General features: G+C 52.6%; 54 protein-coding genes (1 of these 54 running past the window's edge). 34 read left to right on the plus strand and 20 right to left on the minus strand.

The features are described from left to right. The 13 genes from FOE74_RS21500 to FOE74_RS17830 form a co-directional block, all read left to right on the plus strand. The coding region (locus FOE74_RS21500) for a hypothetical protein (RefSeq protein ID WP_225840873.1) at nt 1-187 on the plus strand (187 nt) is incomplete at its 5' end. Nucleotides 188-352: 165 nt separating this feature from the next. Continuing rightward, complete coding sequence (locus FOE74_RS17775; RefSeq protein WP_149099986.1) at nt 353-871, plus strand: hypothetical protein; 519 nt, start codon at nt 353-355, stop codon at nt 869-871. Between the two features lie 209 nt (nt 872-1,080). After that, nucleotides 1,081-2,118, plus strand: a complete 1,038-nt coding sequence (locus FOE74_RS17780) for a DUF3667 domain-containing protein (protein ID WP_149099987.1) — start codon at nt 1,081-1,083, stop codon at nt 2,116-2,118. An 87-nt stretch (nt 2,119-2,205) separates the two neighbouring features. Further along, nucleotides 2,206-2,913: a head GIN domain-containing protein gene (locus tag FOE74_RS17785; RefSeq protein ID WP_149099988.1), complete on the plus strand. Its 708-nt coding sequence runs from the start codon at nt 2,206-2,208 to the stop codon at nt 2,911-2,913. A gap of 502 nt (nt 2,914-3,415) precedes the next feature. Beyond that, on the plus strand, nt 3,416-6,160 hold the full coding sequence (locus FOE74_RS17790) for a S8/S53 family peptidase (RefSeq protein ID WP_149099989.1): 2,745 nt from the start codon (nt 3,416-3,418) through the stop codon (nt 6,158-6,160). 302 nt (nt 6,161-6,462) lie between these two features. Continuing rightward, complete coding sequence (locus tag FOE74_RS17795) at nt 6,463-8,106, plus strand: TldD/PmbA family protein (RefSeq protein ID WP_149099990.1); 1,644 nt, start codon at nt 6,463-6,465, stop codon at nt 8,104-8,106. Nucleotides 8,107-8,167: 61 nt separating this feature from the next. After that, complete coding sequence (locus FOE74_RS17800; protein ID WP_149099991.1) at nt 8,168-8,575, plus strand: four helix bundle protein; 408 nt, start codon at nt 8,168-8,170, stop codon at nt 8,573-8,575. 40 nt (nt 8,576-8,615) lie between these two features. Continuing rightward, nucleotides 8,616-9,932 (plus strand): TldD/PmbA family protein, encoded by a 1,317-nt coding sequence (locus FOE74_RS17805; RefSeq protein WP_149099992.1) that lies wholly within the window; start codon nt 8,616-8,618, stop codon nt 9,930-9,932. An 86-nt stretch (nt 9,933-10,018) separates the two neighbouring features. Beyond that, nucleotides 10,019-12,355: a T9SS type A sorting domain-containing protein gene (locus FOE74_RS17810; RefSeq protein WP_149099993.1), complete on the plus strand. Its 2,337-nt coding sequence runs from the start codon at nt 10,019-10,021 to the stop codon at nt 12,353-12,355. A 2-nt stretch (nt 12,356-12,357) separates the two neighbouring features. Next, the gene (locus tag FOE74_RS17815) at nt 12,358-12,978 is read left to right on the plus strand and encodes a DUF4159 domain-containing protein (RefSeq protein WP_149099994.1); all 621 of its coding nucleotides are present in this window, start codon (nt 12,358-12,360) and stop codon (nt 12,976-12,978) included. Nucleotides 12,979-13,323: 345 nt separating this feature from the next. After that, a complete protein-coding gene (locus tag FOE74_RS17820) occupies nt 13,324-14,319 on the plus strand; it encodes an AAA family ATPase (RefSeq protein WP_149099995.1) in 996 nt (331 codons plus the stop codon). A gap of 21 nt (nt 14,320-14,340) precedes the next feature. Then, nucleotides 14,341-14,715: an endonuclease domain-containing protein gene (locus FOE74_RS17825; protein WP_149099996.1), complete on the plus strand. Its 375-nt coding sequence runs from the start codon at nt 14,341-14,343 to the stop codon at nt 14,713-14,715. Between the two features lie 202 nt (nt 14,716-14,917). Beyond that, nucleotides 14,918-15,802, plus strand: coding sequence for a DUF58 domain-containing protein (locus tag FOE74_RS17830; RefSeq protein ID WP_149099997.1), 885 nt, complete (start codon nt 14,918-14,920; stop codon nt 15,800-15,802). A 781-nt stretch (nt 15,803-16,583) separates the two neighbouring features. On the opposite strand, the gene FOE74_RS17835 is transcribed toward FOE74_RS17830, so the two are convergent. Next, the gene (locus tag FOE74_RS17835) at nt 16,584-18,656 is read right to left on the minus strand and encodes an insulinase family protein (RefSeq protein ID WP_149099998.1); all 2,073 of its coding nucleotides are present in this window, start codon (nt 18,654-18,656) and stop codon (nt 16,584-16,586) included. A gap of 33 nt (nt 18,657-18,689) precedes the next feature. Next, nucleotides 18,690-20,015 carry a M16 family metallopeptidase gene (locus FOE74_RS17840; RefSeq protein ID WP_149099999.1) on the minus strand — a complete coding sequence of 442 codons (1,326 nt, stop codon included), beginning with the start codon at nt 20,013-20,015 and terminating at the stop codon, nt 18,690-18,692. Nucleotides 20,016-20,391: 376 nt separating this feature from the next. Between FOE74_RS17840 and FOE74_RS17845 the strand changes: the two genes are divergently transcribed. From FOE74_RS17845 to FOE74_RS17895, 11 genes are all read left to right on the plus strand, one after another. Then, on the plus strand, nt 20,392-20,832 hold the full coding sequence (locus tag FOE74_RS17845; RefSeq protein ID WP_149100000.1) for a hypothetical protein: 441 nt from the start codon (nt 20,392-20,394) through the stop codon (nt 20,830-20,832). Nucleotides 20,833-21,261: 429 nt separating this feature from the next. Beyond that, nucleotides 21,262-23,670, plus strand: coding sequence for a penicillin acylase family protein (locus FOE74_RS17850; RefSeq protein WP_149100228.1), 2,409 nt, complete (start codon nt 21,262-21,264; stop codon nt 23,668-23,670). 2 nt (nt 23,671-23,672) lie between these two features. After that, nucleotides 23,673-24,005, plus strand: a complete 333-nt coding sequence (locus FOE74_RS17855; protein WP_149100001.1) for a hypothetical protein — start codon at nt 23,673-23,675, stop codon at nt 24,003-24,005. Between the two features lie 123 nt (nt 24,006-24,128). Next, nucleotides 24,129-26,516, plus strand: coding sequence for a T9SS type A sorting domain-containing protein (locus FOE74_RS17860; RefSeq protein ID WP_149100002.1), 2,388 nt, complete (start codon nt 24,129-24,131; stop codon nt 26,514-26,516). A gap of 100 nt (nt 26,517-26,616) precedes the next feature. Continuing rightward, nucleotides 26,617-27,090: a hypothetical protein gene (locus tag FOE74_RS17865; protein WP_149100003.1), complete on the plus strand. Its 474-nt coding sequence runs from the start codon at nt 26,617-26,619 to the stop codon at nt 27,088-27,090. 415 nt (nt 27,091-27,505) lie between these two features. Next, entirely contained in the window at nt 27,506-28,015 is a 510-nt protein-coding gene (locus FOE74_RS17870; RefSeq protein WP_149100004.1) for an RNA polymerase sigma factor, read from the plus strand. Beyond that, nucleotides 28,005-28,937 (plus strand): HEAT repeat domain-containing protein, encoded by a 933-nt coding sequence (locus FOE74_RS17875; protein ID WP_149100005.1) that lies wholly within the window; start codon nt 28,005-28,007, stop codon nt 28,935-28,937. The genes FOE74_RS17870 and FOE74_RS17875 overlap by 11 nt, the downstream gene beginning before the upstream one ends. Nucleotides 28,938-28,959: 22 nt before the next feature. Further along, a complete protein-coding gene (locus tag FOE74_RS17880) occupies nt 28,960-29,835 on the plus strand; it encodes a DUF4097 family beta strand repeat-containing protein (protein ID WP_225840874.1) in 876 nt (291 codons plus the stop codon). A gap of 27 nt (nt 29,836-29,862) precedes the next feature. Then, a complete protein-coding gene (locus FOE74_RS17885; RefSeq protein WP_149100006.1) occupies nt 29,863-30,573 on the plus strand; it encodes a DUF4097 family beta strand repeat-containing protein in 711 nt (236 codons plus the stop codon). Between the two features lie 231 nt (nt 30,574-30,804). Beyond that, nucleotides 30,805-31,956, plus strand: coding sequence for an N-acetylglucosamine-6-phosphate deacetylase (nagA, locus tag FOE74_RS17890; RefSeq protein WP_149100007.1), 1,152 nt, complete (start codon nt 30,805-30,807; stop codon nt 31,954-31,956). Nucleotides 31,957-32,242: 286 nt separating this feature from the next. Then, on the plus strand, nt 32,243-33,175 hold the full coding sequence (locus FOE74_RS17895; RefSeq protein WP_149100008.1) for a 1-phosphofructokinase family hexose kinase: 933 nt from the start codon (nt 32,243-32,245) through the stop codon (nt 33,173-33,175). Nucleotides 33,176-33,277: 102 nt separating this feature from the next. Here FOE74_RS17895 and FOE74_RS17900 read toward each other — a convergent pair whose 3' ends face one another. From FOE74_RS17900 to FOE74_RS17910, 3 genes are all read right to left on the minus strand, one after another. Further along, the gene (locus FOE74_RS17900) at nt 33,278-33,685 is read right to left on the minus strand and encodes a septal ring lytic transglycosylase RlpA family protein (protein WP_149100009.1); all 408 of its coding nucleotides are present in this window, start codon (nt 33,683-33,685) and stop codon (nt 33,278-33,280) included. Then, complete coding sequence (locus FOE74_RS17905; RefSeq protein WP_149100010.1) at nt 33,678-34,370, minus strand: alpha/beta fold hydrolase; 693 nt, start codon at nt 34,368-34,370, stop codon at nt 33,678-33,680. Before FOE74_RS17905 ends, FOE74_RS17900 begins: the two co-directional genes overlap by 8 nt. Before the next feature lie 259 nt (nt 34,371-34,629). After that, entirely contained in the window at nt 34,630-35,064 is a 435-nt protein-coding gene (locus tag FOE74_RS17910) for a GNAT family N-acetyltransferase (RefSeq protein ID WP_149100011.1), read from the minus strand. A 762-nt stretch (nt 35,065-35,826) separates the two neighbouring features. Between FOE74_RS17910 and FOE74_RS17915 the strand changes: the two genes are divergently transcribed. Then, nucleotides 35,827-36,141: an SH3 domain-containing protein gene (locus FOE74_RS17915; protein WP_149100012.1), complete on the plus strand. Its 315-nt coding sequence runs from the start codon at nt 35,827-35,829 to the stop codon at nt 36,139-36,141. A gap of 115 nt (nt 36,142-36,256) precedes the next feature. On the opposite strand, the gene FOE74_RS17920 is transcribed toward FOE74_RS17915, so the two are convergent. Further along, nucleotides 36,257-37,012: a hypothetical protein gene (locus tag FOE74_RS17920; protein ID WP_149100013.1), complete on the minus strand. Its 756-nt coding sequence runs from the start codon at nt 37,010-37,012 to the stop codon at nt 36,257-36,259. A gap of 161 nt (nt 37,013-37,173) precedes the next feature. Here FOE74_RS17920 and FOE74_RS17925 point away from each other — a divergent pair, with 161 nt between their 5' ends. Further along, the gene (locus FOE74_RS17925) at nt 37,174-37,422 is read left to right on the plus strand and encodes a hypothetical protein (RefSeq protein WP_149100014.1); all 249 of its coding nucleotides are present in this window, start codon (nt 37,174-37,176) and stop codon (nt 37,420-37,422) included. A gap of 114 nt (nt 37,423-37,536) precedes the next feature. Here the strand turns inward: FOE74_RS17925 and FOE74_RS17930 are convergent, their stop codons facing one another. Together FOE74_RS17930 and FOE74_RS17935 are read right to left on the minus strand one after the other, a co-directional pair. Next, the gene (locus FOE74_RS17930) at nt 37,537-38,097 is read right to left on the minus strand and encodes an Hsp20/alpha crystallin family protein (RefSeq protein WP_149100015.1); all 561 of its coding nucleotides are present in this window, start codon (nt 38,095-38,097) and stop codon (nt 37,537-37,539) included. 148 nt (nt 38,098-38,245) lie between these two features. Further along, nucleotides 38,246-38,626 carry an Hsp20/alpha crystallin family protein gene (locus tag FOE74_RS17935; protein ID WP_149100016.1) on the minus strand — a complete coding sequence of 127 codons (381 nt, stop codon included), beginning with the start codon at nt 38,624-38,626 and terminating at the stop codon, nt 38,246-38,248. A gap of 541 nt (nt 38,627-39,167) precedes the next feature. On the opposite strand from FOE74_RS17935, the gene FOE74_RS17940 reads away from it, so the two are divergent. The 6 genes from FOE74_RS17940 (at nt 39,168) to FOE74_RS17965 (ending at nt 43,555) form a co-directional block, all read left to right on the plus strand. Beyond that, nucleotides 39,168-39,593 (plus strand): hypothetical protein, encoded by a 426-nt coding sequence (locus FOE74_RS17940; RefSeq protein WP_149100017.1) that lies wholly within the window; start codon nt 39,168-39,170, stop codon nt 39,591-39,593. Nucleotides 39,594-39,796: 203 nt separating this feature from the next. Further along, entirely contained in the window at nt 39,797-40,249 is a 453-nt protein-coding gene (locus FOE74_RS17945) for a hypothetical protein (RefSeq protein ID WP_149100018.1), read from the plus strand. Between the two features lie 193 nt (nt 40,250-40,442). After that, nucleotides 40,443-40,859, plus strand: a complete 417-nt coding sequence (locus tag FOE74_RS17950) for a SpoIIAA family protein (RefSeq protein WP_149100019.1) — start codon at nt 40,443-40,445, stop codon at nt 40,857-40,859. 235 nt (nt 40,860-41,094) lie between these two features. Next, nucleotides 41,095-41,604 (plus strand): DUF421 domain-containing protein, encoded by a 510-nt coding sequence (locus FOE74_RS17955; protein WP_225840875.1) that lies wholly within the window; start codon nt 41,095-41,097, stop codon nt 41,602-41,604. A 301-nt stretch (nt 41,605-41,905) separates the two neighbouring features. Further along, nucleotides 41,906-43,171 carry a PAS domain-containing protein gene (locus FOE74_RS17960; RefSeq protein ID WP_149100020.1) on the plus strand — a complete coding sequence of 422 codons (1,266 nt, stop codon included), beginning with the start codon at nt 41,906-41,908 and terminating at the stop codon, nt 43,169-43,171. Between the two features lie 36 nt (nt 43,172-43,207). Further along, entirely contained in the window at nt 43,208-43,555 is a 348-nt protein-coding gene (locus FOE74_RS17965; RefSeq protein WP_149100021.1) for a histidine kinase, read from the plus strand. Between the two features lie 187 nt (nt 43,556-43,742). Here FOE74_RS17965 and FOE74_RS17970 read toward each other — a convergent pair whose 3' ends face one another. From FOE74_RS17970 to FOE74_RS17985, 5 genes are all read right to left on the minus strand, one after another. After that, nucleotides 43,743-44,249: a DUF2199 domain-containing protein gene (locus FOE74_RS17970; protein WP_149100022.1), complete on the minus strand. Its 507-nt coding sequence runs from the start codon at nt 44,247-44,249 to the stop codon at nt 43,743-43,745. Between the two features lie 116 nt (nt 44,250-44,365). Further along, nucleotides 44,366-44,527: a hypothetical protein gene (locus FOE74_RS21325; RefSeq protein ID WP_225840876.1), complete on the minus strand. Its 162-nt coding sequence runs from the start codon at nt 44,525-44,527 to the stop codon at nt 44,366-44,368. A gap of 472 nt (nt 44,528-44,999) precedes the next feature. Beyond that, nucleotides 45,000-45,491 (minus strand): toxin-antitoxin system YwqK family antitoxin, encoded by a 492-nt coding sequence (locus FOE74_RS17975; RefSeq protein ID WP_188686954.1) that lies wholly within the window; start codon nt 45,489-45,491, stop codon nt 45,000-45,002. Nucleotides 45,492-45,624: 133 nt separating this feature from the next. Beyond that, nucleotides 45,625-48,006: a ribonucleoside-diphosphate reductase subunit alpha gene (locus tag FOE74_RS17980; protein ID WP_149100024.1), complete on the minus strand. Its 2,382-nt coding sequence runs from the start codon at nt 48,004-48,006 to the stop codon at nt 45,625-45,627. A 409-nt stretch (nt 48,007-48,415) separates the two neighbouring features. Further along, entirely contained in the window at nt 48,416-49,375 is a 960-nt protein-coding gene (locus tag FOE74_RS17985; RefSeq protein ID WP_149100025.1) for a ribonucleoside-diphosphate reductase small subunit, read from the minus strand. Between the two features lie 966 nt (nt 49,376-50,341). On the opposite strand from FOE74_RS17985, the gene rplU reads away from it, so the two are divergent. Next, nucleotides 50,342-50,650, plus strand: a complete 309-nt coding sequence (gene rplU, locus FOE74_RS17990; protein WP_149100026.1) for a 50S ribosomal protein L21 — start codon at nt 50,342-50,344, stop codon at nt 50,648-50,650. 71 nt (nt 50,651-50,721) lie between these two features. Beyond that, nucleotides 50,722-51,027, plus strand: coding sequence for a 50S ribosomal protein L27 (gene rpmA / locus FOE74_RS17995; RefSeq protein ID WP_149100027.1), 306 nt, complete (start codon nt 50,722-50,724; stop codon nt 51,025-51,027). 762 nt (nt 51,028-51,789) lie between these two features. Here the strand turns inward: rpmA and FOE74_RS18000 are convergent. From FOE74_RS18000 to hemW, 7 genes are all read right to left on the minus strand, one after another. Continuing rightward, on the minus strand, nt 51,790-52,602 hold the full coding sequence (locus FOE74_RS18000) for a cyclase family protein (protein ID WP_149100028.1): 813 nt from the start codon (nt 52,600-52,602) through the stop codon (nt 51,790-51,792). A gap of 159 nt (nt 52,603-52,761) precedes the next feature. Next, nucleotides 52,762-53,334, minus strand: a complete 573-nt coding sequence (locus FOE74_RS18005) for a pentapeptide repeat-containing protein (RefSeq protein ID WP_149100029.1) — start codon at nt 53,332-53,334, stop codon at nt 52,762-52,764. A gap of 181 nt (nt 53,335-53,515) precedes the next feature. Next, nucleotides 53,516-54,616 carry an SGNH/GDSL hydrolase family protein gene (locus FOE74_RS18010; RefSeq protein ID WP_149100030.1) on the minus strand — a complete coding sequence of 367 codons (1,101 nt, stop codon included), beginning with the start codon at nt 54,614-54,616 and terminating at the stop codon, nt 53,516-53,518. A gap of 132 nt (nt 54,617-54,748) precedes the next feature. After that, nucleotides 54,749-55,108: a hypothetical protein gene (locus tag FOE74_RS18015; RefSeq protein ID WP_149100031.1), complete on the minus strand. Its 360-nt coding sequence runs from the start codon at nt 55,106-55,108 to the stop codon at nt 54,749-54,751. Between the two features lie 129 nt (nt 55,109-55,237). Then, on the minus strand, nt 55,238-56,362 hold the full coding sequence (locus tag FOE74_RS18020; RefSeq protein ID WP_225840877.1) for an MBL fold metallo-hydrolase: 1,125 nt from the start codon (nt 56,360-56,362) through the stop codon (nt 55,238-55,240). A gap of 186 nt (nt 56,363-56,548) precedes the next feature. Next, nucleotides 56,549-57,223 (minus strand): hypothetical protein, encoded by a 675-nt coding sequence (locus tag FOE74_RS18025; protein WP_149100032.1) that lies wholly within the window; start codon nt 57,221-57,223, stop codon nt 56,549-56,551. Nucleotides 57,224-57,646: 423 nt separating this feature from the next. Next, on the minus strand, nt 57,647-57,671 hold the 3' end of the coding sequence (gene hemW, locus FOE74_RS18030; RefSeq protein ID WP_149100033.1) for a radical SAM family heme chaperone HemW. Its footprint extends 1,115 nt past the window's final position; only the last 25 of its 1,140 coding nucleotides appear in the window; the start codon falls outside the window, past its right edge; the stop codon is at nt 57,647-57,649.

Genomic DNA, 57,671 nt, shown 5'->3' on the forward strand with positions numbered 1-57,671 from the left:
GAAAGGTCTCGCTGCAAAAGCTCCTGTAACTAATTCTACTGTCTTCCCAAATTCTCAGCCTAAAAACTATGCACAAGTTGTTATGTCGGAAACATTGGCCCGGCCAATACAGGCACTACTGGATAAACGTGAACCTACGCTTATCTGCACTATGGCCGGAGGTAAACCTACGGTTTGCCTACCGTGATTGACAGATAACCGTAACTGGACTTCCGAATATACTATATAGAAATCATACTATAAAGCGATGCTTCCTTTCTCCTTTCAAACCCCTTTTCAGAAAGTAGCCCTAAAGCCAGGCAGGGCCTGCAGGGGAAATCCGTACCTTTGCGGAGTTTTGAGAAGTCAGCGTATGAGCGAGAACCTTTTTCCAGAGATGCAGCATTTGCCGGGGCTGCCCTTAACCAAGACCACCCGCCTGGGGCAGGTGCAGTTCTTCCATTTCGGGAAGGCGCACATCATGAACGCAAGTGGCCTGGTCCTGGATGTGGGGGCCTGGACCCTGGAGGTAGCCTGCCATTGGCATCTGGAAGAGGCCGGAGCGGTTATTATCCGGTTTGAAGACGTGGAGATCCCTAAAGATGCGCAAGCGCTGGCAGACCCGGCCTTTGACCCGCAGGTACCCGGCAGCAACCTGCGGGACCGCAAACTGCAAGAACTGGTGCGGGGGCAGCAAGAGCCGATACGGGTTTGGCAAATAACCGCTTCGCCGGAGGGTGATCTGACCATTACCCTGGAAGGGAACCGGCTTCTCCATATCCAACCCAGCCAGGGCATATTAGAGGATACTGCCATTTTCTGGCGCCTTTTCAGCAATCCCCAGCCTTCTGAGGCGGTTGGTTTCGGGCCCGATGGGGTGGAGCGGACCTAAAACCCAGCGGCGCGTTTTGCGGTTCGTTTTTTAAAAAAAGCCTAGAAAAGACCTTCTGCAGAAATGGGTTCTTGACAGGCTGCAACCCTCGTTCTACAGGAGGTAAGGCTGGCGGCTTTTTTATGGGTTCACCCTGCTGGTGGCATTGCACTTGGGTATGATTCAACTATATTGCTTCCTGAATATATAGTAAAGAGTCAACCAGGTTTATGGGCAAGCACCTCCGGAAGTATCCCGTCTGCACCAATTGTGATTACACGTTTACCAAAGAGCAGCCAGATAATTTTTGTCCCCGGTGCGGGCAGGAGAACCATGACCTCAACGTCCCTTTCAAGCACGTGGCGCTGGAGGTGCTGGAAGGCACCATCCACTACGACACCAAGTTCTGGACCACCATCAAGTACCTGCTCTTCTACCCCGGTAAGCTCACCAATGAGTTCCACCGGGGGCGGCGCATAGGTTATGTGCCGCCCATCAGGCTGTATGTATTCATCAATTTCGTGTTCTTCTTTCTGCTGTCCATGCGCGTGGGGCATGTGGAGAATGAGCAGCAGAACAGGAGCATTGCCGAGCAGGTGAAGTCTAAGAATGCTGCTGAGTTTTTAAATCAGGTAGAAGTTGCCAATGACAGTGTCACGGCAGTTGTTGGGCAAAAGCAGCTGGCAGATTCTTTGGTCAAGGTTGGCAGAAGCGAAATGGTAAAGCAAAGCAAGACGTTAGAGAGTACTTTAGAGAAAATGGGCAGTGTCTCAGACTTCGCGCCGCAGGCTACCATTGACTCTTTGATCAGAGACGCTGACTTGTCCCCTAACTGGTATACCCAGTCTGCCATGCGCAAAGGTGTTCATTTAATTAAGCTTCCGCAGGAACAATTGATTACCAAGCTGCTTAAGTACTGGTCTGTGCTCATGTTCGTGCTCATGCCCATCTTCGCGCTCTTGCTCAAGCTGGTCTTCTTCAAGGCCCGGCGCTTTTACATAGAACACCTCATGTTCAGCATCCACCTGCACTGCTTTGTGTTTCTGCTGTTCATCATCTACATGCTCAGTCTGTACCTGTTCACCTCTTTTGATCTGTTCGCCTGGGTCAACCTGTTAGGTGCCCTTTACCTGTATCTAGGGCTTAAACGGGTGTTCCGGCGCAGTAGGCTGCGCACGCTGTTCAACATGGCCGCCGTGCTTTTCCTGTACTTTTTTGCCGGAATCATCACCTTGGGCCTAGGCTTGCTGGTAAGCGCGGTACTGTAAAGGCAGCGGGCAGGAGGGCGTGAAGCAACCTTTACCCCAAATCGGCATCTATGGAAGAAACAACCAGTTCATCAAATTCTTTATCTTATGGAAAAGACATTCTCGTTCCTCTTGTTGCTTCTTGCTTTGGTAGGTGTGGCCGCCCAGGCGCAAGCCCAGTCTGTAGAGGGCAACGGAAAAATGACTACTCAAACCCGTTCTGTGGGTTCTTTTGACAAAGTGCGGGTTAGCGGCGGCTTTGAAGTGGAACTCACCCAAGGTGCCAAGGAAGGCCTTAAGCTGGAGGCCGAAGAAAACATCATGCCGCTGATTGAATCAACGGTGGAAAACGGCACGCTCGTTATCAAGACCAAACCCAACAGCATCCGGAATGCCAAACGCCTGAAAGCTTATATTACCGTGCGTGACCTGAAAGCCCTGGAGTTGGCGGGTGGCATCAAACTCACCTCTACCAATACCATCAACGGGTCTGCCTTAAAGCTGGACTTCGCCGGCGGCATAGACGTCACCCTGGCCCTGCAGGTGAAAAGCCTGGACGCTGACATGGCCGGCGGAACAAAAGTTACGCTCAGCGGCCGTGCCGAAACCGTGAAACTAGACTTGGCCGGCGCCACCGAACTGAAAGCCCTTGACCTGAAAACCGATTACCTGTCATTGGATGCCGCGGGCGCCAGCCGGGCAGAGGTAAACGTGGCGAAAGAGCTCAGCGTAGACGCCGCCGGAATTGCGCGCGTAGACTACAAAGGCTCGCCTAAAGTGAAGCACAGTGGCATGGGCAGAGTAAGGCCTATTTAGGTTCCTCTGAATACTCTTATCCAAAGGAATGCCCCGGCTGCGCAAGTGGCCGGGGCATTCCTTTTTTCTGCCTAATAGCACCAGAAGCCTGGCACTTGGAGTTATTCTAATATAGATTTAGTTCAATATTAGGAAAGCGGTAAAAGAGCCAAGGATCTACCTAGATAAAGGGCGGCCGCTTTGGTATTTTTCAACCTTTTTACAAAAAACAGGAGCTAAATCAGCCTTTCACTTACGTGGATGAGTGGGTTCTTAACTATCAACAAGGAAGTAGCTTATATGGCAAATTGAAAATGGAAATCGATTCATTCTTGCCAAAGTATTACTAATAGCGCCTTGGCGGCTTCTCAGAAGAACGGACGGTAGTGTAAGGGCTTTTCTCTGCTTTTGCTATTATTCAAATATAGCAAAACCTATTTGACATAATGTGCCGTAGGTACAACTTCAAATCCCATTACACACAACCAACTAACACATGTAAAACTTTTACCCTCTTTCCTTTATGAGAAGAATTCTAGTAGTAGTGGCTTTCTGCCTCGCAACAGCAAGCCAAGCCTTTGCCCAGGCCTTTGTAGACCCTAAACTCAAGGCCGCCCTCGCTAACAGCCTCCTGCCCGTACAAGTAGTTGTTACCTTCAAAGGTGACGCAGCGCCCACGCTGTTGGATGTCGCCTCCCTCACCCGGGTAGGTATTGCCCAGGGACTTACCTTGCGCGCCCTCCCCATTGCTGGAGTAATCGCAACTGCCCCCCAGGTAGACGCGCTGGCCAAAGACGCCAGAGTGGTGTCTCTGTACCTGAATGAATCCTTGCGCCATGAGAATGATGGTGCTACGGCCCTTACCGGGGTAGACAAACTGCGCAACGAGCCTGGCTTTACCACTAAGAATGGAGGTTTCCCCGTTTCTGGCAGAGGTATAGGCGTTTTAGTGAATGACAGTGGCGTAGATGGTACTCACCCAGATCTGCAGTTCGGTAAAAACCTGAAGCAAAACGTAACGGCTGCCACCAACCTGAGATCAGTGAATGGCATTCTGCCTTACACCCCTGTTGAAAACGTTCCTAACACAGATGCTACCGGCGGTCATGGTACCCACGTGGCAGGTATTGTAGGTGGTACTGGCCAGGCCTCTAGCGGTAAGTACACCGGGGTGGCACCAGGCGCTGATCTGGTAGGGTATGGCTCCGGCGCAGCCCTTTTGCTGTTAGACGTGCTGTCTGGCTTTGACTACGCCATCATCAACCAGGCCCAATATAACATCAGAGTGATCACCAACTCCTTCGGGACCACCAGTGACACCGGTACAGACGTAGACCCGGCTGATCCTATCACCATGGCCACCAAACGCTGCGTAGACCGCAACATCGTAGTGGTGTTCTCTGCGGGTAACTCTGGTCCTGGCTCAGGAACCATTACCGGCAAATACAAAAAAGCCCCCTGGATCATTGCCGTAGCCGCCGGAGATAAGTCTGGCCGCCTGGCAAGCTTCTCTTCCAGAGGAATCCAGGGCAGAGGCGGTTCTTTCACCTTAGATGGCGTGAACTACTCGTGGCAAGACCGTCCTACGGTTACTTCTCCTGGGGTAGACATCATCTCCGCCAAAGTGACTGAGCCCTTAACGGCTTTGTCTCTTCAGCAAGATGCCGCTGCCATGGAGCCGGCGCATGTTCCTTTCTATACGCATAAAAGCGGTACGTCTATGGCGGCCCCGCACGTGGCGGGTATTGTCGCCTTGATTCTGGATGCCAACCCTTCCTTGTCCGTTGCTCAGGTGAAAGAGATCTTGCAGCAAACAGCCACCAACATCCCTAACCGCGCTTCCTGGGAAGTAGGGGCCGGATACGTGAACGCGTATGCAGCGGTAGACAGAGCGTTCAGAGCCGCTGCTCCCTATGGTTCTACGCTTAACCTCACCAGAAACTTCAACAGCAATGTGAATGCGAACAGTGAGTCTGAAAACTTTACCATCAACTACAACCCGGCTACTACTGCCACCAACCGGTACAACTTTACTGTGGCGGCTGGTACCACGGCCTTAGAGGCCAAGATCAAAGCGACCGGGATAGAAGGTGAAACCGGTAACCCGGTTAGATTGACCCTTATCTCGCCTAGTGGTGTGAGAACCAGTGCCGGTATTCCGGTAACGTTCTCTTTGAGCTATGACCGGGGCGTGGCAGTGGCTTCTCCTGAAGCCGGCACCTGGACCGCGGAAATCTCTGGTTTGAACGGAGTCGCTTTTCCTGAAAGCATCAAGGGCGTAGTAAACAAGATGACGGCGGCCGGCACTACCGGTCTGGCAGATATTGCCGGTCATCCGGCTGAGGCGTCTATCAAAATGGCCATCAGTGCCCGGCTAGCCGATGGTTTACCAGGTGGCACCTACAGCCCGGATGAACTCCTGAAACGTATTGACCTGGCCGACTACCTCATGATGGGCGAAGGCATCCGGCAGTTCTTGCCCGTAGATGGTTCCTTCACCCTCACAGACGTGAAAGACAGAAAGCTGCTGGCCGAGTCTATCGTGGCCAAGGGTGGTGCCCTGCGGGACAGAGCGCATGCTTTCAACGGCATCATGCTGCCGGTAGCTCCTGGCAAATTCTCCCCGTCTGGCAAAGTAAACCGGGCCGAGTTGTCTTACTCGTTGGTACAAGCCTTGGGCCTGCAGAAATTCGCCCTGGAGCGCAATGGGAAAGCTCCTACGGTCACCGTAGATGGCGTGACGTATCCCATTGAAGATGCGGCCTCTATTCCTGCTGGTCTGGAAGGGTACGTGAGCGTGGCGCTGGAACTGAACCTGATCAACGCCTACTACTCGGTAACCCAAGGGCCTTATGACCTGAAGCCTACCCTGCACGCCAGCTTCAAGCCGCTGCAAGACCTGACTAGAGGCGACTTTGCCGTCATCATCACCAGAACCCACGCCCAGTGGAACGCCGCAACGCAGCCAATTGCCGCAACAAGTACTTCAACGGCTGTGGCCGCGTCTGCAAACGACCGCGTGTACTCGTACCCGAACCCCTTCACGGGCAGAACCACCATCAGCTACGCCGTAGCGCAGGAAGGACCGGTTCAGATCCATGTGTATGACATGATGGGCAACAAAGTACAGACCCTGGTAGCAGAGCGCAAAGCTCCCGGAAACCATTCAGTGGTGTTAGACGCCGCTCACCTGCCTAACGGAACCTACCTGTATAAAGTAGAAACCGGAAACAAGGTGTACACTAACCGGGTAGTGCTGGCTAAATAGAAAGTAAGCACCTGATTTTAGTTTGCGCTCAACAAAAAGGCCGTCTCTTCAGACGGCCTTTTTTATTTACCGGAAAAATATCTTCTAGGTCAGAAAGGAAAGAGGGTCAGGGGCATGAAGGGAGTCTGTTTAGGCTCTGAATTCTCAAAACAAGCCCTGAAACAGGAAACACCTCCTGGCCAATTCTTAGGTTGAAAGACTATTTCTACGGGAAATTCTTGCATTCCTGCTGAACAAAAAGTAAACTTAATGGGGCAAATTCCTTGCTCCTGAACCCTTCGCTTACCAAACAAAACAAACCCTTGAAAAGACGTGACTTTATTGGATTGACCGCTATGGGTGTGGGGGGGCTGCTGCTCTCCAACGTGCCTACCTTTGGTCATGAGATTGATCCGGCCCGTGCCCTGGAAACCGTGGACGTGGCCCTCAAAAAACGCCTGGCAGACGTGGCCCTCAACGCGGCCAAAAGCAAAGGCGCCACCTATACTGACGTACGCATAGGCCGTTACCTGGCTCAGAACCTGTTCACCCGTGAAAAGCAGGTGCAGGGCATCAGCACCACCGAGAGTTACGGCGTGGGCGTGCGTGTGATCGCCAACGGCACCTGGGGCTTTGCTGCCACCTCAGACGTGAGTGACAAAGGCATTGCCAAAGCCGCTGAGCAGGCCGTGGCCATTGCCAAAGCCAACTCCAAGCTGCAGAAAGAGCCGGTGCAACTGGCCCCGCAGCAAGGGTACGGGGAGGTTTCCTGGAAAACACCCATTAAACAGAACGCCTTCGCGGTGCCGGTCTCTGAGAAAGCCGACCTGCTTTTGGCGGCCAACGCCGCTGCTCTGGCGGGTGGCGCCAATTTCGTGAACTCGGCGCTGTTCCAGATCAACGAGCAGAAATACTTCGCCTCTACAGACGGTTCGTACATTGACCAGGACATTCACCGTATCTGGCCCAATTTCACGGTGACGGCGGTAGACAAGGCCTCTGGCAAGTTCAAAACCCGCGATGCCCTGAGTGCGCCTATGGGCATGGGCTTTGAGTACCTCACGGTGAAAGCGCCTACCAAAAAAGGCCCGGAAGGCACCGGCCTCATTGGCTATGACAAGTACTATGACATCGTTGCCGATGCCGGTCTGGCTGCCAAGCAGGCCAAAGAGAAACTGACGGCCAAGTCAGTCATGGCCGGTAAATATGATCTGGTGCTGGACCCCAACCACCTGGGCCTCACCATCCACGAAAGCGTGGGTCACCCATTGGAACTGGACCGCGTGCTGGGCTACGAGGCCAACTACGCCGGTACCTCCTTTGCCACCCTGGACAAGTGGAAAACCAAGAACTTCCCGTACGGCAGCAAATTGGTGAACATCTTCGCCGACAAAGTACAGGAAGGATCGCTGGGCGCCGTGGGCTATGACGATGAAGGCGTGAAAACTAAGAAGTGGGACTTAATCAAAGACGGAACGCTGGTGAACTACCAGGCCACCCGTGATCAGGTCCACATCATTGGCGAGAAAGAATCGCACGGCTGCTCTTACGCCGATAACTGGAGCTCGGTGCAGTTCCAGCGCATGCCTAACGTCTCTTTAGCCGCCGGTAAACAGAAACTGAGCGTGGACGAGATGATCAAAGATGTGAAACGCGGCATCTACATTGCCGGGCGCGGGTCTTACTCCATTGACCAGCAGCGCTACAACTTCCAGTTTGGCGGGCAGCTCTTCTACGAGATCAAAGACGGCAAGATTGTGGGGCCTTTAGAGGACGTGGCTTACCAGAGCAATACCCAGGAATTCTGGAACTCCTGCGCCGCCATCTGCGACGAGAGTGACTACCGCATGTTCGGGTCGTTCTTTGACGGCAAGGGCCAGCCCAGCCAGGTCAGCGCCGTCTCGCACGGCTCCGCCCACACCCGCTTTAATGGGGTGAACGTGATCAACACGGGGCGGAAAATCTAAGATTTTCCAGTCCTGAGTTCTGAGTCTAGAGTCCTGAGTCTGAAATAGAAAGTGTAATCCTATGGCGGAGAGTATCATTGCAGTTAAGTCTTACAGTTTCGCTTTGCGGATGATTAAATTATATAAGCATCTGCAGAAAGAGCAGCGGGAGTTTTATGTCTTGACCAAGCAGGTCTTGCGCAGTGGAACTTCCATTGGAGCAAATGTAGAGGAGGCGTTGGGTAGTCCATCCGGTGCTGATTTCAGAAATAAACTTACTGTAGCTCTAAAGGAGGCAAGAGAAACCAGCTACTGGTTAAGACTTTTGAAAGACTCTGAAATTATTTCTTTGACTTCTTTCAACAGCATTCATGCAGAATGTCAGGAACTCATCAAAATCCTGAAAAGCATCATTCTGACCTCTAAAAAGAACGACAAGAAAGGTCTAACCCCTTCCACTCAGGACTCAGAACTCAAGACTCAGGACTAAAACAAATAGTTTCCATCAACATCAGACGTTATTCAATCAAATGGCAATACTAAGTAAAGACCAAGCCCAGGCGCTCCTGAAAAAAGCCCTGAGTTATTCAAAAGCCGATGAGTGTGAGGTGAACTTGAGCGGGTACAAAGGCGGCAACATCCGCTACGCCCGCAGCACGGTCAGCACCAGCGGCGAGGAAGAGAATATGTCCCTGGCCGTGGAGGCCCGCTTCGGTAAACGTTCAGGCGTGGCTACCATCAACGAGTTTGACGATGCTTCCTTGGAGAAAGTAGTGCGCCGCGCCGAAGAGGTGGCCCGCATCGCACCCGAGAGCCCGGAGTACGTGCCTATGCTGGGGCCGCAGAATTACCTGCCCAGCAACGCCTGGTTCAAGACTACGGCAGACATCAACCCGGAATACCGGGCCGAGGCCGCCCGTAAGAGCATGGCCCTGGCTGATAGCAAGAAGCTCACTTCGGCGGGTTTCTGGGAAGATCGCAGCGGCTTCAACGCCAAGATGAACTCCAAAGGCCTGTTCGCCTACAACCAAAACTCCGGGGTGGATTTCTCCGTGACCATGCGTACCGAAGACGGCACCGGCTCCGGCTACGTCACCCGCGATGTGAGCGATGTGAGCAAACTGGACACCGCCGCCGCCTCCGAGATTGCGGCCCAGAAAGCCTTGGGCTCCAAAGGCGCCAAAGCCATTGAGCCCGGCAAGTATACCGTGATTCTGGAGCCTACTGCGGCCGTAGATTTGCTGCAGAACATGTTCCGGAGCATGGACGCCCGCTCCGCGGAGGAAGGTCGCTCCTTCCTGAGCAAAACCGGGGGAGCCACCAAGTTGGGGGAGAAGATGTTCGATTCCCGCGTGACCATCACCTCAGACCCCACCAACCCCGAAATCCCCACCTCTACCTGGTCCGGCGACGGACGCCCGCACGAGAAAGTCACCTGGATTGACAAAGGAGTCATCAAGAACATGCCGTATTCCCGCTTCTGGGCCGAAAAAAAAGGCGTGAAAGGTTTGCCCTCGCCGGGTGGGTTCATCATGGCCGGCGGCAACCAGAGCCTGGAAGACCTCATCAAAGGCACCCAGAAAGGCATCCTGGTCACCCGCCTCTGGTACATCAGAGCAGTAGACCCGCAGACCCTGCTCTACACCGGCCTCACCCGCGACGGAACCTTCTACATTGAGAACGGCAAAATCAAGCACCCGGTCAAGAACTTCCGCTTCAACGAGAGCCCGGTGATCATGCTCAACAACCTGGAGGCCCTGGGTAAACCGCAGCGCATTGGCGGCAACCTGGTACCCCCTATGAAAATCAGGGACTTCACCTTCACCAGTCTGTCAGACGCGGTGTAAGGAAGGACAGAGCAACCATTTTAAATGCCGCAGGCCCACCGCGCCTGCGGCATTTCTTTATTTCTCAGGACGAGATATAGGTATCCATGACAAGAATTCCAGTATTGTGTTTCATAGTAGGTGTACTGCTTTCTTACGCCGGGCATGGGCAAGCAATTGACCCGGCCTTTCACCCCAAGATAGAGCGCGGAGCTGAAATCTATAGCATTACCAAACTCAGTGAGGGAAAGGTGCTGGTGGCCGGTAATTTTGAGCGGGCAGAGGGGCAGGAAGCTCCTGGCCTGGTGAAACTGGGCGCAGACGGAAAAGTAGATGCTTCTTTTAAATTAGTAGGTGCCCAATGGAGTATCAATGATCTTGTTACGGTAGAACAAAAAGACAAGCGTCTCTTAGTAGGAGGACCAATCTTTCCTACCCCCCAACAACCTAATATCGGCATTTGCCGCCTCCTGCAAGACGGCAGCTTAGATAATACCTTTACCAGTCCGGTGGCCAGCGGCAGTGTTAGCACCATTCTTGAGCAGGCAGATGGGAAGATAATTATTGGGGGCTCCTTTACGCTGAAAGGCAACACCACCCTCAAAAATATGGCGCGTCTGCTCAGCAATGGTACTCTTGACAACACCTTTCAAGTTGCGGTGGGCGCGAACCAAGCCGTAAAAGTCATCAGGGAGCAACCAGATGGAAAGCTTTTGGTAGGAGGAGATTTTACCCAATTTGAGAACGCCGTCACCTATCGGAAACTGATAAGGTTGTCTTCTGCGGGTGCAGTAGATGCCACCTTTGGCTGGGCGAACCTCGTGCATGAGGCAAACGGTGTGGTGGATCTTTTACTTCTGCCAGATGGGAGAATCCTTTTTGCCACCAAGCAAAAAAGGTCCAGTGCAGATACCGGCTACATAGGCCTGGGTTGCCTCAACGGCTCCGGGGCGCAAGCCACTAGCTTTGAGAATCCGTTTTCTCCTACTACTGGTTCAGTAAGCGGGAATATGCTTTCCCTGGCTCTGCAAGACGGCAAAGTGCTTGTTGGGGGTACACTGATCAATAAAGCCACCTCAGCGGCTGTGCCGGTAGTAAGAATTACGGCTGATGGCCTTCTGGACAACTCTTTTCTACAGGTGACTTCTTCTGGTGCCGTTATCTGCCGGAGCCTGGCGGTGCAAGCCGATAACAGCATTCTAATGGGAGGTGCTTTTGATAACTTTTCCGGCGTACATTCCAACGGTATTAACTTATTGGGCAGAGACGGCGGCCTCCAGGTTACCTTCGTTCCTGATCTGAGAACCCGCGGTTGGGTAAGGCGTGTCCTGGTGCAGAAAGATGCAAAGATTATTATTGCCGGGGACTTTGACTTTGTCAACAACACCAGAATAACCAATGCGGCCCGCCTTCTCCCCAACGGGTCAGTAGATGCCTCCTTTGATTTCGGGCATCTTTTTCAGGGTACCTCACCCAACCTGGCTATTCAGGAGGATAAGATTATTCTCCCTGCTCCCGCAGGAGGAACCCTGATGCGCATTGGCTATGATGGCCGGGAAGATGCCTCTTTTATAAAGCTCCCGATAACCGCTGTCAATGCCCTGGCCGTGACACCTGACGGCAAAATCATGGTGGCTGGCCTTGTCAATGGAAAACGATTTGTTCGTTTACAGGCCAACGGCACCCTGGACCAGACGTTTGAGATTGACCCTACCATTAGATTTCCCGCTCAAACCATGTCAGTACAAGCTGATGGCAAGGTAGTGGTAGGAAGAAGAGACCCTACTACTACTACTACTACTACTACTATTTACCCCACCGACCTTCTATTTAGGCTTACTACCCACGGGGCGCTGGATAATTCTTTCCATATTGGAACAGGTCCGGCCAATGATGTTAACAACGCGCTACACATTTCTACTGTAGTTGCGGAGCCAAACGGGACGCTTTTGGTGACAGGGCAATTTGAATCCTTTAGCGGAAACACTACTTCCGCCACCGGCGGGATTGTGCGGCTGCATGAGAACGGCAGTTTCTTGGCTCCATTTACAGTTCCTGGTACTGACCTTAACTTTGTGTATGACGTGGCCAGGGAGGCCGCCGGCTCGTATCTTTTAGCAACATACTATTTTGGGGGCACCTCAAGAGCGCTGGTGAGGGTGAGTGCTACGCCCTTGGCTACAGGTAAAGAGACAGCCCCTGCTTTGACATCCATTTACCCCAATCCATTCGCCGGCACATTAAATGTTTCGTTAAAAGAAAGGCGCTCTAACAACTATGAGATTCGCGTGCTATCTCTCCATGGCCGGGAACTTTACAAGGGTATTTACCAGAACCCGGAATTTTCCCTGCCGTTGAGTCTCTTAACCAACGGAGTCTATTTGCTGGAAACAAGTGCCAACGGGAAGCGAGAAACCCGAAGAATTATTAAGATCAGCCAGTAGCCTTGCCAACTCCCTTCACCTTTGTACGCCTGCAATACCGCTCCGGCAACTGGGACACCGACCAGCGCATGCCCTCCAACCTGCTGCACTCGCTGGTAGAATATACCACCGTGCCCGTGGTGGAACAGGAGAAAGTCATTTCACTGGAAAGTACCGAGCTGTTCCGGTATCCGTTCTGCTACCTGAGCGGCCACAAGCTGGTGCAGTTCAACGCCAAGGAGAAAGCCAATTTCATAAAATACGTGCAGAACGGCGGCTTCGTGTTTGTGGACGACTGCAACCATGACATTGACGGGCTGTTTGCTAGGTCTTTTGAGGAACAGATGCGGGTCTGCTTCGGCCCGAAGGCCTTGCGTAAAATCCCCAACAACCACGCGTTGTATAAGGCTTTCTTCAAATTTGAGGAAGGCCCACCCACCACGTCTTTTGAGCTCAACGGCTGGGGCGATGACCTGGTGCACGACTACCTCAAAGCCTACGAGGTGAACGGCCGCATTGGCGTATTGTATAGCAACAAAGACTATGGCTGCGAGTGGGACTACGACTTCCGAAACAAGCGCTGGCTTGCCGAGGACAATACCAAATTCGGGGTGAATATCCTGATGTACGCGTTGACCAGTTAAGGCTTCTGCAGATTACAAAATAGGAAGGGTGAAAACTGAGCTTGTTTTTAGCCTGCTATCTGGAAACCAGGCCACAAGCGCAAGAGCATAGTTCTTTTTAAAGGGTAGAATGCGGGGATGGCGGGGCCTATTTGGTATTGCAGATTCTGTACGGACAGGTCGCTACCTGTCCTGATACGCATATTAGTTTCCAATACGCAGACCAGCGCCGGGCCTTTGCTTAGCGTTAGAGGCAAGCTGAGAAACCACTTTTTGGCCTGCTTTTCTAAAAACAGGAGTAAAACCCCGAGGTTAATCCAGTAACAATCGCTTACTTACTTTCCTTAACCATAGCTTCCGCCGCCTGTGACCGCACAAGAAGTAACCCAGCTTTTAGAAAAACTACCCCTTCTCCGGCAGGAAATCCATAAAGTCATTGTAGGCCAGCAGGAAGTGCTGGACGAGGTGCTCATCACGCTTTTGGCCGGCGGGCATGGCCTGCTGGAAGGCGTGCCGGGCCTGGCCAAAACGCTCTTGGTGCGTACCCTGGCCAGCGCCGTGGAGTTGCCCTTCCGCCGCATCCAGTTCACCCCAGACCTCATGCCCACCGATATCCTGGGCACCGAAGTCCTGGAGGAGGACCACACTACCGGCAAACGCTTCTTCCAGTTCAATGAAGGTCCCATCTTCGCCAGCATTGTGCTAGCCGATGAAATCAACCGCACGCCGCCCAAAACGCAGGCGGCCTTGCTGGAGGCCATGCAGGAATTTGAGGTAACCTACGCCGGCAAAACCTACCCGCTGCCGCGCCCCTTCTTCCTGCTTGCCACCCAGAACCCCATTGAGCAGAGCGGCACCTACCCCCTGCCCGAGGCGCAACTAGACCGTTTCCTGCTCTACATCAAAATCAAGTATCCCACGGAACTGGAGGAAATCTCCGTCCTGAAAAGCACCACCGGAGGAAACCGGGCCCAAGTGCAACCGGTCTTGTCTGGCCCGGAGATTCTGGCCCTGCAACGCTTGGTGCGCGAGGTGTCTATCTCAGATGAGCTGGTGGCCTACGTGGCACGCCTGGTACGCGCTACTCGTCCAGAGGAAACCCAGGTGCCCTTTGTACAGGAGTTTGTGCGCTGGGGAGCCGGTCCGCGGGCTGGGCAGGCCCTGATTCTGACTGCCAAAGCCCGCGCCCTGCTGCAAGGCCGCTTCGCCGTAACCTTGCCCGATTTGCACACTATGGCGTATCCCGTGCTTCGGCACCGTATTCTGGTCAACTTCTCGGCAGAGGCGGATAACATCATCACCGACAAGGTAGTGGAGGAACTAGTGAAAGGCGTTGAACTGCCGAGGGAGGTGTTGCGGTAAGCGAAAGATTATGTTCGTTTTATGGCAGGCAATCATCGCTACAACAAGAACCTAAAGCCATTTGCCAAATCTTTGCGGGCGGACTCTACCAAAGCAGAAATCAGGCTTTGGAGCGAATTGCTGAGCAAAGGGAGAATGGGCATTTCTTTCCTCCGCCAGCGGCCGATAGGTAACTACATCGCAGATTTCATGTGTAAGGAGCTGATGTTGATTATTGAAGTGGACGGCTATTCACATAACTTTAAAACGGATGAAGACCCGCAGCGAGATAGAGATTTATCAGCATTAGGATTCACCGTCTTAAGGTTCACGGATGATGAAGTGATGAACGATTTACCCAATGTGCAGCGAACCTTAGAAACCTGGATTGAAGACAAGAAAGGTAGCGGGAGATGATTGGCACGCATTCCGTCCCCCTTAGAAGGGGGTAGGGGGATGATGACTCGTGCAGATTATCGCATGCCGAGAATCATCTTTGCCTGTCTCCTTGCCGTTGCTTATGGTTCTTCTGCGGCCTCGGTCATCCCCCTACCCCCTTCAAAGGGGGACGAAGAAGTTCATAAAGAAGGTCAACCATTAAAAACAATAACTCTAATCCATGCCCCACCGCCTCCTCAACCCGCAAACGTTCGCTGCTATCAAAGACCTGCGCCTTATTGCAAAGGCGGTGGTGGATGGGTTTCTGTTGGGGCAGAACCAGAGCATCAGGCGGGGGCCGGGCATTGAGTTCGCGCAGTACCGGAGTTACCAACCCGGCGATGACCTTAGGCAATTGGACTGGAAAATGTTCGCGCGGTCAGACAGGTATTATATCCGGGAATCTGAGGTAGACAGCAGCGTGGCCGTGCGATTTGTGGTGGACGCCAGCGGCTCCATGGCGCACCAGGACGGCACCCTCGCCAAGCTGGACTACGCCCGCTATCTGGTGGCGGCGCTCGCTTACCTGGCCACGCAGCAGGGCGATGCCGTCGGGTTGTTTGTGCTGCAGGAAGACCAGTTGGTGCCCTTGGCCCCGGGGCAGTCCACCCAGCACCTGCAGCGGCTCTTCCACCAGCTGGACCAGGTGAAACCGGGCGGACAGTTCCCCGCCGCTGACTGTTTAGCCCCTGTTTTCGCCAAAAAGCGGCAAAAGGAGCTGACCGTGCTGGTCACCGACATGTACGAACAGACCTCGGAGATTACTGACACCCTGCGCAAAATAGGCGCCCGCGAGAAAGACACGCTGTTGTTCCATCTCATGGGGCAGAACGAACTGGAATTCAACTACCAGGGTCCGGTCTCATTCCAGGACCTGGAAACGGGCCAAACCATTCAGGTGAGTTCTGAAACCCAACGCACCGAGTACCTCCAGAACCTCCACCAATGGCTCCAAGCCCTGGAAACCGATGCCCGGAAAAAACAGATCCACTACGAGCGTTTCCACCTGCACGAACCTTTAGACAAAGCATTGCGGGCTTTCCTGCTGAGCCGGGCAAAGCAGTAAGGGAGTCCTGAATTTTTAGTTCTGAGTCTTGAGTCCAGAGTTCTGAGTCTTGAGTTTGGGGAAGATTGCGTTTAGGCGGTTGTTTTCAGGAAAGAGGCTCAAAACACAGGTTGCGAGGGGGACCGTTGTTGGCAGAGACACTCGTAGGTCCTCCAGACACTACGAGGTCATTGGAGAAAGGCATGGCGGAGGGCAACAAGGAGCTTTTATTTTTTGCTGGCGCGAGACTTGAGTCTCGTGACATGGGATGATGCGAGTCTCCAGACTCGCCGGGAACCACGAATAGATTGCTTCTGCTGGAGAATTAACCCAGAAGTTTCATTTTCCCCATTTCCAAAGTCTCTGAAATTTTTCCTCCTTCAGAAAACTATTCCCGGCATTTAAAGAGCAGAAGTGGTGATCTGCTGCCCCGCTTTCGCTGCTTGGCAGCGAGGGTAGTCAGAGACTACCCGTTATCCCTGGGTCACGAGTCTGGAGACTCGCGCCAGGAAATGCTCCTTCATTTTACTATACACCTCAGATTTCCCCTCCTAACCCAACTGCGCCCGCTCAAAAGACCTCGTAGTGTCTTGCAGACCTACGAGTGTCTACGCCAATAACGGTTCCTCCTAAATCACAAAGAACCATTTTGAACGTGTTTTCCATAAAACCAGGCAGTAACCAAAGTGCTCCACTGGAGCCAGGGCATTATAAGCAACACCCCTAAAAGATCGGCCCTGTTTTCGGCTCCTTTTCATCAAAAGGAGCCGAAAACAGGGCCGATACCACTGAGTAGGAAGCCTTATTTTATTTTGAAGACCTCGTCTTTCAGGTTCTTGTTGATTTCTACGCTGGTCACGGTAGAGGAGATGACCTGGTTGCCGATGTGCAGGTCAATCTGGTGCGGGAACTTGATGCCGTTCACCTCGCGGTAATCTTTCAGGTCAATGGTCTGGTTGGCAGTGCCTACCGAGGTCTGCTCCGTGGCTACCTCACGTACTTTCAGGCCGGTTTCCTTATCAAAGTAATGATAAGACTTCTTGCCGCTGGGAAGGGTCAGCTCTAGTTTGTAGGCATCACGTCCTTCTACTTTCTCTACCTGGTTCAGGGCCAGTTTCACGCCCAATTGGTCATAGTTCAGGAAGCTCGTCCAGATGTCCAGTTTTTGGTCTTGAAGCTCGGCCGGCGACATTTCCTTTACCTGGCCCTGGGTGATGATGGCGCCTTTGGAACCGTTGATGGCCACCCGATTGATCTCGTTTTCATTGAACTTGATGGTCATCAGAGACTTGTCAAGGCCTTTTTGCTGCATCAATACATTGAGCTGGGCGCCGGGCACGTTCATGGTGCGCTTGATGGTGAGATCCTTCACCTTCTCCACGTTGGCTTTGCCGCCCAGAGCGTTGATGTAGGCCGCTAACACCGTTTGCACGTTCACGCCGGCGGGCAATGACATCAAAGGAGCCTCGGTCTTTTCCCCAAACGCGTTGTAGAACGAGATAGGCTGGTTGGCGTTGAAGCGCTTCAGCTTGTCGGTGATCTCGCGGGCGTTGCCTACGGCCACCAGGTACGCCTTCTCGGGCTGAAGGTACTGCTGGGCCACGCGCTGAATGTCTGCGGGCGTCACGGCGGCTACGTTCTTGAGGTAGTTGGCGTAGTAGTCTTTGGGCAAGTCATAGCGGGCGGTGTTAATGGCGAACATGGCCACAGTAAGCGGGTTCTCCAGGGAACGGGCGAAAGAGCCGGTGATCATGTTCTTTACTTTCTGCAGTTCCTGGGCCGGTACCGGCTCTTTGCGCAGGCGGTCCATTTCATGCATGATCTGCGTGAAGGCGCTGTCGGTGACGGTGTTGCGTACGCTGGCGAAAGCGCTGAAACGGCCGGAAAGGCGGTCATTAGACAAAGAAGAATTAGAGCCATAGGTGTAGGCGTGCTTCTCGCGTAGGTTGGCATCCAGGCGGGCGAAGGAACCTCCCAGGATGTTGTTCATCAAAGAAGCCGCAATGGCATCTGGGCTGCCTGGTTTCAGGTCAACGGCGTAAGAAACCGAGATGTTGGATTGCACCGAGTTAGGCCGGTCCACAATAGCCACCTGATTGGCCGTCAACGCAGCCGGAGCAGGGAACGTGGTTTGCTTTACCTCAGCTTTCTTCCATTTGCCAAAGTACTGTTTCACCAGCTTCTTGGCTTCTTTGGGGGTGATGTCGCCTACAATGGCCAGGTAGCCGATGTTGGGCTTGAAGTACGTGTTGTAGTACTGCTGCACGTCTGGCAGGGAGATGTTCTGCACGGTTTTCTCGGTGAGCACCTCGCCGTAGGGGTGGTTCTTGCCATAGAGCAGGGCCTGCTGCACGTTGCTTTCAATGGTAGCCGGGTCATCTTTAGACGAAGCCAGGTTAGAGGCCATCTGCTTTTTGAACTTGTCCAGCTCTTCCTGGGTGAATTTGGGGTTCAACACCACATCCGCGGAAAGCTCCAGCAGTTTAGGAAAGTGCTTTTTCAGACCCGAGGCCGTGAAACCGGTAGACGAAGTGTTCAGAGAGGCGCCAATGAAGTCTACCTGCTCGTCTAGCTGGTCTTTGGTGCGGGTGGTGGTGCCGCTCCGCATGAGGTAACCGGCGGCTCCGGTCAGGCCGGCTTTCTCGCCTTCCAGCACCGGGGCGCGGTCCAGCACCAGGCTCAAGGCCACGGTGGGCAGCTTGTGGTTTTCCACCACGTACACCTTGAGGCCGTTGGGCAGCGTGAAGAACTCGTATTTGCCTAGCTCAATGGTAGGCGCCGGCCCCGCAGGCGGGGGCGTTTGCTTCGTGGTTTGGGCCGTGCCGCTAAAGGAGACAGCCAGCGCCAACAGGAAAATCGAAATATATTTTTTCATGGAATTCTGTGAATAAGGGAAAGGAACAGGCGCTTATCTGGCTTGGCTGGCCTTGGGCAGGTAATGCAGCACGGCGCGGTTCTCTTTGGTAAAGTATTTCTTGGCTACCCGCATGAGGTCATCTTTGGTCACTGCCAGGATCTTGTCCAGCTCTGTGTTGATGAGGTTGGTGTTGCCGTACAGGGCGTGGTAAGAAGCCAGTTTCTCAGTGCGGCCTTCCAAGGTAGAGAGACCGTTGATGTAGTCGGTCTCCATCTGGTTGCGCAGTTTCTGGAACTCCTGGTCAGAGATGGTCTCGTTCTTCACGCGGTCTACCTCAACGTCCATGGCCCGCTCCAGGTCATGCACATCTACGCCCATGTTGGCAATGGCCAGGTTAATGAACAAGCCTGGGTCTTCCAGTGACAACGGAATAGAGGCCACGGTCACGGCTTTCTGCTGCTTGTCCACCAAGGCCTTGTTCAGGCGCGAGCTGGGGCCGCCGGCCAGCAGGGTGGTAAGCATGTTGATGGCGTAGGAGTCCTCAGAGCCCTGGGCCGGAATATGGTAGGCCTGTATCACCGCCGGTAGCTGGATGTTGTCAAACACTACCTTGCGGCCTTCCTCCATCTGGGGCGGTTCTACCACGCTGGGGCGCGGAATAGTGCCTGTTCCCTTAGGAATAGCGCCGAAATACTGCTCTACCCACGCCTTGGTCTGGTTGATGTCCAGGTCGCCGGCAATGGTGAGGGTGGCGTTGTTGGGTACGTAGAACGTTTTGTAGAACTGCTCAAACTCGCGGGCCGAGGCTCTGTCAATGTACTGCGCGGAGCCGATGGGCACCCAGCGGTACGGGTGCACCGCGTAGGCCGTAGCGAAGGTGTTCTCCAGCAACGTACCATACGGCTGGTTGTCTATGCGCTGTTTCTTTTCTTCTTTCACCACCTGGCGCTGCGTCTCAATGCCCTGCTGGTCAATCTTGGCGGCCCGCAGACGGTCGGCTTCCATCCAGAGGCCCAGGGCCAGTTGGTTAGACGGCAGAATCTGGTAATAGTAAGTGCGGTCAAAGGAGGTGTTGGCGTTCACGGCCCCACCGGCGCTCTGGATCATGTTGATGTACTTGCCGCGCTCCACGTTCTCAGAGCCCTCAAACATCAAATGTTCAAAGAAGTGCGCGAAACCGGTACGGTCTGCGTTCTCGTTCTTGGAGCCCACGTGGTACATCATGGTCACGGCCACGGTAGGCGTAGTTTTGTCCTGGTGCAGGATCACGTGCAGCCCGTTGGGCAGGTCGTACTCCGTGAACTCAATTTTGTTGCTCTGTGCGGCCGCCGTCAAGCTGGCACCCAGCAACAGGAGACTCAAAATCTTACGTTTCATTCAAAAAGCATTAAAAATAAAAAAGGGTCGTTGGTCAGGTTTGGCGCGTTTTTGGCTAAGTAGCCAGAAAACGTCCTTAAAATTAAGGCAATTTTTTAGAAAACTGTTCCATCGCCTTGATTGCCTTTCAGATAGTTCTGTTTTTTTTACCCAGGCATTAAACCAAAGACCGGTATTTCTCTCTAACAGCAGGTTTACATTTGTCTTTTGCGCTGCAAAATTCCATAGCAAGAACCTGCGTTCATCTTTTCTCGCCCCGTAGCGCTGCTAGGCGGCTCAAAAATGCTTCCGCAGAACCTTACTCTGGCCTTTTTCGCTCGCAAAATCAAAAGTTAAACAACTTCTAATCTGCAAACCCTTACCCAACCACAATAGTATGAAAACTCTACAAAAATTAACCACGCTCGCTTTCCTGTTCGTAGCGCTGTTGGCCGGAACCTCGGCCTTCGCCCAGCAAACCCAGTCGCCGCAGGGCCAGGGCCGCGCCAGGCTCACCGCCGAAGAGCGGGCCATGATGCAGCTGGAGCGGTACCAGAAACAACTGGAACTGACCCCAGATCAGACCACTAAGATCAAAGCCATTGTGCTGGAATCTGCCCAGGAAATGGACAAGATGCGCGCCGCCGGCGGACGTCCTGACCGGGCCGCCATGCAAGCCGAAGCCCAGAAACGCGCCACACAAATCAACACCCTCCTGACCCCTGCCCAGCAAGAGAAATTCGCCAAAATGCTGGCCGAACAAATGGAAAGAGGCCAGAACGGCGGCGGACAAGGCCAGGGAGGCCCGCGCCGTCAAAACAGCCAAGGCAACCAATAAGCCTTCCCCGTTCAAGAACCATCAAAGCCGGAGACTTTCTCCGGCTTTTTTTGTGCCCGTTCACGTAGCAGGTACCTAGTATTTGAATGCTGTAGAGACCAGGCACTGCCTTGTCTCCACGGTACCTGATCACCGGTATTTGATTTATCTGATTGTAAGGGCAATCCTTGTGGTTGCCCAGGACGGTTATCTACAGCAAAGGGCAACCAGAAGGGATTGCCCTACATTGTCCTCTGCCGTTTTACTGTTGTATGTAGGCCCAGATTACGGCACCCCGAGACGGCCAATTCTCTAACAGGCGCACTACACCATGCGTTTGGCGCCTCTTTCCTGGAAAACAGCTTCAAAACAGAAGAACCATCATCGGCTTGCCATTGCTTGGGGAAGAACCTATCTTACCAGGAGATTCTACCCCTGCCTGCTGCCTCTATGAAATGGATGAAAGCTCTTGTTGCCGTTGCCATCACGGTTCTTCTGGTGTACGCCCTTAACCGCACCTATGGCGTAGTGCCAGCCTTGGGGCCGTTCCTGAGCCCGTATGAAGGGTTTTGGCGCAGCGGGGCAGACAAGGACTTCACCTCAGAGGAATTGGCGCTGGATGGGTTGCAAGCCCCGGTGCAGGTGCGGTTTGACTCTTTGCGGGTGCCGCACATCTTCGCGCAGAACGACCATGACCTGTACTATACCCAAGGCTACCTCACGGCCAAAGACCGGCTGTGGCAGATGGAGTTCATGACCCACGCCGCCGCCGGCCGCCTTTCTGAGATCATCGGGGACCGCACCCTGGAGATGGACCGCTACCAGCGCCGCATGGGCATGGGAACCGCTGCCCAAAAATCCCTGGAAAAGATGATGGCCGATCCCCAGAGCCGGGCGGTTATGGAAGCCTATACCGCAGGGGTGAACGCCTATATTGACCAACTCGCGCGGCGCGATTTTCCCTTTGAATACAAGCTGCTGCATTACGCTCCGGAGAAATGGCGCCCCCTCAAGATTGCGCTGTTGCTCAAGATGCTGGCCTATGACATGACCGGGTACTCAGATGACTTGCGCATGACCAACAACCTCCGCAAGTACGGGGCGGCCGTGGTGCGAGACCTTTTTCCTGATTATCCCTTCCGGGAGGAACCCATTGTGCCGCTGGGCAGCAAACCAGATTTCAGACCGCTTCCTATTCCGCCTACCCCCGCTGATTTCATGGCCGCGGCGGCTTCCCATTCCCTGGAGCGCCAGAAGCCCGAGAACCTGGGCAGTAACAACTGGGCGATCACCGGCGCGCGTACCGCCAACGGCTACCCGCTGCTGGCCTCAGACCCGCACCTGAACCTGAGCCTGCCTTCTATCTGGCACGTTGTGCAGTTGCATGCGCCGGGCATTAACACCTACGGCGTGATTATTCCTGGCGCGCCGGGCGTGGGCATAGGTTTCAACGAGCACATTGCCTGGGGCATGACCAACGTAGGCGCCGATGTGCTGGACTGGTACGAAATCAAATTCAAAGACGGGAAACGGCAGCAGTACTGGCATGACAACCAGTGGAAGCCGATGCGCCGCGTGGTGGAGAAAATCAGGGTAAAAGGCGGGCCGGATATCCTTGACACGGTGTTGTACACGCATCATGGCCCGGTGGCGTATCTGCCCCATGAAACCGCCTTCCGCAGTGGCAGCACCCCCACCGGACATGCCCTGCGCTGGATTGCCCATGACCCGCAGAATGAACTCAAGACGTTGATCCAGATCAACCGGGCTAAAAATTATCCACAGTTCCGGCAGGCCCTGACTACCTGGGCGGCCCCGGCCTTCAACTTCGTCTACGCCGATAGCCAGAACATTGCCATCGTCTCTAACGGGCTGTACCCGCTCAAATGGAAAGAACAGGGCAAGTTCCTGCTGGACGGCTCCAACCGCGCGCACGACTGGCAGGGCTGGGTGCCCATGGATCAGGTGCCCTTCGTGCTCAACCCCTCGCGCGGGTTTGTGAGCTCCGCGAACCAGTCGCCGGTGAGCCCGCAAGATTACCCGTATTACCTAGGCTCCAGCTTTGCCGGGTATGAACGCAGCGCCCGTATCAATCAACGGCTTTCGGCCATGACCCAGGCCACGCCAGACTCGTTCCGGCTCATGCAGATGGATAACTACAGCTTTGTGCCGAAGAACGTGCTGCCCACCCTGCTGCCCTTGATAGACCAGGCTTCGCTTTCTGAGGGACAGAAGCGAGCATACCAAATCTTAGCTGAGTGGGACTACCGCTATGACCCAGACAAAACCGCGCCTTACTTATTTGAGCAATGGTGGCAGGCTTTGGGTCGCTCTATTTGGGCAGATGACTTCCCCGTAGAAAAATTCAAAGCCCCCGCCCGCGACCGCCTGGTGCAGATGCTCCTGCGCGAACCTGAAAGCCGCTGGTATGATGACGTGACCACGCCGCAGAGAGAAACGCTGGCAGGTTTGGTAAACGTCACCTTCCGGGAGGTAGCGGATAGCCTGGCAGAAGGCCGGGGCGAAAAAGAGTGGGGGTTCTCCCGAAACTCGCAGATCCGGCACATGGCGCAGTTACCGGGCTTCGGGCAGGTCTTGTATGCCGGGGGAAGCGCTAATTCCATCAATGCCTTGAATGCGAGCCATGGCCCTTCGTGGCGCATGGTGGTGCAGATGGGGCCGCAAATTCAAGCCTGGGGCGTGTACCCCGGCGGGCAGAGCGGCAACCCCGGCAGCCGTTTCTATGACAATCTGCTGAACGACTGGCAAAGCGGCAAACTGCACCAACTCCTGTTTTTACGCTCTGCCCAAGACCAACCCGCCGCTACTTCCGTTCTCTGGACCCTAACCAAAAACTAACCATGCTTTTCGTCCTTATTCTTGTGGTCAGCCTGTTGGCGCAATTTTTCCTGCCGTGGTGGAGCATTGCCCTAGTCTGTTTTGCCTTGGCCTTCTGGAAGGCGCGATACGGCGGGCAGGCATTCCTGGCCGGTTTCCTGGCCATTGGCCTGACCTGGTTGGGCGGGGCATTATTCTGGCACCTGGCCACCGATGGCCTTTTAAGCAGCCGCGTGGCCGCCATGCTCACCGTCAATTCGCCCTGGATTCTGATGGCGGTGACCGTACTGGTGGGTGCCTTGGTAGGCGGGACAAGCGCCTTGTCTGGCTATCTGGTGCGGCGGCTGTGGGGGTGAGTTTTTTGAAGCAGCCTTTGATAAGTTGAGATCAAAAAGTTATCCTATATTTGAATGGCCTATACTAAATTATTATAATCCAATATCTTATCTAAGCTTTCTTTAAAGTTATTTTTTACTTGAATGAAAAACTTTTACGCTTTACAAACCCTCCTGTTCTTTGTTTTTTCCATCGTCTCCCGCTCTGTTACAGGACAATGCCTTGATGTTTCTTTTGATCCAGTTCTGGAAACCGGGGCTTCCATTCAATCCATTTTAGTAGAGCCAGACGGACGGGTTATGGCAGGAGGAGTCATCTACAAAGCAAATGGAGTATCTGTCACCAATTTAGTTCGGCTGCAGGCCAATGGTACACTGGACCAGACTTTTGGAAATGGCTCTCCCGTAAACTTCAACTCCACCATCAGAGTCATCAAAAAGCAGGCAGATGGAAAACTCTTGATAGCTGGTGCTTTTACCAAGTTCAATGACATTACTGCCAACAGAATTGTTCGTTTAAACAGCGATGGTACGCTGGATAACTCATTCAACTATACTGGAACCAATGGCTTTATTTCCACTTTGGTAATCCAATCTGACGGCAAAATCATAATTGGGGGTGCTTTTACCTTGGTCAACAATACACCCAGCAACAGGATTGCCCGGCTTTTACCCAATGGAGATCTGGATGAGACTTTCTCAGTTGGCTCAGGTGCCAATAATTCAGTGAGTTTGGCAGCACTGCAAGCAGACGGAAAGATTCTTCTGACCGGGAGCTTTACTTCCTTCAATGGATATAACTATAACCGGTTGCTTAGGTTAATGCCTACGGGGCACATAGATGGCACCTTCCAAACTGGTCAGGGAATGTCAAGCCCTAGCGGAACCTTAACCGTTCTCTCCAATGGACAAATCATAGTAACTGGTTACACTTATAATGGAACTAACCTGAGGGAAGGAATGGCTCGTTTAAATGAAAACGGTAGTCATGATCTTTCGTTTCCAGCTTCTTACCTGGGTTTAAATGCGCCCGTCTCAGCTTTAACGCAAATAGCAGATGGCAGCCTCTTGGTGGCAGGCTCAATCTATACGGCTGTTGTAAAATTGAATCCGGACGGTAGCAGAAGCGCCACCCTCCAGCCAGAAGATTATACGAATTCACAAACGACTACCAACCTTTCAATGGTACTTGCCCTTGCGGTAGATGCACAGGGCAAGATACTGGTTGGGGGAGATTTACAAAGAATCCAGAACCAGTATGTCAGCGGGATTGCCAGACTTCATGCAGATGGCCGCTTTGACAACTCTTTTGCCCCAGACCTTAGAACCAAAGGCACCATAAATACCGTGGTTGGGCAGCCAGATGGGAAAGTCCTGTTGGAAGGAAACATTACCTATGTCAACAACAAACAAGTGAACACGTTTGTCCGCTTGCTCTCCAATGGCTTATTAGATGAGTCGTTTGCCAATGGGGGGAAAGAGTTCCACCAATTTTCAAATATAGCGCTTCAGTCAACCGGCAAGATCATCACCCTCAGTAACGTAGTGATGAACGGAAGTAAGCAAATAGGATTCAAACGCCTCCACCCAGATGGAACGCCAGATGTTGATTTCTCCATTAGAACGGGTAGTTCTGTGACCTCAATGGCCACTCAGCCAGACAACAAGATTCTTGTAGGAGGTACCATTTCAGAAGACGGGTCTGCAGCTACCGCTAGGAATTATCTTGGCCGGCTCAATGCAGATGGAACCATGGATCAGAGCTTTGAAACCGGGAGAGGGCCAAGCTTCTTTGTGCAAGCGATTGCTGTACAGTCTGATAAGAAGATAGTGATAGGAGGCATCAAAAGCTTTCTTTCCAGTTACAACGGCCTCCCCATCCCTGGCATTGCCCGGATACATGAAGATGGCACCTTAGATCAGAGCTTCCAAGTAGGCACCGGCCCTGGTTACTCAAATTCGGTGGTGTCCCCCACTATTGCCTCCATCCTATCTCTACCGTCGGGAAACCTGTTAGTGACTGGAGTGTTTGATTCGTTCAATGGGGTGCCCTGCGACGGGCTGATCCTCCTCAATACTGATGGTTCCGTCTCAAGTCCGGTGAATGTGCACTGTGCTATCGCTCCTAACCAACTAGCAAAAGGAGCTGTACGCTCTATGGCTTTGCTGCCCGGTAACAAGTTGGTTCTGGCCGGCAATCTCCCATTGACAGATGGCACTCTTAAAACCATTGTCAAGCTTGAACCGCCTATTCTTTTGGCCAGTAAGGATAAAACGTCCTCTCTCCACAAAAGGGGGGCTTTCCCTAATCCGTTCCAAGAAGAAGTTAGTTTTACCCTAGACAAAAGCAGCGTTGGCCCAGCTGAGGTGAAAGTGTATAGCCTCACAGGAACTCTGGTCTTCTCAAAAGCTATGGGGCAATCCTCAGGCGATGTGTTTACCCTTTCATTGAGCCATCTGACCCCAGGTACCTATTTGGTAGAAGTAACTTTAGGCAATAGCGTTCAGCGGCATAGAATCTTAAAGTATTAGATAAGCGATGGAGGTGAAGAGCAGGATTATGGTTTCTTTCTGAAAAAAGCAGCGGGAAACAGGAGAAGAAAATTTGCAAGGGGAGTTTTAATAGCAACTTATGGAAATAGCTACCTTGATAGTGATATGCCTGGTGACGGTTTGTTTTATACTTACTGTAGTATTTCTATTGAGCTACTTGATTAGAAGAAATAAATCAAAGTTAAAGAATGCCGGCATTGCTTTCTCGGCAACAGTAATAGGACTAAGTACATTATTGGTACTTGAAGAACAGCTTTTCTCCTATAATACTGCTAACAAGAAAGAAATATTGGTTGCCTCCAGAGAATCATCAATTGGAGGGGTTTTACTCAAACTTTATGCAGACAGTACATTTGAGATAGGAGGTTTAAGACAAGTGACATCAGCAGGAATGTTCTCCTTAAAGAAGGATACCTTGTTTATGACTACAATCATTACGGAGGAGAATGAAGAGTTTAGCATGAGATCTTTCCTAATCAAAGAAGACCATTTGGAGGAAACAACTGATACCGGGATTGAATTCTTAGAAATACACGAAAATAGTCTAAAATAAAATAAGAAAGACTTCCTGCTGCAAGATACAAGTGTTGTGGTTTGGCCGCCCCTTGCTAGGCTAATTTGCTTCTAATGCACGAAGAAGAACGCGTTTTAACCTATTTTATCTCTATTTGGCTTCGGACTAACAGACATACTTTTGGTCTGCTCCGTTGCTTTGATGCATCTTGCTGTTCTTCTCAGAATTCTTTCTGCCCCGCACGGATGTCCTCCAGGAGCTGCTCACCATGTTGGGCAGCCTGCCGTTACTGGTGATTTTAATACCTATTGTCAACCTATTTCCCGTCCATTTTCCTGAAATCAGGCTTTTATCGTCTTTCTATCTGACTCAAAACTCAAGACTCAGAACTAGTTTCAAAATTTATTTTGAAACTTCTGTAATGACTTCTCGCCTCAATCGTCTCTGTTAATGAATGGACTTACAAGAGTTTAAAACCAAGGTACTCCCGGCCAAGCAGAAGCTGTACAGAATGGCGCTGTTCCTGTTGCAGAACAAGGAAGAGGCCGAGGATATCTTGCAGGATGTTTTCCTGAAACTCTGGTCTAACAAACACAAGCTCCACGCCTACGCCAGTATTGAGGCGTTTGCCATGAGCATCACCAAAAACCTGTGCCTTGACAAAATCAAAAGCCGCAAGCACAAGCACGTGGTAGATGTGGTAGGCATGGAGATTGACTCAGCGGAGGCGAACCCGTACCAGCGCTATGAACTCACCGATCAGGTGAACAAGGTGCACGAGCTCGTGAAACTACTCCCCGAACAACAGCGCCTGATCCTGCACCTGCGCGATGTGGAAGGCTACGGCTACGAGGAGATTGAGCAGGTCACGGGAGTCAACGTCAACGCCATACGGGTGGCGTTGTCCAGAGCCCGGAAAAGTGTGCGAGACGGACTTTTAAAGATGGAAAACTATGCCCTTTGAACAGATAGAAACCTTGCTGGAGAAGTACTACAACGGCGAGACGTCCTTGGAGGAAGAAGACCAACTGAAGGCGTTCTTCCGGCAGACCAAACTGTTGCCCGACAGCCTGAAGGCGCACGCGGTGCAGTTCCAATTCTATGGCCAGGAGCAGAACCTGGAAATGGATAAGTTCCTGGCAGACGATTGGCTGTTTGAGAAAATTGAGCGGCCTGCGCCGTCCACTGGCGGGGTTTCCCCGAAGGCGGAAAGCGGCAGCTTCTTCAGAACATACGCCTGGCAGATAGCCGCCAGCATCAGTTTGCTGATCATCGCATTCTGGACGGGGAATTACTTTACACAAAGCGACAGCGTTCCCAACAGCCTCGCCCCAGTGGTGGCCCAGCGGCAACCAGTCCCAGAAACAAGGCAGGAGGCAGAACCCTACGCGCCGGTAGAACATCTGGAGGACACGGCCCCGGCCATGGAAACCACAGCGCCTAGAGAAGCAGAAACGGTTGCCCTTTCCAGAAAACAGCCGGTAAAACAGGTGCTCACCGCACATGCCGCGGTCAGAAGTGCCTCAGCGAGTGAGCGGTTGCAACTGGTAAGCCAAGACCTCAAAACCGAAGGGCTCACGCCCCAGGAAAGCAAGAAAGTGATCAGGCTCCTGATAAAAACCATGAACCAGGACGGCAACCTGAATGTGCGGCTGGCCTCGTGTGAAGCCCTGTATCAGTTCAGGGAGCACAAAGAAGTCCGGAAAGCCTTTATCCAGGCCCTGGGCACCCAAACCGAGCCGCTCATGCAACTCACCCTCATTGAGATGGTCGTCAAGCTCAAAGAGGCTGATGCCGTGTCACAGCTGGAGATGCTCATGCACAAAAAAGGCCTGTTACCTATTGTCAAATACAAAGCGCAAGAGGGCCTTGGAACCCTCATCTAACCACGAAATACTCTCTACTTTTATGAAAAAACCAATTGTACTGGCATGGGCTGTCCTCATGCTTACCGGAAACTGCCTTGTCTCAGAAAAAGCAACAGCCGCTGACCAACCTACCCTATTAACGCAGGAAGGGAAGCCGCAAAATGCTCCCAAGGAAGGCGAACTGCGCTCCTACAAAGTAAAACTGGGCAACGGCAAAGACAAGCAAGTGCAGCTCTCCATGTCCAAGAGCAACGTCAAAATTGTGGGGCACACCGGCGACGAGGTAATCATTGAAACCAGGGATTACAGTGCTCCGCCCAAACGGGCCGAAGGACTGAAACCCCTCTACAACCAGGAAGAGGACAATACTAACCTGGGCCTGTCCGTAGCTAAAAGCAACAATACCCTTACTATTGCCAAAGCGTCGCGGGCGTATGCCGATTATGTGATCAGAATCCCCAAAAACGCTGCTGTGGTATACAAAGAAACCAATTGGGAAAGTAGTGAGATCTCCTTCGCTGACCTGGACGGGGAAATTGAATTAAAACTGAACAATTCAGACGTTACCTTGACCAACATCTCTGGGCCGGTGGTGGCCAACAATACCGGTGGCTCTATCAAAGTGGTTTTTTCTTCCCTGAACCAGAGCAAGCCCAGTGCCATCTCTACCGTGAACGGCGACATAGACATCACGTTACCCGCCAAAGACAAAGCCAATTTCAAACTTAAGTCCCTGCAAGGCGAAATCTACACTGACTTTGACATAGAAATACAACGGCAAAAGGAAGAGGACGATGACGAAGGACTGGCCCTGGTTGGCGGTGGTGGCAACATTGTGGGCAAGGTGAACGGCGGCGGCGTGGAAATGAACATCCAGACCATCTCCAGCGACATCTTCATCCGGAAAAAGAAATAATCCCTAGGCACCTAAAAAACCGCTCTTATGAAAAATGTACTGTTGTTGGCCCTGCTCCTGCTGGGCATAGGGAACCTCCATGCCCAGAAAAAAACGGTGGAGAAAACCTTGGTGGTACCCGCCTCCAAGAAAGTGCACCTGAACCTGAAGTTCGGGAACGAGGTGAAAGTAACCGGCTGGGACAAAAAAGAGGCGTACGTGAAAGTGACGTATGAGCTCAACGGCGGTACGCTGAACCAGGCCATGCTGCTCACCTTTGACCCCGGCAAAGACCAACTGAGCGTCACCGCCGACCTGGACGAGAAACTCCTGAAGAACAGCACCTATGAAGGCAATTGTGATGGCGGCGCTACCACCACCTTCGGGAATTACGCCAACGGGAAGATGAAAAGCGGGGTCTGCACGCGTATTGACTACGAGATCTTCTTGCCCCGCGACGCCAACCTCACGCTGGAGACCATCAACGGCAACCTGGAACTGCGGGGCATCCACGGCACCGTGCAGGCCAAATCCATCAGCGGTTTCGTAGACATGGACTGGCCTACCCAGAAAGGCGCCACCGTGGCCCTGAAAACCATCACCGGCGAGGTGTATTCAGACCTGGCCCTCACCTTACCTGAAAAGAAGAAAGAAACCCCTATGGTAGGCTACCAACTGAAAGGCAATGTGCACAACGGCGGCCCTAAAATCCAGCTGGAAACCATCAGCAACAACATCTACTTCCGCCAGAAAAAGTAACCCCTGTTTGGGGCCTGCTTTTCCAGAAAGAAGCCCAAAACCAAGCTGTCTTTTTGGTAATCAGGTGGTGGGCTTCCTGTTCCAGAGGAGTAGGTGGAAAGCAAAAGTTCAAGGAAGGCGCGGCGGAGTTGTTTCAGGCTTGTTTTAGGTAAACCGGAAGGAAAACGTGGAGGGTGTACGTGGTTTTTGCGCTGATTTTCTCAAATTTGCCCCTCACCTTATTTACCCTCCATGCGCTTCGCTTTCACTAACGGCACCATCTACTCAGGCTATACCACCGCACAAGGCTATGCGGTACTCGTAGAAGACGGAAAGATCAAAGACCTCGTCCAGGCAGACGAAATCCCCGCTGATACCACTATCATTGATGTAAACGGCGGAGTCATCTGTCCGGGCTTTGTAGACTTGCAGGTGAACGGCGGCGGCGGCGTGTATTTTACCCAGTACCCTACGCTGGAGAGCCTGAACACCATCAGAGACGCGCACCTGCAGTTTGGCACCACCAGCTTTCTGCCCACGGTGATCTCGGCGTTCCAGGAGAAGATCCTGGAAACCATCTCGGCGGTAAGGGAAGGAATGCAGCAGTACCCCAGCACTTTTCTGGGCATGCACCTGGAAGGCCCTTATTTCAACCCGGGCAAAGCGGGCGCGCATGATACCGCCTGCATCAGGGTGGCTACGCACGAAGAGCTGGACGTGCTGCTGGAAGCCGGCAAAGACGTGATCACCTACCTGACCCTGGCCCCCGAGTGCGTGGAGGAAAGTGTGCTGCAACGGTTGGTGGAAAGCGGCATCGTGCTGTCGGCGGGGCACAGTCTGGCTACGTATGACCAGGCCATGCATTTCTTCCGGAACGGGGTCACTGCCATTACCCACCTCTACAACGCCATGAGCGGCCTGGACACCAAACAGCCCGGGCTGGCCGCCGCGGCCCTGGACTACGGTCAGGCCTGGACTGGTATCATCGTAGACGGCGAACACTGCCACCCGTACGCGGTGCGCCTGGCCAAGAAAATGCTGGGCGAGAAACTGCTGCTCATCTCTGACTGTGCCGCCTGCGTGGGCTCAGATATTCCGTTCACGGACTTCGGGAATTTCAAGGCCTATTACCGCAACGGCCGCTGCGAGACCGAAGACGGTCGTTTGGCGGGTTCTGCCCTCACCATGCTGGAAGCCGTGCAGAACACGGTGAAGATGGTAGGCCTGCCCCTAGACGAAGCCCTCAGGATGGCGACCCTGTACCCGGCGCAGGTCTTGAAGCTGGAGGACAAAGTAGGCCAGTTGGTGCCGGGCTCGGCGGCCAACCTGGTCGTGCTTACGCCAGACCTACAGTTGCAACAGGTGTGGGTAGACGGCGAAGCGGTGGCCTTGCACAAGAAGTAGACTTAGTCGTTTTCTGCCCGTTTTAAGTAAAACAGGTTGTTTTTGGGAGGAGTATGGTGCGGTTTAAGCTCAACGGGCCTGCTCTGCCTTGTTAATTCAGATATCAGTTTTGGGAGACAGGTGGAGCGGTTTAAACCCAGCTGGGGCATATTTTTTTCAAGGTAATTCCCAGCAATAGCCCTGGTTCCCGTAAAAGGTGTTTCAGAGCCCTTTCCTGAAAAGTAGCCTTGAAACATCTTTCACCCCGCAGCCCTTTTAAGGGACTGTCCCAACTTGCCTAGCTGCCATGAGAATCCTCACCATCACCGTCAATCCTGCCTTAGATAAGAGCACCCGCGTACAGAAGCTAGCCCCTGAAAAGAAGCTTCGGTGCGAAGAGCCTACCTATGAGCCCGGCGGCGGCGGCATCAACGTATCCAGGGCCATCAAGAAACTGGGCGGCGAGTCCTGTGCCTGGTACCTCTCTGGCGGAGCGGCCGGGGAACGCATTGGGCAACTCCTGCAAGCTGAAGGCGTGAGTTACCGCAAATTCGAATGCGCCAACTGGACCCGGGAGAGCCTCATGGTGCTGGAAACCGCCACCGGCGACCAGTACCGTTTCGGGATGCCGGGACCGCACATCGCGGAGCATGAATGGCGGCAACTCATAGACGCCCTGGAGGCGCTGGAGAAAACCCCCGAGTTTGTGGTGGCCAGCGGTAGCATCTCGCCAGGCGTGCCAGATGATTTTTATGCCCAGCTCGCGGCCATAGCCGTGCGCAAAGGATTCAAGCTGGTAGTAGACACCTCGGGCGAGGCCCTCATCAAATCCGCCGGCGAAGGCATTTTCCTGCTCAAGCCTAACCTGAATGAATTGGCTGCCTTGGCTGGCAAGGAGTACATCAACGCCCAGGAACAGGAAGCCCTGGCCAGAAAAGTGATTGGCGAAGGCAAAAGCCAGGCGCTGGTGGTATCATTGGGGCCGCGCGGCGCCATGCTGGCCACCAAAGACGGGTTCCAGTACGTAACCCCGCCCACCGTGAAGCAGGAAAGCGCCGTGGGCGCCGGCGACAGCATGGTAGGCGGCATGGTCTTGAAACTTACCCAAGGCTGGGCCTGGCCCGAGGTAATCCGTTACGGGGTAGCCACCGGAACCGCCACCACCATGACCCCCGGCTCAGAACTTTGCCGCCTGCAAGACGTGGAAGAGATCTATGGCTGGATCAAAGACCGCAGTTAAGCTGCCCAAGACCTGCCCCAGAGAGGTGCGGTGTTGGTTAAAAGATTGTTTCAGGCCCGGTTTCCAGATTTAAGGCCGAAAACGGGATGCGACTGCCCGCCTTTATTTTCCTTCCTTGATTACCTTCATCTGCACCGGCACCACGCCGCTGTTGACCATGTCCAGCTTGCGGGCGGCAGACTTGGAAAGGTCAATGATGCGGCCCGGCGAGAACGGACCGCGGTCGGTGATCATCACTTTGACGGATCTTCCGTTCTGGGGGTTGATGACCTTGACCTTGGTGCCGAAGGGGAGTTTTTTGTGGGCAGCCGTGCGCTTGCCGGGCTTGTACCGCTCGCCGTTGGCCATTTTGTTTCCCTTGAGTTTATCAGAGTAGTAAGAAGCCTTGCCGGTTTCTGTGTAGCCACGTTTGCCAAAGGCGGGCGCGCTGGAGGTACAGTTGGTGGTGAAAAAGGCCAGGACCAGCAAACAAAGGAGGTTCCGGAAGAAAAGGAGTGAGGGGTTACGCATAAGAAAAGAAGTGCTGCAAGGCGTGGGCTAGTTGGGGCCAGTCCACTGCCTCCAGGGGGTGCTTGGTATTGGGTAAAACATGGAATTGCCCGTTGGGCAACTGACGGTACGCTGCCAGAGATTCCTCCACTGAAACCATCTGGTCTTTGTCGCCAACGGCAATACGTACGGGTACCTCCAGGCGGCTAAGTTCATGGGGAGAAAGCAAGGGCTTTTGGCCCAACTGGTGCATCAGGTGGGCGGTGCGGTACAGAACCTCCTGCCAGTCTTGCGGGGCGTGGCGGGCCTGCAAGACCTGCGCATAGGCGGGGACTTTGGCAGCCAGCACCTGCGGGTCTAACTTCTGGGTCTCTTTGCGGGCTACCTCCGGGGACCAGTCAAACTTGGTGGCCAGGGTGAAGATCCTGGAGAAACGCTGAGGCTGTTGGCGGGCGGCCTGCAGGGCCACGTAACCACCCAGGCTGTACCCAAACACCTGCACCCGGTCCAGGCGCTGTTCCTCTAGCCAGTTCAGCAAAAAGTCTGCAAAACCTTCTATGTGGAACGTGTCGGTGGGGCAAGGGGCGCCACCGTGCCCGGGCAGATTCACGGAAAGGACCGGTAAGTTGTCTGACAGCAAAGGCAACAGAGGGCCAAATTGGTCTTTCGCGCCCAGCGCCCCATGAAGCAACAGCAGTGGTTCCATACGGTAAGGTACTAGTTCTTGCTTTCTTCTCCCAAACGCTTTTGTTTTACCCCTTATTTTCTGAAAAGGCCCCAAAAACACCAAATGCTACCTGAAGTCTCCAGGGTGGAATGGAAAGATAGGGCAGCAAGTAGGGCTGTTGGGTGTAGGCGGGTGACAAAGGAATGTTTCTAGCCTTGTTTCTGAAAAGAGGCCTGAAACCGCAAGAAGTCAGAGGATTTTTGCGATTTGGCTGCGGCCGGGTAGCAGCGGGTCAGACTTAGCCCAACTTCTTCAGGAAATGGAAGCCCTTGATCACAAACCCTTCGCGCAGGTAGAATTTATGGGCGGCGTTGTTGACCACGTAGGCATCTAGCATCATGGTTTCACAGTGTTGGCGGGTGGCTTCCTGGGTAAGCCAGTCCAGCAGGAGCTTACCTATGCCTTTAGAGCGGTGTTGTTCACCTATCACAAAGTTGTCTACCTCTAAATATGGGCCGCTGTACAGTTTGGTGCCTATCCAGAAGCCGGAAAGGCCCAGGCAGGTGGTATGGTCAAAGACACACACCATGCGGTAGTGGAGCGGTAGCATCTGCCGGAGCAGGGCCTCATACCGGGCAGGCTCCATGTGCGGGTTCAGGTACTGGATCAACGGGAACTGCGCTACCATCTCAGATAGCTCAGTGATCTCCCTTATTTGGAAAGATGTTGCCATGGGGTCTGAAAAAGAAAACAAAAGTAAAAAGAGCGCGATGGCAGTAAAAGAAATGCTAACAAAATGTTAAAGAAAAAGCACCAGGCTTCTACTACGTTAAATATCTGTTAATTACGGATAAAGCCTTGGTTTTAAGCTAAAATGCCTTTTATATTTGATCCGGTAATTCATTGATAATCAGAGGAGCAAAGAGCTTTATTTTACCGGGAATAGGAAAAGTAAAGTACGTGTAGAGACATATGTAGAAGAGGGGCTCTGTTCATGCTCTTACTATATGTGGAATAACCCCTACCGGGGCTGCCGGTAGCTAAACAAAGAGAGGTAAACCAGTGCTCGGTCCGGCACCAAAGCGTGTTCGGTTTTAGCAGGAAAGTGTCCGGCAACGGACAAGACGGTTGTTGAAAATGGCCTAAAAAAGCAAAAGGAAGCCCTTTTTATTAATGGCACGCGACTTGTAATTCATCTGGCAGAAATCACCACAGAACGTTAGGCGGCAGTAATGCAGGAACAAAAAGCAGACAATACCTGAGGCCAATAAAAAAAAGAAAATAATTCTCATCTCTCAAGCAACCTTCTTTTAGAATCGGCATCTATTAGAATATAACACAAACATAAAAAAACAATGATAAAAAAATAATAGGCGCTTTTTGTGCCCCTGATCTGTATGTCCTTTTGGTAAATAAAGGTGTTTTAAATGAAGTAATAATATCAAAAAAATAAGAGTGTCTTTCTTGTCATTAACCCATTAAAATCTAAAAAATCATGAAACGTTTATTTGTCATTCTCGCCCTTATCTGTGTTCAAGTAGTATCAGGTTTCGCCCAAGGCCCCACCAGCCGCGTCAACACTGAGAAAGTTAAAATGTACCGTCAGCCCACCATTGGGGGAGAGGTAATGCGCCTTTTGGGTTCTGAAGATGAAATCATAGTGATGCGGAAACAAGGCCAGGAATGGACATTGGTGCAGATTGACGGCGAAGCCGGCTATGTGCTGAACTCTTACCTGAAAGCTAAAAAAGCCAAAAAAATAGCCTCTGCCAAAAACCAGGTTTCTCCTGCCAAAAGCGCCAAACTATAGTAGGTGAAGTACCCGCCTTTCCGCTGGTGGGGTTTGATAAAATAAGTAATCTAAAGCAGAAGGCCCCCTCTGAAAAGAGCGGGCCTTCTGCTTTTAAAGAACATTGGAATATGACTTAATTCTGTGGGGTATAATTGTAGAGTTCAATGGCTTCTGAGAGCTTGTCTTTCTTCACCAGCCTGAACAGTTGCGGAAGCAGCGAGATGCCCGCACCCACCAACAGCAGCGGAGACACCGAGGAGCCGGAATACCCGCTTCTGAATTGCTGTGCCACACCCGCCACCATCAGGCCAGCCCCAGCCACGTACATGCCGGTCTGTATGTTCTGGCCTTTTTTGTAGTCATGCAGGCTTTCCATGCTGCCGGGGTTGTCAGAGAGGGCCACCCGCAGGTTCTTGTAGGTAAGCGGTTGCAGCGGGCCTTTCTCCTTCTCAAAATAATATACCCGCCGTTGGGTAGGGTACCCATAGCCCCCCATGCCATAACCGCCCATGCCGTAGCCTCCCATTCCTATGCCAATGCCCGGGGAGTAGGAGTTATATTCTGTGCGGTACACGTAATAGGTAGAGATGCGCCCAGCCTGTTCCCGTTGGGCAAAGTTGCTGAAGCGGCGGCCGGCATCCACGCGGGCATAATACCCGTCCTGGCTCTGGAAATACTTGACGGCTTCTGGGGCGTACCGGAGGGTGTCATCCAGCAGGAAGAAGTTCTGTTTGAAGACGGGGCTTTTGAACTGCAGTCGCTGCGCGTAGACGCGTTCCCCGTTATGCAGTTCTATGAAAAAAGGCTGCCCAGACGTGACATTCTGGCTCCAGGCACATTCTACTGCTACCCAGCAAAAGAAGACTAAAAAGTATAATTTTTTTATCATAGCAAATAGAAAACGGAAAAGAGGTATTTCTATGATAAAGCTAAAGAAAAAAAGAGAAACAAGGGTCAAAAATGGATTTTAGGAAAGATAAGCGCAACAGCAGGCCCCCATCAAGAGTAAAAAGAAAAGGGCGTACTTGTTTTACCTAACCAGAAGAGACTATGTTCATTGCATTAACTATTTTACTTATAATAGCTTTGTTTATCACGGTCTATTACGTGAGGGCCAACAAAGCAGGGGCTTCTTCCCCAGAAGGCACCACCACCCGTATTTCTGGCGGCGGCCCAGACCAGCCGGCCACTCCGGGGCAAACCACCAAAACCTCTTTCAACCCGGGCAGTGTGCCAGACGGTTCAGGGCATGACAAAGGCCAGGGCGGCGCAGCCATGAGCAGTGGCATGCAAGGCTAGCTTCGGGCAAAGCGGCTGCCGCAAGAGGCACAGAGGTTTGCCGGGCAAAAGCCCGGAAACAGAAAGGCCCCACCAAGGTGGGGCCTTTCTGTTTCCGGGCTTTCTGGGCCAATCTTAATGGGTGCCATCTTCCTGCGAAAGGGAACCCTGTTTCTTTTTAGCAGAAGAGCCGCTGCCTTTGGCTTCCTGGCCGGTGGCATTCGTGCCTTTGTTCAGCTGCATGGGCTGGGAAGTACCTTCCCGCACCTCAATGCGTCGGCGGGCCGTTTTCTGCTCATCCTTAGGAATGCGTACGTGCAGCACCCCGTTCTCAAACATCGCTTCAATGCTATCTGCTTTCACGGTGTCTGGGAATTGGAAAGACCGGCTGAAAGAGCCGTACTGGCTCTCAATCAAATGATAGCGCTTGTTTTTCTGCTCCTGGTTGAACTGCCGCTCGCCGGAGATGGTAAGACGGCCTTGTTGGAAATCAAGGTGGATGTCTTCTTTCTTCATGCCCGGCAGAGCCATTTCCAGCTCATATCCGTTTTCAGTTTCACAGGTGTCTACCTGCGGACTGAACTTGTTCAGCCGCTCGCGGCTGTTCACAGTGTCATTAAAAAAGCGGTCCAGCATACTGCTGAAGGTCTGCGGCATCATGTCTTCAAAGCCGCTTCCCAAACGTTGAATAGCCATCGTTTTACATTTTTAAGTGTGAAACATAGAACAGGCAGCCTACCTGCCTCAACTAACTATTTTTCCGTCTCGCTAGGGCCGTTTCAAGCCTGGTTTCAGAAAAAGAGCCTGAAAGCCCCTGGCCAGGGACCTTCTAAGCCTTTGTGGGTTATTGCTGTTCAATCTCCAGTACCCGGGGGCCTTGGGCTAGGTACGGGATGTGCACCCGCAGCTCATGGCCTTCATGCACCACCCGCAGCCGGGTGAAATCTGTGAAGGGCGGCAGCAGGAAATTCTGGTGAAACAGCGGGATCTGCCCGGCCGGGTGCTGTTCGCTCTGGTGCAGGGCCATTACGGTAAGCTGGTTTTTGTCCAGAATCACCTGGCACTGCTCAGCAGATACGCCCGGCAGCAACACCTGCAGCACCGCTTCTTTTTTGCGCTTCACCATGTTCACCCGCGGCTGAATCACCCCACCGCCAATGGTGCTGGTTAAATCTATATAATGAGCAATGTTCTGTAAGAACTTTTTATCTTTAATCAGTTTCATGACGCTTCTCCTCTGCCTTTCTTATTGTACATAGGCAGTAATGCAAAGGGCATACCAAGGCTGAAAACACGGTTTTAGGGCGATGTATAAGACAGAATGGCAACATCTGGAAGTAGTATTAATGCTATTTTGGCAGGGTGATGACAGCCGGCTTCCGGGGGTTTGGTAAATTGCAGCGCGGGAGGTAATTTGAGGGGCAGAAGGTATGTTAGGCTGGAGGGTATTGAACAAGTACCTTCCTGTCTTTCTTGCGTATAAACCAGCTAACAGCGACTTTCTATTAAATGAAAAAGCGGTTGTTGGGTGCAATCCCGTAACAGCCTAAGGCGGAAAGAGGGTGGAGGAAGAAGCCAGGGCCGCAGCAGGAAAACCTGTCTTCCTTCATTTTGACCCTATTTGGTTTTAGGAAAGGAGACCTTGGTGCCTGTCTTTAGGGCAGGTAGTGGAATGACATGGAATTCGCTTACCAACTTTAGAAGGTCATTCTCTTGGCGGCGCCCTTCGGCCCTGCCAGCTTTTGACCTGGCGTCCGTTTACTCTTATGAGAATAGCATACTTCAAATCAAGCGGGCTTACCCTTAGTTATGACCACCAGCATACCGCCTATGCCGTCTGGAACGGGTTCCTGAGCAGCCAGGTATTTCGGGAGTCAGCCTTGAAATGCCTGGAGCTCCTGGAGGAGAAAGGTATTGAGCGGTGGCTGGCTGACAACCGTAAAATGAAAGCCATACGGCAGGCCGACCAGCATTGGTTTGTAGAGAACATCATGCCCCGCATCTTGCAGAGTAACCTGCGGCGCATGGCAACCCTAGTATCTGATGATTTATTCAACAAGATGGCCGTAGAGCAGATGCTCAAGCGCGCCGGCCACCCAGACCACCTGTTGCTCCGTGATTTCCAAGACGAGGCCGAGGCGGTTTCATGGCTCATGGTCTCTTCGCCGGGCCAGGTCATGGCGCAAGAGTAGGGGTGGCTGTTGGCGATAAAGCGCTGTTAAACGGCCCTTCTTTCAAAAAGGATCCTTTTTGAATAATTATAGCATATCAAGAAAGTTGGTCCAGGAACAATGCCTTGTGTTTTCTCCTGGCCCTATGAAGAGGTTCTGGTTGCGTCCCCCGCGCAGAAGTTTCACCTGGCAGATGTGTGGTTGCCCTGGCACTCTGTAAACAAATGCTATCTGGCTACGGCATGATCTTAAAGAACAGCAACGTTTACTATCAAAGCCCTTCCGTCACCATCTCCTATCATGAGGAGCAGGAAATAGGCCTGTCTGTCTGGAACAGCCCAGTGGGCAGCCATGAGGTACGGGAGGCAGTGCTTCTGATCTGCCACACCATAGAACGGTTTGGCCTTACCCGGTGGCTCTCTGATACCAGGAACCTGCGGGCGTTCCAGGAACAGGACCGCCAGTGGACCATGGAGCACATTGCGCCCTCTTTGCTCTCTGGGGCACTTAGGAAGGTGGCGGTGCTTTTGCCGCCAGACCGCGAGAACAGTGCCCAGACCAACCACATCCTGCACCAGTTGCCAGAAGTTAGGCAGTACCTGCTGATCCAGGACTTTTATGAGCCCCAGGAAGCCTTGGCCTGGTTGCTGCAGGAGTCTCTACAGCCGCAGCCGTAAGCCCAATCGGTTAAGGGCGTGTTTGGCCAAAAGAAGCAGAAAATCACCTGGCCCGTCCTTGCTGGCAGACCCGGGCAGATACCCGCATGTTGGCTGGGCTGCTTTTTTGACGTACTTTTGCAAAGAGAGGATCTTTCCTCTTGCAGGCCGCGCCTTCTATGGGGCAGTTCTGCTTTTTTTTTGCCCGTTTTGCATGCCCCTTAACTTACCTTCTGTTTATTTTAAAAGTCATGCTTTTACGGTTAAATATGACCAGGAACGTTCATTAGGCACTGCTGTCTGGCGGGGGAAGCTGGCGGGTGCCGATCTGCAGGAAGCCTTGCTGATCTGTGCCTACGTGATGGAGAAATACCGCCTTACCCGCTGGCTCGCCGATGACCGGAAGATGCGGTCCTTTTCTGAGGAAGACCAGCGCTGGATTTCAGAGAACGTGGTACCCTCTTACCTGAACGGCCCCTTGCGGCGTATGGCGTTCCTGCCCTCAGAAGACAGTAAGCAGGTAGAAGCCATTGAGCACCTCATTGAACGCGCCGGCGACCTGGATGACCTCTCCCTTAAATGGTTCAAGACCGAAGAAGAGGCCCTAGAATGGCTGATGCGGGCGTTCTGAACACCCTTTGGCCCAAACCTTCTCCGGTTCCTTACCGTCTTGCCCTTCCTACGCTATTTTCACTAAGTCACTGCACGGAAATGCCCTCCGGTTTATGGGCTGATTTTCTGAAACCCACCTTTTTCTGCAAGGCTTTGCTAGCTATTTCCTGGCCTTTTCTTCCTGGGGTGTTAATGGCCAGGGCAAGGCCTTGGCAACCGCAACTCTCCCGCCGGGGTGCCGTTTGAGGGGAAGAATGGAAACGATAGAGACAATCTTAGGACTTGACCAGACAGACCTTACCTGGTGGCAGATGGCCGTGCGGGCCGTATTGGTCTTCTTTATTTCTTTAGGGTATATACGGCTTGCCAACAAGCGTATCTTTGGGCAGCACAGTGCCTTTGACATTGTGCTGGGCGTCATGTACGGCTCCATCATGAGCCGGTCCGTGACAGGGAACTCTCCTTTTTTCCCTACCTTGTTGGCCGGCTTGGTGTTGGTGGTCCTGCACCGTTTCCTGGCTTCTTTGGCCTATCAATCTGGGCAAGGGCAAGGCATCAGTAACCTCATCAAAGGAAGGACCTTTACGCTGGCCAAAGACGGAAAGCTGATCAGGGAGGTGATGCAGGCCAACAGCATCACAGAGAATGACCTGGTGGAAAGCATGCGTTCGCAGGGCGGCCCCACAGACATTACCAAGATAGAAACGGCCTGCCTGGAGCGCAACGGAAAAATCAGCATTATCTTCAAACAAGAAGAGAAATAAGCAGACCGGCTCCTCAACCCGCGTACCGGTTTGCCTTGTGTTTCTAGCCGGTAGCACTGGCCGGAGGGATCACCGCAGGGTTGCACAGAGAGTTGGCACTAACAGGCATCCCATTCCTGAGGCCAGCCCTGCTACTTGCGTGCCCGCCAGGTACCTTTCCCCTGAAAGTGAAAGACGCGGCCGTGATGGGTTAAAGAAATGTTATGTTTTTTTAACCCACCACGGCCTTTCCGCTAAAACCTTTTATTTTAAGTGTAGTTATAACCTTTCATTACTCCACCCCCGGTAATTCTCTTTCTAGATGGATTTTTCTAAACTGTTCCAATACGTTCCAGACAACCTAGTGGTCATTACCCCGGATTTCAAAATCGTGGCCGCCACAGAGGCCTATCTGCGCACCACCATGCGCCAGATAGATGACCTGCGGGGGCTTCATTTCCTGCTGGAGGCTTTCCCTGACAAGAACTACACCTTTGAAGAAAACCCCGTGCGCAAGTCCATTGACAAGGTGCTGCAGACCAAACAGGTAGACTACATGGACCTGGTGCGCTACACCATTGCCCGTCCGGCAGCCGAGGGCGGGGGAGAATATGAAAGCATCTGGGAGGCATCGCACACGCCCGTGCTAGACCCGCAAGGCAACATAGAATTCATCATCCAGAAAACCATGGATGTGACGGAGCGGGAACAAGCCAAACTGGCCCACCAGGAAAGCGAGAACAAGTTCAGGATCATGACCGATGCCGTGCCCCAGCTGATTTATACTGTGCACCCGGAGGGCAGGGTAACGTTTGTGAACGAGCGGTTCGTGAAATACACTGGAACCCCGGCCGAAGAGATTTTAGCCTCTCCTACCGGCTTTTTAAACGCTATTCACCCCGACGACCAGGAAACCTTTCTGGCAAAAGCCCAGGAAAGCTTCCAAAGCCAGGTGGAGTTTCAGGCGGAGATCCGTTTGCGGGACCGCGAGGGTAATTACCGCTGGTTTGTGAAGAAGTGCTCACCGGTGGCGCTCACCGCCGGCAAGGTTTCTCTATGGGTGGGCAGCGCCACAGATATTCAGGCCACCAAACAGATGGTGCAGGAGCTTCTGGAAAGCAATGAGCAGATGGCGTACCTTTCTGACCAGGTGCACGCGGCCTTGCAGAAAGCTGAATCTGAGCGAAAGACCCTGGAGAACATGATCATGAACGCCCCGGCCATCTTCTGTACGCTTACCGGGCCAGAGCATCGCTTTGACCTGATCAACCCCTATTACCAGGCGCTCTTCCCCGACAGGGAGCTCAAAGGCAAGACCGTGAAGAAAGCAGTGCCAGAGGCCGCTGAGCAAGGCTTTGTAGATTTGCTGAACAACGTGTACCAAACGGGTACCCCTTTCTCAGCCGATGAGGTCCATTTCCAGCGGAAGCGCCAAGACACCGGTGCCGTGGAAGATGTGTACCTCACCCTCAATTACCAGCCCATTTACGGGGAGAACATGAAAACCATTGGGGTGCTGGTGTTTGGGTATGAGACCACCGAGCACGTGAAACTGCGGGAACGCTTTCAGCAAAAAGAGAAAGGATAAAAGGGCGCATGGGTTCTATCATTATACAAGCTTTACATGAACGCCGCGCAAAGTGACCTTCAGCAACTCAGGATAAAGCTGATCCTTTTCAAATCAAAGGTGCGGTCTGCCGTTTACGGTGGCACCCCAGATGAGGCGTTCCTTTCGCCCGGCGGACCGGTAAGCCAGTGGTTCAGTACCATTGGTGGGGTGCGCTATGCCCACCTGCCGGAGTTCACCACCATGGCCCGGCTCTACAAGGAGCTGCTGGCCACGGCTAACCGGCTCATCAGCCTGTACCGGTCTGGTAAGATAGAAGAAGCGCATGACGGCCTCCAGGAAATTGACAAGCTAGCCGAGCAACTGACCCGGTTGATTTCTTCGCTGGAGGTGCGGTTGGTATAGATTGATACCTGCTTGTAAAGTAAGCCAGTATCCTGAAACCACATCAGCTGCTGGTGTCCATTCTCCCTCACCCGCAGCTTAATGGTTTCATAGCAACTTCTGTTTAGGAGTTGGACCTGTTGTTAAAGATCCAGATTTAGTCTGTTTAAGGCTTATTTTCTGATTTAGACTTGAAAGCAGAAGGCGCTTAGCTGCAAAGCTGAATCATCTCTTCAATGCGTTTTTCTGCTTCTTCTTTGCTGATGCCGTGGTAAAAGTCTTTCACAAGGGGGTGCTCAAAATCCTCGAACGGAAAAACAAGTGGTCTCCTGTTTTCTATTTGAGTTACTACCGTTGACGGAACATGAAGCGTCTCTTCATACCCTAACAGGTTATTACAAACATATCCAAAGTAGGAAGTTTCATATTGCTCATCATGGTAATGCTCTTGGTAATCATGGAAAGTCTTTTCACTTACAGATACCCACAGGCCATAGTCTAAATTCTCACAGTGGTCATTCACTGGAATGGTCATGACTACTCTAATAAATCGGTCTATATCATTTTCATGGGTGATGGTGCAGAAGTCTCCTTCCAGCCAACCTTTGGTTTCTTTCTCTTCTTCTGATAAGTCATTGTAGTGCTTGGGCGACGTATAGGTCAGCGCGGGCCAGTTTTCATGTTCTTGGCCGCAATCTGCGCAGGTGTAGGGCATAGATTCTAAGATAGTGAAGTAATTCTAAACCTGATACAGAAGAAAGGGAGTTGGCGTATCCCCTTGCTGGTGTTATCACCAGCAAGGGGAGTTAAGGCTGTTATAAGAATCACAGTTTAGATTGTTGGTGATAACACCAACAATGGGAAAAGGGTATTTTCAAGCTCTTGGTCTAGTTGATCTAGGTCTATGAAATCTGCCTCACCGTTCTCTAGTTGAGTTAAATCTTGCCTCAGTTCTTTTTGGGTAGCAGTGAAGGCATCATCTTCTTCAATCATCTCTAGTTTTTCTTTGGTGAACTTGCGCAGAAACCACATCAAATGCTAATATACTTTCTTTTTCATCCATGGCCATATGGATTGCCTAGCAATTCTGTTTAGGAGTTGCTTGTTTTGAAGATAAGTATCTACCTTGAATATAGCTTCATTTCAAGAATAGAAGGCGAAGACAGAATAATTACTCCACTACTTCAAAAGCATATTTAACAGAAGTACCATGGACCCAGATAGAATCTCTCTCCACTGGTTTATGATATACAATGCCTGATAAATAGTGGGTACCTAGCTTTTTGGGAACAAATTTGAATGTAAAGGTTTTGTTGTCTTTTGAATAGAGTGTGTCTAGTACTTTGGTGATTTTGGGATGCTTATTCCGATACTGGTCTGACTCACCCACTACCGCATGTAATTCTCCTCTGATAGCCTCTGCAAACGAAATGGTGAAGGTGTGCTCTTGCCCAAGTTTTAAAGGTTACTTTTTATCCAGTAGGTCAGGAAGGTAATAGGCCATTTCCCTTGTGCCGGTTGTGTCATATCTTTCACCATAAAACTGGCTGCCAGTTTCATCATACCGATTCAACTGCGCTAGTTTACCTGTTTCATAGTAGTAGAGAATTTCATCTCCGCAAAGTTTTCCCTTGCAGTAGTTTGCAGTGTAAATTAACCTGCCTTCCTCGCTGTAACCTTTGAAGATTCCGTCATATTCGTCGTTCTTCATATTCACTTCTATTCTTTTCTGGCCGTTTGGATGATAGACGGTGCTCTTCCCATTTTGCAGGCCAGCTTCCCAATAAGATTCTGACTTTAAAGCTCCGCTTTCATAGTAGGAAAGTAAAAGCCCATCCTGCTTTCCATCTTCCACCTCACCTTTCATTCTGAGCGTCCCGTCAGGATAATATTCTTCTACTGTTTCTTTGCCGCAGGAAAAGCACAGAAAGGAAATCAATAACAATATGAGTGGCAAACGAAAGCATTTCATGTGCTGAGTAAGCTTTAAGTTGAAATAACGTTTTTAGGATGGAAGGCGAAAAATACTTTATACAAAAAAGGAGGCCGTTTCGGGCCTCCTTTTTCTATTTCTAGGCTAGAACTGCTTCTTAGCTACCACACGCCTCGCAGGCGTCTGGGTTATCCAGGCTACAGGCCATGTCGCTCATGTTCTGCTCTACGGCGGTGTACATGGGCGCCAGGGTTTCGGCGGCTTGTTTCTCTACCGTGAACTTGATGGCGTCAGCGGCGGCTTTGGTACGCAGGTAGTACATACCGGTTTTCAGGCCGCGCTTCCAGCTGTGGAAGTGCATAGAGGTCAGCTTCCCGAAGTTCACGTTAGACACGTGCAGGTTCAGGCTTTGGCTCTGGCAGATGTAGGCACCACGGTCGGCAGACATGTCAATGATGGTACGCTGGCTGATTTCCCACACCGTCTTGTACAGGTCTTTGATGTGCTGCGGAATGTTGGTGATGCCCTGCACTGATCCGTTGGCGGCGATGATGGCATTCTTCATCTGGTCGTTCCACAGGTTCAGAGCGATCAGGTCATTCAACAAGTGCTTGTTCACCACCATGAACTCCCCACTCAGCACACGACGTACGTAGATGTTAGAGGTGTAAGGCTCAAACCCTTCGTTGTTGCCCAGAATCTGCGAGGTAGAAGCCGTTGGCATAGGCGCTACCAAAAGCGAGTTGCGTACCCCGTGCTCCACTACTTCCTGCCGAAGCGCTTCCCAGTCCCAGCGGCCGCTGTCTGGCGTAACGCCCCACATGTCAAACTGGAAGATACCCCGGCTGATAGGCGAGCCCTCAAACGTCTCATACGGTCCCAGTTTCTTTGACAGATCCTTGGAAGCCGTCATGGCCGCGAAGTAAATGGTCTCAAAGATCTCTTTGTTCAGGCGGGCGGCCTCTTCGCTTTCAAACGGCATGCGCAATTGCAGGAACGCATCTGCCAAGCCCTGCACGCCCAACCCAATAGGGCGGTGGCGCATGTTGGACTTCTTCGCCTCTGGTACCGGGTAGTAGTTGATGTCAATAACCTTGTTCAGGTTCTTGGTTACTGTGTAGGTTACTTCGTAGAGTTTGTCGTGGTCAAATTTCTTAACCCCGTTTTCTTCTTTGATGTAGCGCGGAAGGGCCAGAGAAGCCAGGTTACACACCGCAATCTCATCAGCGTCTGTGTATTCAATGATCTCGGTGCAAAGGTTAGAGCTCTTGATGGTACCCAGGTTCTGCTGGTTAGACTTGCCGTTGGCGTGGTCCTTGAAGAGCATGTACGGGGTACCGGTCTCCGTTTGGGCCTCTAAGATGGCAAACCATAGTTCCTGGGCTTTGATGGTCTTGCGGGCACGGCCTTCTTTCTCGTATTTCTCATAGAGACGCTCAAAGTCCTTGCCCCAGCTGTCAGACAAGCCCGGGCACTCGTTGGGGCACATCAGGCTCCAGTCACCGTTGGCTTCTACGCGCTTCATGAACAAGTCGGGCGTCCAGAGGGCCAGGAACAGGTCACGGGTACGCATCTCTTCTTTGCCGTGGTTCTTGCGCAGATCCAGGAACTCAAAGATATCCGCGTGCCATGGCTCCAGGTAGATGGCGAACGCACCCTTGCGCTTTCCGCCGCCCTGGTCCACGTAACGGGCCGTGTCGTTGAACACTTTCAGCATCGGCACTAAGCCGTTAGACGTGCCGTTGGTGCCTTTGATGTAAGAACCCGTGGCTCTGATGTTGTGGGCCGCCAAACCAATACCACCCGCGCTCTGCGAGATCAAGGCACAGTTCTTCAGGGTGTCATAGATACCCGGAATGCTGTCTTCTTTCATGGTGAGCAGGAAGCAGCTGGACAACTGCGGCTTGGGCGTGCCCGCGTTGAACAACGTAGGCGTGGCGTGCGTGAACCACTTCTCAGACATGAGGTTGTAGGTCTCAATGGCCGCGTCAATGTCTTCTTTGTGAATGCCTACCGCTACCCGCATGAGCATGTGCTGCGGACGCTCCACTACCTTGCCGTGCAGGCGCAGAAGATACGAGCGCTCCAGGGTCTTGTACCCGAAGTAGTCATAGTTGTAGTCACGGTCATAGATGATGCTGGAATCCAGCACCGCCGCGTGTTTCTTGATGATGTCAAACACATCCTTCGCAATCAATGACGCATTCTCACCAGTCTTAGGGTCTTCATAGGTGTAGAGTTGCTTCATGGTGTTGAAGAACGACTTCTGCGTGACCTTGTGCAGGCTGGAGATCGCGATCCGGGCCGCCAGAATGGCGTAGTCGGGGTGCTTGGTCGTGAGCGAGGCAGAGGTTTCGGCCGCCAGGTTATCCAGTTCCACGGTGGTCACGCCATCATAGATTCCGTCAATCACCTTTTTTGCCACCTCAATAGGGCTCACAAACGACATGTTCAGGCCGTAGCACAATTTCTCTATACGGGCCGTGATTTTATCAAATTTGACCGACTCCCTGCGGCCATCTCTCTTTATAACTAACATACGCTTACACTAATTAGGTGACGGATGGCGTACCACCCAGATATTTCTTTCCCCTGCGCTCACAGGCGCCAGGGCGGGATTCTTGAATGTAAATGGATTCTGAGAAAAGAAGCGCTAAACCCGGTGGGGAGCGTTTCTGGCCGGTTTTTCTGAAAAAGCCGCCAAAGCACCCACTTCTGAACGGGCCGTTCTTTTCCCGTTGGCATCTTGGAAAGGTCTTGCGGAGGGGGCGAAAAAGCCGTTTGCGCGCCAGGTGGCCCCGTGGGGAAAGATCTTTTCAGGATGTCAAGACAAAGGAACCGCAAAACATGGTGCTTCTTCCCTCTTGAAAACCCAACCGTCTGTTGGGTGCTTTGGGCTTGTTTTCAAAGAAACAGCCCCAAAGCGCTTCAGGGCTGTTTAGAGGTATTTAAAAATCTTCGTCCAGAGAGAACACGTTAGAGTCACGGTCGCTCATCACGCCCGATTTCTGGTACTCACCCACGCGTTTCTCAAAGAAGTTGGTTTTGCCTTGCAGGGAGATCATCTCCATGAAGTCAAATGGATTGGTGGAATGGTAAATTTTGCCACAGCCTAATGATACCAGCAGGCGGTCGGCCACAAACTCGATGTATTGGCTCATCAGTTTTGCATTCATTCCTATCAGGTCTACGGGCAAGGCATCGGTCACAAACTCCTGCTCAATGCTCACCGCGTCACGAATGATGGTTTGTACGCGGTCCTCTGGTAACTTGTTCTGCAGCATAGAGTACAGAAGGCAGGCGAAGTCACAGTGCAGCCCTTCGTCACGGGAGATCAACTCATTAGAGAAGGTGAGGCCGGGCATCAGGCCACGTTTCTTCATCCAGAAAATAGAGCAGAAAGAACCGGAGAAGAAAATGCCTTCTACGGCGGCAAACGCGATCAATCGCTCGGTGAAGTTCTCAGAGTTGATCCACTTGAGGGCCCACTCGCCTTTTCTCTTCACGCAGTCAACGGTCTCCAACGCATTGAACAGGCGGTCTTTCTCCTGGGGGTCTTTGATGTAGGTATCAATAAGCAGAGAGTAGGTCTCAGAGTGGATGTTCTCCATCATGATCTGGAACCCGTAGAAACAGCGGGCCTCTGGCAGCTGCACCTCTTGCATGAAGTTGATGGCCAGGTTCTCGTTCACGATTCCGTCTGAGGCGGCGAAGAACGCCAGCACGTGCGAAATGAAGTGACGCTCCCCGTCATTGAGCTTCTCCCAGTCCTTCAGGTCCGGGGACAGGTCAATCTCCTCGGCCGTCCAAAAGCTAGCCTCTGCTTTCTTATACATCTGCCATACGGCATCGTTTTGGATGGGGAACAGGACAAAGCGGTTCGGGTTTTCTTGCAATAAAGGCTCCATAGACTAAACGGTTTCTTGCTCTTACTTACTTTTATTTAAACGGGTAGCGCCGCGCATGCGCTAATACCGGGGCGTGGCAGCCGCAGAATTCCCTCGTCAGGAAAGCGGCTGCTTCGGCTTGAGATTTCAAATATAGGGACAAATACGTTGGTAGCCCGTTTAGAAAAGCCGAATTTATCCATTTCTTATACAGCAGTTATCAACATTATAATTACTTGAAAATCAATGTGTTGAAATTTTATCAAAATTAGAAACCCCGTATATAGCTTTAAGTCTATAGCCTTGATGGTGGTTTCTTTAAGGATAGCAGCCCGAGGTTGTAAAATACCCGGCAGGGATTCGGGCCAGGCGACCGCGGAGAGGTTTGACCAGCTTTTTCTGCCCTGTACGTTGGTAAACCCTTCAAAAGAATCAGGGAAGAAGCCGCGCGGCAGGGCAAAAAAGCAGAACGGCAGAGGAAGAGGCTACCCAGGGAAGTTGCCAGAGAATCAGTCAAGCCATCACAAGGCAAAGTCGGAGCCCAGGTCCTGTATCTCCCGGAGAAGGGGCAGGACCAAAAGCCAGGGCAGATGAGGTAAACGGCGGCAAGTCGCCGGGGAAAGTCTCTGGGGTGGTGCCAAAAACAAATCTGCTGTATCTCTTGACTTTAGCCAGGCGGTTGGTTATTTTCATCTATGTTTTCACCGGCCAGCCTCCCTTGCTGGCCCGGTTATTTTACCCCGTCTCAGCCGCCTTTTCTGGGTGGCCTTCTCTGTTTTTGTCTTTATCCACGCGTAACTGCCTGAGCCTCATTGCGTGTTTAGGTTGTCCACCATAGTTATCCACATGTCAGGGGATAACTCGCAACTGCTTTGAAACCAATCAGGTACCGGTAAATTGCAGGTCAAAATAACGCCGGGCTATTTGGATATTAGGTGGACTGGTGGTACCTTTGCGGTTCAATTTTTTAAAAAATATCGTAAGCTGATGTACGCAATTGTAGAAATCGCTGGGGTCCAGACGAAAGTAGAGAGCGGTAAGTTCTTCTACACTAACAAGCTTTCCGGCAATGAGGGTGACGCCGTAGAGTTCGCCAATGTTCTTTTAACTGATGACAACGGTACTTTATCTGTAGGTGCTCCGTTCCTTGACAACATCAAGGTGACTGGCACTATCCAGGGACACGCCAAAGCCGACAAGGTGATCGTCTTCAAGAAGAAAAGAAGAAAAGGCTACAAGAAGAAAAACGGTCACCGCCAACAGTACACCAAAGTGTTGATCAACACCATTGGTTAATTTTTGAGGTAAGTAGTAATTATTGTAGAACCTATTCCTGGAGTTTTTCCCGGGATTAAAATAGACTAGAAATGGCTCACAAAAAAGGTGTCGGTAGTTCTAACAACGGCCGCGAATCACATTCCAAACGCCTAGGCGTAAAAATCTTCGGTGGCCAAGCCATCAACGCTGGTAACATCATCGTGCGCCAGCGCGGTACAGCCCACCACCCAGGTGCTAACGTAGGTATTGGCAAAGACCATACTCTGTTCGCCCTGACTGATGGTGTTGTATCTTTCAAAAAAGGCGTGAAGAACCGTTCTTTCGTATCTGTTCTTCCCCGCGAAGTAGATGCTGCTCAGGTGACCACTTCTCCTTCAGACGAAGTATCTGCCTAAGCGCCCCCTCGGCTTCCGCCGATCAAAATCCTTAAAGAAGGCTGCCCCACAAGGCAGCCTTCTTTGTTTTAGGGCCGTTTTGCAGAAAAGTAGCTCTAAACACCTGGCAAGAAAGCTGCCCCTCTACGCCACCAAAGATGTATTGCCTGGATGATCTTTGGATTTAGCGGGTGTTTTTGAGAAAACGGGAAGGGAACGGCTGTGGCACAGACACTCGCAGGTCTTGCAGACACTACGAGGTCTTTTGAGCAGACGGTTTTGGGGAGGAAACAGCCAAGGGAAGGGGGTAACCGGAATATGTAAACATCCCCCTTTGCCCCCTTCAAAGGGGAGTATGGGGAATGCGTGGGAGACGCCAAATAAATGCGCAGGACAGCGGATAGCAATGGGTAAGAGACAACAATTGAATGGGAAAGAGCAATAGAAGGAAATGCGCGGGAGACAAGGCGGTGCCGTTGTCTCTACAGAGGGCTCATCACCTTCACCTTTGATAACTTTCCCTTGTTCCAGTCTTTCCCGAGCGCGCCTCGCTTTTGGCCCTAGATGAACGTTTACCAAGAGCAATAGACGCCTCAGGCCGAAAGGGCAGTGCGAGAGGGGAAGACGGGGCCTCGCGGCCGTGAGCGCACGGAGGGTGGCGATGAAAAGACCAAGCATAAGGGCCTCGCAGGCAGCAGCCACTACGCCAGCTATGGCAAAAGGCATGCACCGGCGTAAGGCATGCCTTGGGGTAAGGCCTGCACCCCAACTACAGCAATTCCATCAATGCGGCGCCTCTGCAAAAGAAACAGATGAGTCAACCCCAGAAGAAACAGGCGTAAGGGCATACAACACCGGCTTACTAGGGCTGGCATCCAGGACTAAACTGGTCACCTGCAGGTTCAACAGATACCATCCATCTTCCACGGCATCGGGCACAAAAATGAGTTCAGTAATGGTGGCGTGGGTGCGGGTTTTAAACGGATACTGCCAAAACGCATGGTGCGCGAGCAAAGCCCCGCCGTCTTCCTCACGGTCCACGGAGGGCAAGTCCAGGAGCAGGTGCTCTATCCCGTGCTGGGCCAGGTACTGCGCGAGCGAAGGTTCCAGGTAGGTGGGGTTGGTGCCGGAATACTGGGCGGTGCGCTTCTCCCCTCCGTTAGGCAGGGTGCGTACCACCAGGGCTTCGGGCAGGAACTGCGGGTCTAACTGCGCCTGCACCTCCTCCGCCATGACGACCGCATCACCGTTCTCCTGCACGCGGGGCGTCACCGAGACCACCTGAGCCACGAACAGGAACCGGTCCAGGCATTGATCCAGCGTGGCGGCAGGATCGGGTGAGATGTGGCCGTAGCACTCGGTGTGGGTGCCGTTGCCATGGGGCGTGAGGTGCACGCGCTGGTAATTGGTGGAGCCGCCCAGGGCCACGCTGCCCACAAAACTGCCTACCGTGATGGTTTCTACCTGTACCGGTTCGGCCCAGAAGCAGTTTACGTTTTCTGGGCCCGGCGCCAGGGGCAGCGAGATATCCAGCGGTTGCAGCGGGTTGAACTGGTACGTGCGGTGCTTGAAGGTGAGGGAGGCGGCAGACAGCATAGACAACGTTTTAGACCTGTTTTGGCTAAAATAAGGGAAAACAGGAAGCAACACCACTTTTACTTTAGCACCAGGAAGTAGGTAAGGGTCTGTGAGTAGTGGCCAATGCCATGGTGGCTACAGTAGACCGGCTTTACTTCTTCCGCTGATCAGACGGCCTTACTTGATTACCAGGTTATATTTCGCCAGCAGACCCAGTGCCCCTTGCGGCGAGAACTTGGCTTTCTTCACGCGGTTCAGCTCGGGGTCCAGGGTGTAGTTATGGGCCGTCCTGAAATCGGCTTTCTCCAGGTTGGTGCGCTGGAACACGGTGCGGTCCAGGTCACAGGACTGGAAAGAGGCCTCGGTGAGGTCCGCGTCCGTGAAGTTGGCTTCTTTGATGCTGCAGGTCTCAAACAGCGTCTTTTTCAGGTTCTTTTTCCCGAAGTAGGTGTAATCAAGGGAGCAGCCTTTGAACCGAACCGAGAACAGGAAATCATGGCAGTGACTGAAGTCTACGCCCACCAGCTTACAGTTCACAAAGGAGACATCCTGCAGCTTGGAGTAGCTTAGCTGCACCATGCTCAAATTGCAGTCCTCAAACTTACAGTCCGTGAAGCTGTTCTGGGAGAAGTTGGAGTTGGAGAAGTCACAGTGCGTGAAGGTACAGTTCTCAAACTCGCGGCCCGCCACGGTTTTGTCAGCGTAGCTGATCTGGTCAAAAGTCTTGTCTTGATGGAACGTCTCAGTCATGGGAAAAGGGGCCGCTATTGGGGGCGAAGAGAAATGCGATAAGCGGCTGTTTTGGCAAAAGTAGGTGAAAAATAGAGTTTTACCGGCCTTGCGTTTCTCACTTCTTCCTATCCAAACTGCTCCTGTACCAAGCAGAAAAGCCTTTCCGGGCGCTGCTGCAACTACCCTTTCTCCCGCGGTTTTACCAGTTGATCTTTTTCTGGAGAAACTGGATGAGTTGGTTGGCCAGCGCCTGCTGCTCTTCTACCCGCGGGTGGCCCGGGGTGTCTTTGTAAGGCGCGAACAGGGTGTACACCTTCTGGTCCTGGAGGCCGGCCACGGCTTTCTCCACGTAACCCGGCCACGGCGAGCCGGCGCGGGTGATGTCCATGTTGCCCAGCATGGCCACAATATGGGCGTGGGGGTATTTGGCTCTAATGCTTTTCACGAAGTTCTGGTAGGCGGTGATCAGGAACTCCTCAGAGGGTTTGGTGGTGCCAAACCGGCGCTTGAACTGGGCGTGGTTGGGCTGGTTCACAAGCCAGGAATCGTTCTGGAAGAGGTTGATCACCACCACGTCAGGCTGCTTCTGCTGGGCGAAGTCCCATTTGCTGCTGGGGTCTGAGGGGTTGAGGCGGTCATACAGCTCCGGCATGATAAGCGGCTCCCAACTAATCGTGACGCCTATGCCGCTCTTGCAGACACAGGTATAGTCGGCGTCAAAGAAGCGGGCGGCCAGGGCGGCGTAACTCACGTAGTGGTTCGTGTTGGTGCCGGCCCAGGAGTCTTTGCCCGAGTAATCTTCCACGGCATAGCCGGCCGTGATGGAGTTGCCGTAAAACTCCATCCTTCTGGTTTTGGGAGCGGCCGCGGGGAGCGTTTTGCCCCCGTTTTCCAATTCAAAGCCATAAAACGTGGTGGTACCTTTGTCCCACTCGGTGCGCTTGAACAGCTCTACCGTATGCTTGCCCGGGGCCAGCCTAGTGGCCAGTGTGTACAGTTTGGAGGTAGTGTCTGGTTGCAAGATAGAGAGGCTGTCGCCGTCAATGATCACGTTGTAGTAGCTTTTGCCGCTGCTGTCTTTCAGGCGCGCCTTTACTCCCGTTCCCTCAAAATTCAGCTTCACCGAGGTACCCGACCAGTACAGTTCAGCCGTCTCCTGCGATGGTTTCCCTACTCGGCCCATATAGGCCACCTGCTTGTCTTGGGGTGCAACAGAAACGCTTTTTTGGGGGACACAGCCGATGGTCCAGAGAAGGACGGCCACAAAAGCCGGTAACCTGAGCAAGGCAGAAAGACGCATAGAAAGAAAGTTGGCAGGGTGAAAAGTGGTGCCGGTAAAGATGAGGAGAACCCCTTTTGTTTCAAAGCCCCCTGCCAGGAAAACCTGCTTCCCAGCCTTCCGCTCCTGGCCAACTTTCTCTCTGAACGCGGGCTATTTAAGCTTTCCTTCCCATTTCTCCGGCCTAAAAATGAGCGGCATGGAATCTGGCAGTTGCTGTTGCAACGGCGCGAACATAGGATGGCTCGCCAGATCAGCCGTGGTACCCATGACTTGCCCGGATGGGGCAGTATTCGGCAGGTCTGTTGCTCTTGGTGCCGTTATCTCAGGCCCGGCAGTGGCTGGTGCAACAGAGGTGGTGCTATCAAGGGTGGCAGGCTGCGGTGAAGTAGTTTTGAAAAGGAACATGGCTCCGCCGAGGAGGGCCAAAAGCAGGAGGGCAAACCCAACGGAGAAGAATGACTTTTTCTGCCGGGCAGCACTGGCAGGGCTGGGGTGGGTGAGTGGTTCCATCGTCAGTAGTGGTTGGTTTCCCAGAAGATGCATTTAGAGGCCGTTTTTCATAAAGCAGCCCTAAACAAACGCGCTCCTGCTCAGGCAGGGAAAACCCTCTGAAAACGGAACCTGACCCCTAAACAGGGTTTACTCCAGCCCTTTCCACCATGGGGTCTGCGGTAAATTCTCCTGAAGGCTCCAGCGTTGCCCAATGAGCGGCGTGGCCAGTTGGATGTTGTGCTGCCGTGCGGCTTTGGAGAGGCGTTCAATAGGGTCTTTCCAGTGGTGCAGCGCCAGCGAGAAAGCGCCCCAGTGGGTGGACATGAGCACTTTCCCTTTCAGGTCCAGGTGGGCCTGGGCGGTTTGCTCGGGCATCATGTGAATGTAGCGCCAGGCTTCGTTGTACTGGCCGCACTCCAGCAAGGTGAGGTCAAAGGGACCGTATTTCTTGCCTATTTCCTTGAAATGCATGTCATACCCAGAGTCGCCGCCGAAGTAGACCGAGCTCTCCCCGCTTTTCACCACCCAGGAACACCACAGGGTCTCGTCCCGGTCGGTGAGGCCGCGGCCCGAGAAGTGGCGGGCGGGGGTGGAAGCCAGGAACAGGCCCTCTATCTCGGTGGTTTCCCACCAGTCCAGCTCGGTGATCTTGCCGGCGTCTACGCCCCAGCGTTGCAGGTGCGCAGCCACCCCCAACGGTACCACAAAGCGGGCGGTTTTTTCTTTCAGCTTCAGAATGGTGCCGCGGTCCAGGTGGTCATAGTGGTCATGCGAGAGCAGCACGATGTCTAGCGGCGGCAAATCTTCTATGGCCAGGGGAAGCTTTTCATTAAAGCGCTTGCTCCCGATAAAGGAAACCGGCGAGGCCCGCTGCCCCAGCATAGGATCGGCGAAGATGCGTTTCCCGTTTACTTCCAGCAATACCGCTGAATGCCCGAACCAGGTGACGGTGATTCCCTTGGCCGGCGTTCCGGCAAAATCTTCTTTCTTCAAAGGCGCCATGGGCAAGAGCTGGGCCGGCGTGGCGCCTTCGGTGCCGCCAATGAACTTGGCAAAGATCTTCACCTTGTCCAGGAACGGGGCCTCGTCCATCATGGGAGTGGGAGAGATATTCTGGAACTTGCCGTCGCGGTAGTGCTTTGATTTCTGGATGCGGTCAAGACTCTGGCCCTGGGCGGCCGCCCCAAACTGCGGGGCCAGCGCCAGAAAAAGGAGGCCGCCAATGGTGGCCGTGGCAAGAAAGGAAAGCAGGAAGTACATAAATTTCTTCATTGGCGATCTGGAACTATGACAAATACCACGGGCACAGGCGAATTGTTTAGGAATACCTTAACGGGGCGCGGCAGATGGTTAAAAAAAGATATCCTCTGTTTCAGGGCATCTTTTACGAAAGTAGCCCTAAAACAGAGGATATCTGGAAAAGCGTTTCCGGCGGATTTCTGCCAGAAGGGGCACCCGTTAGTTAACTCTCAACGACCCAGGTTTTTTGAAGTGAAACGGAGCGGTGGACGGTGCCTTGCGCAGGTTCGTTTTCACGTCGTCATCGTCATCGAGGTCTATCGGAATAGCGGCAACCTCACCGGCATAAAAGGCTTTCACGCCTTTGTTGTTCTCCAGCTGAAGATCACAGTCAATGGTGTAGTTGGGCTCTGCGCCTGATACCCTGATGGTGCCGCCGGTGATCATGAACTCCTCTTCGTTGTCTTCGGTGTCGCCGTCGCCGTTGGCGTCAATGTAGAAGGACGATTCTACAAAGACGTTTTGGGTTTTGAATTTGGCTTCGGCCTCTGTGTCGCTGGTCACCTTGCTCAGGTCGCCGTAGGCAAAGGTGCCCGCTTTGAACGAGGCAGTGCCGGCGGAGAGGAGGTAAAGCTCTAGGGTTACTTTAGGTTGCACGGTGGGGCCCACAGTATCTACCAGCGCAAAAGCCTTGAAATAATGGGTGTTCGAGTTTCGCACAAAGCCGAAGGGGCCAAAGTCTACCGTAAACGCCTGGTTCAGGCCATACTTGGCATTGTTGTACTCCAGTTCATTGGGGCGGGGAGTGTCATCATCGTCGTCACCGCAAGACACCGCCAAAAAACTGAACAGGAGCAAGGTCATTGCTCTAAAGGTAAGGGTACGTTTTTTCATGGGAGAGGTAATTGAAAAAGGTTAAGCTGAAAGAATAAGGTATACGCGTAGGTTGGTCTGACGTGGAAGAAGGTGTGGCATCTGTTTCTGTACCGTTTTTCTGCGGAAACGGTTGCTTCTTTACGGCCCGTTTTCCTTGAAACAGGCGCAAAACAGGACCTGAAGCAGAGGGCGCACAAAGGGCATTACACTGGCAATAACCTGGTTTTTCAGCGCAACTCCAAACCATGGGGTAAAGGAAAGGCAGAACCCATGCTTTTTTACGGGCTTGCCCTTTTCTTCTTCTACGGGTGTCTTGGTTATTACGCCACCTGAGCCGCCCATAGGTGTGTTTCTGTCCGTAAGTTGTGCGGTGGATAAGTGATTCTCTCCTGAAAACAGTTTATTGCCTGATTCTGATAAAAGGGGGCGTAAACGCGGGGGCTACACTTCTTCCTTCAGTAAGAAC

The organism is Rufibacter glacialis (genome assembly GCF_008271745.1).
In the GTDB taxonomy this organism is placed as follows: Bacteria; Bacteroidota; Bacteroidia; order Cytophagales; family Hymenobacteraceae; genus Nibribacter; species Nibribacter glacialis.

Bases quoted from the DNA above. Each gene is read 5' to 3' on its own strand.
- FOE74_RS17775 (WP_149099986.1), top strand. From the start codon at position 353: ATGAGCGAGAACCTTTTTCCAGAGATGCAGCATTTGCCGGGGCTGCCC.
- FOE74_RS17780 (WP_149099987.1), top strand. From the start codon at position 1,081: ATGGGCAAGCACCTCCGGAAGTATCCCGTCTGCACCAATTGTGATTAC.
- FOE74_RS17785 (WP_149099988.1), top strand. From the start codon at position 2,206: ATGGAAAAGACATTCTCGTTCCTCTTGTTGCTTCTTGCTTTGGTAGGT.
- FOE74_RS17790 (WP_149099989.1), top strand. From the start codon at position 3,416: ATGAGAAGAATTCTAGTAGTAGTGGCTTTCTGCCTCGCAACAGCAAGC.
- FOE74_RS17800 (WP_149099991.1), top strand. From the start codon at position 8,168: ATGGCGGAGAGTATCATTGCAGTTAAGTCTTACAGTTTCGCTTTGCGG.
- FOE74_RS17805 (WP_149099992.1), top strand. From the start codon at position 8,616: ATGGCAATACTAAGTAAAGACCAAGCCCAGGCGCTCCTGAAAAAAGCC.
- FOE74_RS17810 (WP_149099993.1), top strand. From the start codon at position 10,019: ATGACAAGAATTCCAGTATTGTGTTTCATAGTAGGTGTACTGCTTTCT.
- FOE74_RS17825 (WP_149099996.1), top strand. From the start codon at position 14,341: ATGGCAGGCAATCATCGCTACAACAAGAACCTAAAGCCATTTGCCAAA.
- FOE74_RS17830 (WP_149099997.1), top strand. From the start codon at position 14,918: ATGCCCCACCGCCTCCTCAACCCGCAAACGTTCGCTGCTATCAAAGAC.
- FOE74_RS17835 (WP_149099998.1), bottom strand. From the start codon at position 18,656: ATGAAAAAATATATTTCGATTTTCCTGTTGGCGCTGGCTGTCTCCTTT.
- FOE74_RS17840 (WP_149099999.1), bottom strand. From the start codon at position 20,015: ATGAAACGTAAGATTTTGAGTCTCCTGTTGCTGGGTGCCAGCTTGACG.
- FOE74_RS17845 (WP_149100000.1), top strand. From the start codon at position 20,392: ATGAAAACTCTACAAAAATTAACCACGCTCGCTTTCCTGTTCGTAGCG.
- FOE74_RS17850 (WP_149100228.1), top strand. From the start codon at position 21,262: ATGAAATGGATGAAAGCTCTTGTTGCCGTTGCCATCACGGTTCTTCTG.
- FOE74_RS17855 (WP_149100001.1), top strand. From the start codon at position 23,673: ATGCTTTTCGTCCTTATTCTTGTGGTCAGCCTGTTGGCGCAATTTTTC.
- FOE74_RS17860 (WP_149100002.1), top strand. From the start codon at position 24,129: ATGAAAAACTTTTACGCTTTACAAACCCTCCTGTTCTTTGTTTTTTCC.
- FOE74_RS17865 (WP_149100003.1), top strand. From the start codon at position 26,617: ATGGAAATAGCTACCTTGATAGTGATATGCCTGGTGACGGTTTGTTTT.
- FOE74_RS17870 (WP_149100004.1), top strand. From the start codon at position 27,506: ATGGACTTACAAGAGTTTAAAACCAAGGTACTCCCGGCCAAGCAGAAG.
- FOE74_RS17875 (WP_149100005.1), top strand. From the start codon at position 28,005: ATGCCCTTTGAACAGATAGAAACCTTGCTGGAGAAGTACTACAACGGC.
- FOE74_RS17880 (WP_225840874.1), top strand. From the start codon at position 28,960: ATGAAAAAACCAATTGTACTGGCATGGGCTGTCCTCATGCTTACCGGA.
- FOE74_RS17885 (WP_149100006.1), top strand. From the start codon at position 29,863: ATGAAAAATGTACTGTTGTTGGCCCTGCTCCTGCTGGGCATAGGGAAC.
- nagA (WP_149100007.1), top strand. From the start codon at position 30,805: ATGCGCTTCGCTTTCACTAACGGCACCATCTACTCAGGCTATACCACC.
- FOE74_RS17895 (WP_149100008.1), top strand. From the start codon at position 32,243: ATGAGAATCCTCACCATCACCGTCAATCCTGCCTTAGATAAGAGCACC.
- FOE74_RS17900 (WP_149100009.1), bottom strand. From the start codon at position 33,685: ATGCGTAACCCCTCACTCCTTTTCTTCCGGAACCTCCTTTGTTTGCTG.
- FOE74_RS17905 (WP_149100010.1), bottom strand. From the start codon at position 34,370: ATGGAACCACTGCTGTTGCTTCATGGGGCGCTGGGCGCGAAAGACCAA.
- FOE74_RS17910 (WP_149100011.1), bottom strand. From the start codon at position 35,064: ATGGCAACATCTTTCCAAATAAGGGAGATCACTGAGCTATCTGAGATG.
- FOE74_RS17915 (WP_149100012.1), top strand. From the start codon at position 35,827: ATGAAACGTTTATTTGTCATTCTCGCCCTTATCTGTGTTCAAGTAGTA.
- FOE74_RS17920 (WP_149100013.1), bottom strand. From the start codon at position 37,012: ATGATAAAAAAATTATACTTTTTAGTCTTCTTTTGCTGGGTAGCAGTA.
- FOE74_RS17925 (WP_149100014.1), top strand. From the start codon at position 37,174: ATGTTCATTGCATTAACTATTTTACTTATAATAGCTTTGTTTATCACG.
- FOE74_RS17930 (WP_149100015.1), bottom strand. From the start codon at position 38,097: ATGGCTATTCAACGTTTGGGAAGCGGCTTTGAAGACATGATGCCGCAG.
- FOE74_RS17935 (WP_149100016.1), bottom strand. From the start codon at position 38,626: ATGAAACTGATTAAAGATAAAAAGTTCTTACAGAACATTGCTCATTAT.
- FOE74_RS17940 (WP_149100017.1), top strand. From the start codon at position 39,168: ATGAGAATAGCATACTTCAAATCAAGCGGGCTTACCCTTAGTTATGAC.
- FOE74_RS17945 (WP_149100018.1), top strand. From the start codon at position 39,797: ATGCTATCTGGCTACGGCATGATCTTAAAGAACAGCAACGTTTACTAT.
- FOE74_RS17950 (WP_149100019.1), top strand. From the start codon at position 40,443: ATGCCCCTTAACTTACCTTCTGTTTATTTTAAAAGTCATGCTTTTACG.
- FOE74_RS17955 (WP_225840875.1), top strand. From the start codon at position 41,095: ATGGAAACGATAGAGACAATCTTAGGACTTGACCAGACAGACCTTACC.
- FOE74_RS17960 (WP_149100020.1), top strand. From the start codon at position 41,906: ATGGATTTTTCTAAACTGTTCCAATACGTTCCAGACAACCTAGTGGTC.
- FOE74_RS17965 (WP_149100021.1), top strand. From the start codon at position 43,208: ATGAACGCCGCGCAAAGTGACCTTCAGCAACTCAGGATAAAGCTGATC.
- FOE74_RS17970 (WP_149100022.1), bottom strand. From the start codon at position 44,249: ATGCCCTACACCTGCGCAGATTGCGGCCAAGAACATGAAAACTGGCCC.
- FOE74_RS21325 (WP_225840876.1), bottom strand. From the start codon at position 44,527: ATGATTGAAGAAGATGATGCCTTCACTGCTACCCAAAAAGAACTGAGG.
- FOE74_RS17980 (WP_149100024.1), bottom strand. From the start codon at position 48,006: ATGTTAGTTATAAAGAGAGATGGCCGCAGGGAGTCGGTCAAATTTGAT.
- FOE74_RS17985 (WP_149100025.1), bottom strand. From the start codon at position 49,375: ATGGAGCCTTTATTGCAAGAAAACCCGAACCGCTTTGTCCTGTTCCCC.
- rplU (WP_149100026.1), top strand. From the start codon at position 50,342: ATGTACGCAATTGTAGAAATCGCTGGGGTCCAGACGAAAGTAGAGAGC.
- rpmA (WP_149100027.1), top strand. From the start codon at position 50,722: ATGGCTCACAAAAAAGGTGTCGGTAGTTCTAACAACGGCCGCGAATCA.
- FOE74_RS18000 (WP_149100028.1), bottom strand. From the start codon at position 52,602: ATGCTGTCTGCCGCCTCCCTCACCTTCAAGCACCGCACGTACCAGTTC.
- FOE74_RS18005 (WP_149100029.1), bottom strand. From the start codon at position 53,334: ATGACTGAGACGTTCCATCAAGACAAGACTTTTGACCAGATCAGCTAC.
- FOE74_RS18010 (WP_149100030.1), bottom strand. From the start codon at position 54,616: ATGCGTCTTTCTGCCTTGCTCAGGTTACCGGCTTTTGTGGCCGTCCTT.
- FOE74_RS18015 (WP_149100031.1), bottom strand. From the start codon at position 55,108: ATGGAACCACTCACCCACCCCAGCCCTGCCAGTGCTGCCCGGCAGAAA.
- FOE74_RS18020 (WP_225840877.1), bottom strand. From the start codon at position 56,362: ATGAAGAAATTTATGTACTTCCTGCTTTCCTTTCTTGCCACGGCCACC.
- FOE74_RS18025 (WP_149100032.1), bottom strand. From the start codon at position 57,223: ATGAAAAAACGTACCCTTACCTTTAGAGCAATGACCTTGCTCCTGTTC.